This is a genomic window from Micromonospora sp. NPDC047465 (assembly GCF_040643125.1).
Taxonomy (GTDB): domain Bacteria; phylum Actinomycetota; class Actinomycetes; order Mycobacteriales; family Micromonosporaceae; genus Micromonospora.
The window spans coordinates 45321-102991 of record NZ_JBEYTP010000013.1; the positions used below are offsets into that span (position 1 = coordinate 45321).

Below are 57671 nucleotides of genomic sequence, written 5' to 3' on the forward strand. Positions count from 1 at the left end.
CTATAAAACACTTTCGCGCCAACCTCTTCCCCCCCCCCCCGGGGGGGCGGGGGGGGGGGGGGGGGGGGGGGGGGGGGGGGGCGGGGGGGGGGCGGGGGGGGGGGCCCGCCGCGGGCCCCGTGCGGGTGTGGGTCAGAGGTACTGACCGGTGTTGCTGGCGGTCTCTATCGACCGGCCGGCCTCCGCGCCCTTGCCGCCGGAGACGAGCGTGCGGATGTAGACGATCCGCTCGCCCTTCTTGCCGGAGATGCGGGCCCAGTCGTCGGGGTTGGTGGTGTTGGGCAGGTCCTCGTTCTCCCGGAACTCGTCGACGCAGGCGTCGAGGAGGTGCTGCAGGCGCAGGCCCTTGCGGCCGGAGGTGAGGAACTCCTTGATGGCCATCTTCTTGCCCCGGTCGACGATGTTCTGGATCATCGCGCCTGAGTTGAAGTCCTTGAAGTAGAGGACTTCCTTGTCGCCGTTGGCGTAGGTGACCTCGAGGAAGCGGTTCTCCTCGGTCTCCGAGTACATCCGCAGCACGACCGCGTCGATCATGGCCGCGACGGTGGCCTGGGGGTCGCCGCCGTGCTCGGCCAGGTCGTCCGGGTGCAAAGGCAGCCCGGAGAGGATGTACTTGGAGAAGATGTCCTTGGCCGCCTCGGCGTCCGGCCGCTCGATCTTGATCTTCACGTCGAGCCGGCCGGGGCGCAGGATCGCCGGGTCGATCATGTCTTCCCGGTTGGAAGCGCCGATGACGATGACGTTCTCCAGGCCCTCCACGCCGTCGATCTCGCTGAGCAGCTGCGGGACGATCGTGTTCTCCACGTCGGAGGAGACACCGGAGCCCCGGGTCCGGAACACCGAGTCCATCTCGTCGAAGAACACGATGACCGGGGTGCCCTCGCCGGCCTTCTCGCGGGCCCGCTGGAAGATCAGCCGGATGTGCCGCTCGGTCTCACCGACGTACTTGTTGAGCAGCTCCGGGCCCTTGATGTTGAGGAAGAAGCTGGTGTGCCGCTCCTTGCCCTCCCGCTCGGCGATCTTCTTCGCCAGCGAGTTGGCCACCGCCTTGGCGATCAGCGTCTTGCCGCAGCCAGGCGGGCCGTAGAGCAGGATGCCCTTCGGTGGGCGGAGCTGGTGCTCCCGGAACAGATCGGCGTGCAGGAAGGGCAGCTCCACCGCGTCGCGGATCTGCTCGATCTGGGCGTGGAGACCGCCGATGTCGGTGTAGTCGACGTCGGGCACCTCCTCCAGGACCAGCTCCTCGACCTCGCTCTTCGGGATCCGCTCGTAGGCGTACGCCGAGCGGGGCTCGATCATGAGCGAGTCGCCGGCCCGGATCGGCGAGCCGATCAGGGTCTCGGCGAGGTGCACGATCCGCTCCTCGTCGGAGTGCGAGACCACCAGCGCCCGGTCGCCCGGGCTGCCGTCGGGACCCGCGAGGATCTCCTTGAGCATGACCACCTCGCCGACCCGCTCGTAGCCGAACGCGTCGACGATGTTGAGCGCGTCGTTGAGCAGGACCTCCTGGCCGCGCCGCAGCTCGGCGACGTCCAGCGAGGGCGAGACGGCGACCCGGAGCTTGCGTCCGCCGGTGAACACGTCCACCGTGCCGTCGTCGTGCCGTGCGAGGAAGACGCCGTAGCCACTCGGTGGCTGCGCGAGGCGGTCGATCTCCTCCTTGAGCGTCACGATCTGCGCGCGGGCCTCCTTGAGGGTGCTCACGAGCCGGTCGTTGTTCTCGGTCAGCCGCGCCAACTGTGCCTGGGTGGCCGCCAGCCGCTCTTCGAGCTGCCGGACGTGTCGGGGGCTTTCGGTCAACTTGCGCCGCACCAGAGCGAGTTCCTCTTGAAGGAACGCGACCTGCGTGGAGAGATCGTGGGCCTCCTTCTCCCACCGTGCGGCGCGCGAGTCCGCGTCGTCGCTGCGTGCCACGTCCCACCTCCCCGGGGGGCTTGAACGTTCTGCCCTAACACTAGCCGCTATGAGGCCGATTCGGTCCCACGCAACGCGCTCGTCACCGAACCTTGATCGCCAAGGGTGGCCCCGAGGGCCGGTCCGGGCGTTCGGGTACCGTCGGGGCGTGGGACGGGAGAACATGGGGGGTGCGCCGTGGCGGAGGTCATGACCGACCAGCTGCAGGTCTGGGTGGACCAGGATCTCTGCACGGGCGACGGGCTCTGCGTGCAGTACGCGCCCGAGGTCTTCGAGTTCGACGTCGACGGGCTCGCCTACGTCAAGGGCCCCGACGGTGAACTGCGGCTCGCGCCGGGCAGCCGGGTCGACGTGCCCGAGCACCTGCGCCTCGAGGTGATCGACTCGGCGAAGGAGTGCCCGGGCGAGTGCATCCACGTCGTACGCGGCAGCGACGGCGTCGAGGTCGCTGGCCCGGAGGCCGAGGAGGACTGAGCGCCCCGCCCTCCCGCGCCGCTGGCGGCGGGAGGGCTGCCGGGCGTACGCCTCAGAGCATCGGGCGGCCGACCACCGAGGCGACCAGGCGGGCGAACTCCTCCAGCCGGGCGATCTGCCCGGCGCCCCCGTCGTCGAGGGTCTTGCCGAAACGCAGCGCGTCGTGCCGGGGCGCGCCCACCGCCTCGTCGCTGGGCGGCGCCTCGTCGAGCGAGGTCAGCAGCAGGTAGACGTCGATGCTGTCGACCCGGATCCCGCCGTTGTCGTCGCGGGTGAGCCGCCGCCGGCAGCCGACCTCGGTGACGGTGGAGACCGGCACCACGCGCAGCGAGGACGTCATCGACCCCGGCGGCCCCTCCCCCGGCGGCACGTCCTCACCGTGCCAGAGGACGAGCCGGCTGCCGTCGCAGACCACGACCTCCTGCCACACCCCGTTGACCTCGTTGACGAAGCGTTCCAGGGTGAAGCCGAGCACCGACGCCCCGCGCAGCACCCCGCCCAGCGCCTCCAGGGCGACGTCGGGGTCGCGCAGGTAGGCGCGGGCCGCCGATTCGAGGTCCTGGTAGGGCGACCAGTCCGGGAACACCGCCGGCAGGTCTCCGCCGCCGAAACCCGGCCGGTTCATGCCACCTCCCCGTAGCCGTGCCACCGGCCCGCACCGGCCGGCAGGTTCCGTCCGCTCACTCCCGGCCGCCCCGTTCCACGGTCACGGCTGCGTCGTGTCCCCGGCCGCTGCCGGCTCCGCCGCGGCGGCCCGCGCGGCTGCGGCCTGCCGGGCCGCCTCCGCCTCGCGCAGCGCCTGCCGGCGTTCGGCGTACGCCTCGGCGCCCTTGCTCGGCTTGCGGCGCCGCGGCGGCGCGGTGACACCCGGAGCGAGCTTACGCGCGGACACCAGGAACGCGGTGTGCGCGATCATGCGGTGGTCCGGGCGCACCGCCAGCCCTTCGGCGTGCCAGTCGCGCACCAGCGACTCCCAGGCGCGCGGCTCGGTCCAGCCGCCGCGCTCGCGCAGCGCCTCGACCAGCTCGGACAGCTGCGGGGTGGTGGCGACGTAACCGATGAACACGCCGCCGGGCACCAGGGCCCGCTCGACCATGTCGAGGGTCTCCCACGGGGTGAGCATGTCGAGGATGATCCGGTCGAAGCCCGTCTCGGTGCAGGTGGCGACGTCGCCGACGTGCAGGTGCCACGCCGGGTGCGGCCCGTTGAAGAACGCCTCGACGTTGCGCTTGGCGATCTGGGCGAAGTCGTCGCGCACCTCGAACGAGTGCAGCTCGCCCTCGGTGCCGACGGCGCGCAGCAGCGAGCAGGACAGCGCCCCGGAGCCGGCCCCGGCCTCCAGGACCTTCGCGCCCGGGAAGATGTCGCCCATGGCGACGATCTGGGCGGAGTCCTTCGGGTAGATCACCTGCGCGCCGCGCGGCATGGAGAGCACGTAGTCCGACAGCAGCGGGCGCAGGGCCAGGAACGCGGTGCCGCCGCCGGAGGTGGTGACCACGCTGCCGTCGGGCAGGCCGATCAGCGTGTCGTGCTCAAGGATGCCCCGGTGGGTGTGGAACGCCTTGCCCGGCTCCAGGGTGACCGTGTGCATCCGCCCCTTGGGGTCGGTCAGCTGCACCCGGTCGCCGGGCCGGAACGGCCCGCGGTGCACGGGGGGCAGCGCCCGGGTGTCGGCGGGCACCGGGGCGCCCTGGTCGGCCGGGGCGGCGGGGGGAGTTGCGGTCACGTGTTCATCTTCCGTTGAGGTTCGAGGAGCTGAGCCAGATCCGCGATGTGCAGGATGCCGACGACATCTTCGCCTGAGGTCACCACGTACTGCGCGCCCGGGTGGGTCTGTACCGCCTCCATCACCCGCTCCCCGTCGAGCCCGACGGGCATGGCGGGCAGGTCGGCCAGGGACCGGGCGACCGCGTCGACGGCCAGCCAGGGGCGGCGTTCCGCGGGAACGGCCTCCGCCGCGGTGGGGTCGACCAGGGCGACCGCCCGGCCGGCGGAGTCGGTGACCAGGAGCGCGGCGCCCGGCGTGGCGCCGGCGGCCCGGCGCTGCGCCTCGGCCAGCGGCGTGCCGGTGGGCACGGCGAGCACCGGCCGGGACAGCCGGGACAGGTCGATCAGCGGGAAGCGGCGGCTGATCCGCGCCATCCGGATCGACTGCCCGGCGCCGCGCCAGAGGGTGAACGCGACGAGCAGCATCAGCGGCAGCGCCAGCGGTGCCAGGTTGCCGGTGAGGGTGAACAGGATGACCAGCGCGGCGGTGCCGACGGCGACGGCGCGCCCCACCCACCCGGCGACCTCGGTGCCCCGGTGCCGGTCGTGGGTCACCGCCCAGACCGCCGCCCGCAGCGCCCGGCCGCCGTCGAGCGGCAGCCCCGGCAGGATGTTGAACAGCGCGACGATGACGTTGCTCACCGCCAGCTGGAACGCGAGCTGGTTGGCCAGGGTGCGGTCGGGCAGGGCGAGGGTGGCGGCGACGGCGACCGCGCCGAGCACGGCGGAGACGGCGGGACCGGCGAGCGACACCAGCAGGTCGACGCGGGGAGACGGGGCGTCGCGGTCCATCTCGGTGTAGCCGCCGAGCAGCTCCAGGGTGATGCCGCGCACACCAATGCCGTACCGGCGGGCGGTCAGGGCGTGGCCGAGCTCGTGCAGGAGCACCGAGCCGAGCAGGGAGACCACGAAGCCGAAGCCGATCAGGTAGCCGGCGAGCTGGGACAGGTCGAGCTGGCGGCGGGCGAACTCCGCGTACAGCACGGTCACCAGCAGGGTGAGCAGCACCATCGAGCCGTTGAGGTGCAGCGGCACCCCGAAGACCCGGCCCACGGTCAGGCCGGGCCGCGAGTCGGGCCGGCGCCGCGGTTGCCTCGTCTGCTCCATCGGACCGATGCTACGCGGCGGGAGATCATGCACCGGAGCGGCGACGGCGGAGGTGTCACACCGGTGCCCTAACCTTCCGGGCATGACGGCGGAACCGGTGACCACGCAGCAGCCCGCGACTCCGGCCGAGGTGCCGGCGACGGTGCGGGCCTCGCTGTCGCCGTCACGGGCGGCGGATTTCAAGACCTGCCCGCTGCTCTACCGGTTCCGCAGCATCGACCGGCTGCCGGAGCGGCCGACCGTCGAGCAGGCCCGGGGCACGCTCGTGCACGCCGTGCTGGAGCGGCTGTTCGACCTGCCCGCCGGCGGGCGCACCCCGACGGCGGCCGGCGACCTGGTGGCCCCGCAGTGGGACCGGTTGGTCACCGAGCAGCCGGAGCTGGCGGGGCTGTTCGCCGACGGCGACACCCCGGCCGCGGCCGAGTTCCTCCGCTCGGCCGCCGCGCTGCTGGAGGGCTACTTCGCGGTGGAGGACCCGCGCCGGCTGGAGCCGGCCGAGCGGGAGAGCCTGATCTCGGCGGTGGTCGACGAGGAGCTGCTGATCCGGGGCTATCTCGACCGGCTCGACGTGGCGCCGGACGGCGCGCTGCGGGTGGTCGACTACAAGACCGGCGGCGCGCCACGGGAGGCGTTCGAGGCGCGGGCGCTGTTCCAGCTCAAGTTCTACGCGCTGGTGCTGTGGCGCACCCGGGGCGTGGTCCCCCGGGTGCTGCGGCTGCTCTACCTCAAGGACGCGGAGGTCTGCGACTACGCCCCGGACGCCGAGGAGCTGCTCCGCTTCGAGCGCACGGTGGTGGCCCTGTGGCGGGCGATCGAGCAGGCGACCGAACGTCAGGACTTCCGTCCCCGGCCGAGCCGGCTCTGCGACTGGTGCAGCCATCAGGCCCTCTGCCCGAGCTTCGGCGGCACCCCGCCGCCGTTCCCGGCGCAGGTGGCGACGGATCCGCTGCGCGACGCCCGGTCCCGCCCGGCGGCCCCCGGCGCCGACGAGTGACGCCGCCGCGCGCGACTGGGTCCCACGTCGTCAACGGGATGCCCACGGTCGACCGGTGGCGCAGCGACCGCACGGACCGGTGAGCGACCGGGTGCGCGGGCCGGCGAACCACCGGGCGCGGCCCGGGGAGCCGGCGGGCGCAAGCGACGGTGAGGCGCCCGGGTGCCCGAACCGGGGAGCCGGCGGGCGGGCCCCTGGCGCGGTGGAGGCAGTCTCCTCCTCAGGGATGAGGCCGGGCTCACCGTCGGCGACGATCAATCCGGCGTGGCGGCGGCTAGCGTCGCGGTATGACTTCGGGCCCGAAGGCGTGGCTGCGCCGGCACCCGCTCGCCGCGGACGCTCTCCTCGCCGTCGGGCTCGTCGGGGCGGAGATCGTGTTCACCTTCCTCACCCCCCGCGACTACTGGCCGCCGCACCTGATGGCGGCGCTGGCCTGGAGCCCGGTCTGCGCCGCGCCGGTGGCGCTGCGCCGGGTCGCGCCGTGGCCCGCCGTCGCCGCGGCGGTGGCGACGCTGGCGCTGCCCGTCCTGCTCGACCTGGCGCCGGCCGCGCAGGGCCTGACCTTCCTGGTGCTCACCTACACGGTGGCCGCCACCCGGCCGCTCCGGACGGCGGTCGCGGCGGCCCTGGCGCTCTGGCTGCCAGCCGCGGTGGTGAACGCAGTCGCACCCCCGGACGGGATGATGGAGGGCGTCAGCTTTGCGTACCTGGTGGTGAACAGCCTGCTGACGGGGGCGGTGTCGTACTCGGTGGGCCGGGCCGTGCACGGGCGCCGGGCCGCCACGGAGGCGCTGCGGGAGCGGGCCCGGGCCGCCGAGGAGAACCAGCGTTCACTCGCCGAGCAGGCGGTCGCCGACGAGCGCCGCCGCATCGCCCGGGAGCTGCACGACGTCGTCGCGCACCACGTCAGCGTGATGGGGGTGCTGGCCACCGGCGCCCGCCGGGTGCTGCCGAAGGACCCGGACTCGGCCGACGAGGCGATCGCCACCATCGAGGCGACCAGCCGGGCCACCCTGCGGGAGCTGCGCCGGCTGCTGGACGTGCTGCGTACCGACGCCGAGCCGGCCGCCGACCTGGCCCCGCAGCCGGGACTCGCCGGCATCGAGGCCCTGGTCGACCAGGTGCGCGAGGCCGGCCTGCCGGTGACGCTGCGGGTCGAGGGCACCCCGGGGGCGCTGGAGGAGGGGGTGGCGCTGACCCTCTACCGCATCGCCCAGGAGGCGCTGACCAACGCGCTCAAGCACGCCGGCACGGCCACGGCGGAGGTGCGGCTGACCTTCGACGAGGGCGCGGTCGGCGTCGAGGTGGCCGACACCGGGCGCGGCCCGGGGCCGGGTGGCGACCGGATCGGGCACGGCCTGGTCGGGATGCGGGAACGGGTCGCCCTCTACGGTGGGGTCCTGCGCACCGGGGCACGCCCCGGCGGCGGCTTCCGGGTTTCCGCGCGGATCCCGGTGGACGGCCGTGGCGCGGTGGCGGCATGACCGACTCGGGGGCGTACGGGAGAATCGCGGCCGGGCCGCGGGACGGGGGGACGGCGTGACCGGGGATCAGGGACGGGGGATCAGGTGACCGAGGCGACGGTGCCGGCGCGGCCGGTGCGCATCCTGCTCGCCGACGACCAGCCGTTGCTGCGTACCGGCTTCCGGATGGTGCTCGGCACGGAGGACGACCTGGACATCGTGGCCGAGGCCGGGGACGGCGTCGAGGCGGTGGACCTGTCGCGCCGGCTGCTGCCCGACGTGGTGCTGATGGACATCCGGATGCCGCGGATGGACGGGGTCGCGGCGACCCGGGCGATCGTCGACGCCCGGCTGCCGGTGCGGGTGCTGATCCTGACCACCTTCGACCTGGACGAGTACGTGGTCGGGGCGCTGCGGGCCGGGGCGAGCGGCTTCCTGGCCAAGGACGTGCCGGCGGAGGACCTGGTCACCGCGATCCGCACGGTGGCGGCCGGGGACGCGGTGGTGGCGCCCCGCATCCTCAAGCGGCTGCTGGACCGGTTCGCCGACATGCTGCCGGACCCGGCGGCGGCCCCACCCAAGGGCCTCGGCGCGCTGACGGAGCGGGAACGCGAGGTGCTGGTGCAGGTGGCCCGGGGGCTGTCCAACGCCGAGATCGCCCGGGCCCTGTCGGTCAGCGAGACCACCATCAAGACCCACGTGGGGCACGTGCTCACCAAGCTGGGGCTGCGCGACCGGGTGCAGGCCGTGGTGCTGGCGTACGAGTCGGGTCTGGTCCGCCCCCGGCCGTAGCAACGCGCGCCCTGGCTGTTTCCGCAGGCGTACCCGAAGATTCCCCGCTGCCGGCAGGCGCCGTTGCCGTCGTCACCTACCGTGACCGGAGGTGGCGCGGCGCGGTTGACCCTGACGTGGCGTCACTGTGCAGGATCGGTCCCCGACGGGCGGGAAACGCGCTCGACCGGGCGCCGGGTCAGGGGCAACCCTGAGCCAGGGTCGGGGGCACCCGCACCGCGAAATAGGCACCGGCTCCGCCCGGAGTCGGACGGATCGGCGCCGACGAGCACCGATGATGAAACTGCCGCGCCGGACCAGCGGGGGCGGCGCGGATCAAAATCAGACGGAAGAGGTAGATGACGTGACCGCGACGGTAGGCCAGCAGGCGCAGGCCGCGGCCAGGGCGAACGACGTGTGGAAGGTGTACGGCAGCGGCGAGGCGCAGGTCATCGCGCTGCGGGGGGTCAGCGCGGAATTCGAGCGGGGCCGGTTCACGGCGATCATGGGCCCGTCGGGCTCGGGCAAGTCGACGCTGATGCACTGCCTCGCCGGCCTCGACTCGGTCACCCGCGGCACCGTGTCGATCGGCGACACCACCGTCACCGGCCTGGGCGACGCGGGCCTGACCAAGCTGCGCCGGGACAAGGTCGGCTTCATCTTCCAGCAGTTCAACCTGCTGCCGACCCTGACGGCGAAGGAGAACATCCTGCTGCCGCTGTCGATCGCCGGGCGCAAGCCGGACCCGGCCTGGTACGACACGGTCATCGCCACGGTGGGGCTGCAGGACCGGCTGGGCCACCGCCCGGCGCAGCTCTCCGGTGGGCAGCAGCAGCGCGTGGCCTGCGCCCGCGCACTGGTCTCCCGCCCCGAGGTGATCTTCGCCGACGAGCCGACGGGCAACCTCGACTCCCGCTCCGGCGCGGAGGTGCTCAACTTCCTGCGCAACTCCGTGCGCGAGCACGGGCAGACGATCGTCATGGTCACCCACGACCCGACCGCCGCCGCGTACGCCGACCGGGTGGTCTTCCTCGCCGACGGGCAGATCGTCTCCGAACTGATCGAGCCGACCGCCGACACCGTGCTCGACACGATGAAGAAGCTGGATACCCCCACCGAGGTGGCCCGCTGATGTTCCGGGCGACTCTGAAGAGCCTGCTGGCCCGCAAGGTACGGCTGATCCTCTCCGGCCTGGCCGTGGTGCTGGGCGTCATGTTCGTCTCCGGCGCGTTCGTGCTCACCGACACGCTCGGCCGCTCGTTCGACGCGATCTTCGCCGACGCGTACGAGGGGGTGGACGTCAACGTCGCCGCCAAGCCGAAGATTGACGTCGCCGAGGCCGAGGGCATGCAGGCGGCCCAGCCGTTGCCGGCGGCCACCCTGGACAAGGTCCGGGCGGTGCCCGGCGTGGCCGAGGCGACCGGCGTGGTCGGCGTCGACGGGGCACGGCTGATCGGCAGCAACGGCAAGGTGGTCACGTCGTTCGGCCCGCCGCAGCTGGGCGAGAACTGGACCGGCGAGAACGACCTGGTGCAACTGCGCGAGGGACGGCCGCCGCAGGCCGACGACGAGATCGTGGTCAACAAGGCGCTGGCCACCGCCGGCAAGGTGAAGGTCGGTGACCGGGTCGGCGTGCTGACCCTCCAGCCGAAGCAGGAGTTCACCATCGTCGGTGTCTTCGGCTACAGCGGCGGCCGGGACTCCATCGGCGGCGCCAACGAGATCATGTTCACCACGCCCGTCGCGCAACGGCTGATGCTCGGCGCACCGGACACCTTCAGCAGCATCACGGTCACCGCCGCCGGCGGGACGTCCGACGAGGCGCTGCGCGACGCCGTGGCCGCCGCGGTGGGCGCCGACTACGAGGTCAAGACCGGCGAGCAGCTCTCCGAGGAGGCGGCGGCCAGCATGAAGGAGGCCCTGTCCTTCTTCAACCGGATCCTGCTCGGCTTCGCCGCGGTGGCGCTGCTGGTCGGCACCTTCCTGATCCTCAACACCTTCTCGATCATCGTGGCGCAGCGCACCCGCGAGCTGGCGCTGATGCGCGCCATCGGGGCCAGCGGCCGGCAGATCATCGGGTCGGTGGTCCTGGAGGCCGTCGCGGTGGGGCTGATCGCCTCGGTGCTCGGCCTCGGCGCCGGCATCGGCATCGGCGCGCTGCTGGCGTACCTGTTCAGCACCTTCGCCGGCGGGCTGACCCTGGCCGGGGTCGGCGTGCCGCTGTCCGCGGTGATCGGCGCGTTCGCCGTCGGCCTGGTGATCACCGTGGTCGCCGCGCTGCTGCCGGCCCTGCGGGCGTCCCGGATCCCGCCGATCGCGGCGATGCAGGACGTGGCCAACCCGGACCGCCCGCTGACCAAGGTCACCGTGGCCGGCGGAATCGTCACCGCCGTCGGCGCCGGGCTGCTGACCCTGGGACTCACCGGCAACGCCGGGGGCAACACCCTGGCCACCATCCTCGGCGGCGTGCTGTTCGCCTTCATCGGCGTGGCACTGCTGACCCCGCTGATCAGCCGCCCGGTGGTGAGCCTGCTCGGCGCCATCTTCGCCTGGTCGGTGCCGGGCAAGCTGGGCCGGCTCAACTCCGGCCGCAACCCGCGCCGCACCGCCATCACCGCCGCGGCGCTGATGGTGGGCATCGCCCTGGTCACCGGGGTGACCGTGATCCTGGACTCGGCAAAGAGCAGCATCAGCGCGCTCACCCAGGACACGCTCAAGGCGGAGCTGGTGATCTCCGGGGCACAGAGCGGCCCCCGGCCGCCGAGCTTCGACTCGGGGGTGCTGGAGAAGGCCACGGCGATCCCCGGGGTGCGCCTGGCCGACGGCGAGTACGGCGACATGGCGGTGGTCGGCGGCAAACGCACCTGGGTGGGGGCGAGCAGCGACGTCGCCGCGCTGCGGCAGATCTTCGGCGCCGAGGCCACCGCCGGGAACATCGACCGGCTCGCGCCGGACGAGATGCTGGTCAGCTCGGACACCGCCAAGTCGCGGGGGCTCTCCGTCGGGTCGCAGGTGCCGGTGCAGCTGGCCCGGGGCGAGGCGCGGACCTACACGGTGACCGGCATCTACGCCAGCTCCGAGCTGACCAACCAGGTGGTGCTGCCGCCGCAGGCGGCGCGCGACTTCGCCATCCCGCAGCCGATCCAGGGCTTCATCCAGCTGGCCCCGGGCACCCGGGTCGCCGACGTGCAGCCGCAGATCGAGGCGCTGCTGGCCGACTCCCCCGAGGTGTCGGTGGCCGACCGGGAGGCGTTCATCGACCAGCAGGCCGGCCAGCTCGACGGCCTGCTCACGATGATCCAGATCCTGCTGGCGCTGGCCATCGTGATCGCCGTGCTCGGCATCATCAACACCCTGGCGCTGTCGGTGCTGGAACGCACCCGGGAGCTGGGGCTGCTGCGGGCCATCGGCCTGCGCCGGGCGCAGACCATGCGGATGGTCACCGTCGAGGCGGTGGTGATCTCGGTCTTCGGCGCGCTGCTCGGCGTCGCCGTCGGCACCGGTCTCGGCGCGGCCGTGGTCGAGGCGCTGCGGGACGAGGGGATCACGGATCTGGTCCTGCCCTGGTCCCAGATGGGGGTCTTCCTCGGCCTGGCCGCGATCATCGGGGTCATCGCCGCGGTGCTGCCCGCGGTCCGGGCCGCCCGGATCAACGTCCTGGGCGCCATCGCCCACGACTGACCCACCAGGCACGACGAGGGGCCCCGCCGGTCGGCGGGGCCCCTCGTCGCGTCAGACGCCGGCCGGCGGCGCGCCGAGCAGGGCCGCCAGCAGCTCCAGGTCCGCGCCGGTCAGGCTCTCCAACTGGTGTACGCCGTCCAGCGGCCCGATCGGCACCTCCGCCGGCACGGCCAGCACCGCCGCGCCGGCGGCGAGCGCGCTGGCCACCCCGGTCGGCGAGTCCTCGATCGCCACGCAGCGGGCGATCGGCACGTCGAGCAGTCGGGCGGCGGTCAGGTACGGCTCCGGGTGCGGCTTGGCCGCGTCGACCTCGTCGCCGCAGACCACCGCGTCGAAGCTGTCCCGCCCGAGGGTGTCCAGCGCGACCTCCACCAGGGGCCGGACGCTGGAGGTCACCAGCGCCGTCGGGATGTCCGCCGCGCGGACCGCCCGCAGCAGCGTCAGCGCGCCGGGACGCCAGCGCAGCCCGGTGCGGAACAGCTCCAGGATCCGGGCGTTGATCCACGCCGCGCTGACGTCGGGGTCGCGGTGCGGCTGGCCCAGGTCGTCGTGCAGGATGCGCATCGACGCCGCCATGCTGGTGCCGACCATCGCCTTGCGGGCCGCCTCGGAGAGGGTGGCGCCGTACTCGGCCGCCAGCTCGCGCAGCGCGACGTCCCACAGCTTCTCGCTGTCGACCAGGGTGCCGTCCATGTCGAAGAGCACGGCGGCGGGGTGGTGACTGCTCAGGACATCCTCCCTCGGGTGGCGTACCCCCGGGATCCTCTCAGCCGGGACGCCGGCGGCGCGCCCAGGTGCCGCCGGCGTGACCTGGCCGACGGGTTGCGGGCGGCGGCGAGACCGGGCGACGCCGGTCGCCGTCGCCCCGGTGCCGGGCGAACTTCGGGTCCGGCTCAGCCGAGGCCGCAGGCGCCCAGAGACTGCTCGTAGCCGCGGAAGAAGGACTCGGTGCGCTGCTCGGCGGTGCCGTGCGAGCCCTCGGCGAACCACGGCTGACCGGGGTCGTCGCCGACGGCGAGCAGCCCCTCGCGGAACTCCTCCAGGTCGCCGTCGTCGAGTTCCAGCATTCCCGAGCGCACCGAGTCGCCCAGATACGCCCCAGCCATGCAGTCGGCCTGGAGTTCCTGCTCGATGGTGAAGCGGTACTGGATGCCGAGCCGGGTCTGGACGCCGTGGGCGTACTCGTGGCCAAGCAGGTAGAACACGAACGCGTCACCGACCTGGCGGAACGCCCCGACCGACCAGTTCACGTCGTAGGCGATGAAGTCGCCGGCCGAGCAGTAGACCGCGTTGTTGCGTGGCAGGCCCTGCCCGCCGCAGGACACCTCGCCGTCGCGCTGGTACGGCACGACCCGCCGGATCGGGCGAAACCGCTCCCCCGAGGCGCGGAACCGGTCGGCCCAGTACCGCTCGGCGATGCGCCGCGCGTCCGTGACGTCCCGCTGGAACTCCTCGACGCTGGTGGTGCCGTCGGCGCGGGTCTGCACGGCGCCGGGCGAGGCCGCGCCGCCGGGCTCCTGCCCCGCGGGTTCGGACGTCCCGCCGACCACGCACCCGGCCGCCACGACGAGAGCCACCGCGAGGCCGACGAGCGCACTCGGCGGCCGGCGTCCCACGCGCGTCGTCACTGTCCCTCCCCGGCGTCGGCGATGCCGTGCGCAGTACCCCGGCGGCCCGCGGGTCATGCCCGGCCGCGGCCGACGACGCCGGTCGGGGCGGCAGCGGTGCGCGGGTCCGGCTCCCCGGCGCGCGGCGCTTGAGCCCCACCGCCCGGGTCGGGTGATCAGGGGCTGGCGGCGAGGAACACGAACGCGGCGAGCAGCACCAGGTGCACGCCGCCCTGGAGCACGGTGGCCCGCCCCGGCACCACGGTCAGCACGCCCGTGACGACGGTGAGGGCGAGCAGGGTCAGCTGGGTGCCGCCGAGGCCGAGCAGGAGCGGCCCCTCCAGCCAGATCGAGGCCAGCGCTATCGCCGGGATGGTCAGCCCGATGCTGGCCATGGCCGAGCCCAGCGCCAGGTTCAGGCTGATCTGCACCCGGTCGCGGCGGGCCGCCCGGGCGGCGGCGATCGTCTCGGGCAGCAGCACCAGCAGCGCGATGACCACGCCGACGAAGGACTGCGGCAGGTTCGCCCCGGCGACGGCGGACTCGATCGCCGGGGACACCGTCTTGGCGTCACCGACCACGGCGACCAGCGCCACCAGCAGCAGTCCGAGGCTGAGCAGGGCGGCCCGGTTCGACGGCGGCGTGGCGTGCCCGTCGGCATCCACCACCCGCCCCTCGGTGGTGACCGGCAGGAAGTAGTCGCGGTGGCGGCCGGTCTGCACCATCACGAACAGGCCGTAGAGCGCGAGGGACGCCACGGCGGCGAAGGCCAGCTGCGCAGGGCTGAACTGCGGGCCCGGCCGGCTGGTGGTGAAGGTCGGCACCACGAGGCTCAGGGCGGCGAGGGTGGTCACGGTGGCCAGCGCGCCACCGGTGCCCTCGGAGTTGAACACCGCCACTTTGCGGCGCAGCGCGCCGATCAGCAGCGACAACCCGAGGATGCCGTTGCACGTGATCATGACGGCGGCGAAGACGGTGTCCCGCGCGAGGGACTGCGTCTTCTCGCCGCCGCTGATCATGAGGGTGACGATCAGCGCGACCTCGATGACGGTGACGGCCACGGCGAGGAGCAGCGAGCCGTACGGTTCCCCCACCCGGTGCGCGACCACCTCGGCGTGGTGGACGGCTGCCAGCACCGCTCCGGCCAGGAACGCGGCCACCACGACGACGACAGGACCGGGTAGGTCGCGTCCCCAGGTGAGGATCAACGCCACGACCGCGAGCAGCGGTACGGAGACGGTCCAGTCGGTCAGGCGTGAGCGGAGCAGTGCGGCCATTCCCCAACCCTGCCAGGAATCACGATCATGTGACCACCGACTGGTGGTACGCAGTGGCGGTCGGCTCACCGTCGCGCCGTCCAGGTGCGCCGCCAGCCCGAGCCGTCAGCCGTAGGTGGGCTGCTGCGGCCAGCCGGGCGGCGAGTCCTCCCAGTCCTCCTGGCGGCCGTACGGGGTGAGGTCGAGGATGCTGTTGACGAAGACGAGCCGGTCGACGCCGCGCGCCGTCGTGTTGTACGTCCGGTAGACGTCCGCGCCGTCACGCAGGAAGACGCTGAGCATGAAGCCGCGCCCCGCCCCGCAGTCCGCGGCGAACGACGTGCCGTGCGACGACACGAACGGCAGGGTCCAGCCGCGACGCGCCTTGTACGCCTCGATCTGCGCCAGCGGCATGTCCGACACGGTCGCCCAGCTGATGCCCCGCTCCGCCAGCCGCGCCAGCCCGGTCACGGGGACGCTGTCGGTGAACCAGGTGCAGCCGGGGCAGTGGTGGTCGGGGCCGTTGTCCATGAACTGGTAGACCACGAGCTGGCCCCGGCCCTCGAACAGGTCGAGCAGGGTGGCCGGGCCGGTGGGCGTGTCGAAGCGGTAGCCGCTGTCGAACCTGACCATCGGGAGGCGGCGACGCCGGGCGGCGAGCGCGTCCTGCGCGCGGGTCAGCTCCTTCTCGGCCTTCAGCAGGTCGTCACGGGCCTGCTGCCACTCGTCGGCCGACACTGTCCGGGGCTTCTCCATGAGGCGATTGTGCCCAGGGGGCCCGGCGACATGCCGGTGCGACGCGCCGGCGGGGGCGGGGCGTGGCCGCCCGCGGCCCGGGCGGGCGTCGACGGGCGGCACCGCCCGTCGGAGTCGCGCCGCGTCCCACCTGGACGGCGCCGGGCGGGGCGACCGACCGGGGTGGAGCGTCATCCGTCCACCCCGGCGGTGCCGTCCGACGCCGCGGATCCGTCCGACGGGGATCAGGCGGCGGCGCGGAGCCGCTCGATGTCGTCGAGCACCTTGCCGGCGGCGATAGGCCCGGCCCCGCTGCTCCACACGCTGCCGTCGACGGCCGCGACCCGGTCGTTGCGGGCGGCTTCGAGGCGGGCGAAAGCGGCCTGTGCCCTGGCCGCCGCGAGGGCCTTCTCGCCGTCGGCGTTGAGGGTGGCGACGTAGATGAAGTCGGCGTCGAGCTGGCCGAGGTTCTCCAGGCTGAGCGGGTCGGTGTGCGGCTTGTCGGTGAAGTCGGCGGCCGCCGGCAGGGTGTCGCCGGTCAGCTCGACCAGCCGTCCGGCCATCAGGGACGAGGACATGATGAGCGGGCCGGTGGGCATCCACCGGACGACGGCGGCGGTGCCGGTGCCGGTCCGCTTGGCCGCGAGGTCCTTGGCGCGCTGCTCGATGTCGGCGAGGAGTTTGTCGCCCTCGGCCTGCCTGCCGAGCGCGGTCGCGATGGTGCGGGTCTCGCTCTCCCAGTTCCCGAACGCCTGCGGCTTCGGGACGACGGTCGGCGCGATCGCCTTGAGCGCGTCGTACTGCTCCTGGGTCGTGCTGGACGCGGCCAGCACGAGGTCGGGCTTGGCCCCGACGACAGCCTCCAGGTTGATCTCCCGCACGGTGCCGACAAGGGTGATGCCGGGGACCCGGTCGGCCAGGTAGGCGGACACGCCCGTGCCGCCCCGGCTCGACAGTGTCCCGACCGGCACGACGCCCAGCGCGAGCGCGCTGTCCAGGGCGGTGTCGCCCAGCGCGACGACCCGCTTCGGCGCGGCCGGCACCTGGACGGAGCCGAACGCCGTCTCCACCGTGGCTCCGGCCTGCGATCCGCCCGCCGAGGCGGGCGTCGGGTCGGACGATCCGCCGCAGGCGGTCAGCAGGATCAGCGGCAGGGCGGCGAGCCCGGCGGCGAGACGTCGTCGGGACAGGCCGGTGCGCGAGGTGCTCATGGATGGCTCCGAAGGTGCTCGAAAGAAACCTCTGTGAGGGAGGTATGGTATGCCTTACCTAACCACATCCGCCCGGCGGGGCGCGAGACAGCTCGGAGGGCACGTGGTCGTGCAGGAACGCCGGCGGGCCGTGCCCCGTCCGCCGGCACGGCAGGCGGAAACAGCAGGCCCGCGCCGGCCTCGGGTGGCGGGGATCGTCGTGCCGCTCGCCGTACTGGCGCTGGCCGTCGTCGCGTCGCTGCTGTTCGGCAGTGGTCAGGTGGGTCCCGGGCGGGCGCTGCGGGTGCTCGTGGGCGCGGGTGACGCCGAGGCGGCGTTCGCGGTGTGGCAACTGCGCTGGGACCGCACGGTCGTCGCCGTCGTCGTCGGAGCCGCGTTGGGCACGGCAGGCGCCGTGCTCCAGGCCGCCGCGCGCAACCCGCTCGCCGAGCCCGGTCTGTTGGGCGTCAGCGCCGGCGCGTCCACCGCCGTCGTGCTGGTCATCGCGTTCGGCGGCAGTGTCGCGACGCTCGGCCCGCACGTCGCCGTGCTCGGCGCCCTGCTCGGGTGCCTGGCCGCGCTCGGCGCGGCGCGGCTGCGCGGGGTCGGCAACGACCCGGTGCGGCTGGTGCTCGCCGGGGCGGCGCTGAGCGGCCTGCTGGGCTCCTTCACCTCCGTGCTGCTGCTCGTCGACCAGCGCAGCGCCGACGAGGTCCGGTTCTGGACCGTCGGCGCGGTCGCCGGCCGGGACCTCGGCGTGCTGGCGTCGGTCGTCCCCGCGCTGCTGCTCGGTGGCCTGCTGGTCCTCCTGGTGGCCCGCCCGCTCGCCGCCCTCGCCCTCGGCGAGCAGGTGGCCGCCGGTCTGGGCCACCGCCCGCGGCGGGTCCGGCTCGGCGCGGTGGTCGCCGTGGCCCTGCTGGTGGGAGCGGCCACCGCCGTCGCCGGCCCGATCGCGTTCGTCGGTCTGGTGGTGCCCTTCGCCGCCCGCGCGCTGGTGGGGCCGGACCTGCGTCGCGTGCTGGTGCCGTCGCTGCTGCTGGGGCCGGCCGTCGTACTGGCCGCCGACGTGCTGTCCCGGCTGCTCGTGCGGCCCTACGAGATGCCGCTCGGCGTGGTCACCGCGCTGCTCGGCGCCCCGGTCCTCGTCGCCGTGGTGCGCGCCCGACGGGTGCCCGCGCTGTGAGCGCCTCCCCCGCCGCGTCGGTCACCGTCCCCGCCGGCCCGCGTGCCCCGCGCGGCACCCGCCTGCTGCGGCTCGGCCGGATGTCCGTGCTGCTGCCGGTACGCGCCGCGGTCGGCTGCGCCGTCCTCGTCGTGCTGCTCACCCTCGCCGTCGGCGCCGCCCTGGCGGTCGGCACGGTGTCCATGGGTCCACTGCGGTCGCTGCCCGCCATCGCGGGCGTCGGCGACCCTGCCGACGTCCTCGTCGTGCAGCGGCTCCGGCTGCCGCGCCTGGTCGCCGGCCTGCTGGTCGGTGCCGCGCTCGGCGCCTCCGGGTGCCTCATGCAGACCCTGGCGCGCAACCGGCTCGCCACCCCCGGCACGGTCGGCATCGACGACGGGGCCACCGCGTTCGCCGTCGCCTCCGTCGTCGGTGTCGCCACCACGTACGCGCCCTCGGGCATGGCGCTCGTCGGCGCGGCCACCGCGGCCGCGCTGGCCCTGGGGCTCGCCGGCGGCGCCGGAACCTCCGGCTACCGGTTCGTCGTGGTGGGACTCGGCGTGGGGGCGGTGCTCGGCGCGGTGACCAACCTGATGCTCGTCCGCGCGCCGATCGACGCCGCCAACGCCGCGTTCCCCTGGTCGGTCGGCACGCTGAACGCCCGGCCCGCCGTGCCGGTCACCCTGCTCGCCGTCGGGCTCCTGCTGTGCCTGCCGGCCGGGATGCTGGTGGGCCGGCAACTCGCGGCGCTGCGGTTCCCGGACGCGGTGGCCGCCGGGCTCGGCGTGCGGGTCCGCGTCGTCCGGCTCGCCGCGCTGGCGGTCTGCGTGACGTGCGCGGGACTGGCGGTCGCCGTCGGCGGCCCCCTCGGCCTCGTCGCGCTCGTCGCCCCCGAGGCCGCACGCCGCATCTGCGGCCCGCGCGGCGTCCCCGTCCTCGGCAGCGCCCTCGCCGGCGCCGCGCTGGTGCTGCTCGCCGACACCCTCGGACGCACGGTCGCCGCCCCGGTCGAGGTACCGGTCGGGCTCGTCACCGCCGTCGTCGGCGGCCCCTACCTCATCTGGCTCCTGCTCAGCTCACGCCCCCGGAGAGTCCCGTGACCACACCCGCCGCCGTCCTGCACGCCGACGACCTGACCCTGGCGTACGAGCGCACCGTCGTCGTCGACGCCGTACGGCTGACCCTGCCGCCCGGTCGCCTCACCGCCGTCGTCGGGCCGAACGGCTGCGGCAAGAGCACGCTGCTCGGCGGGCTCAGCCGGCAGCACCGGCCGAAGGGCGGCGCCGTCCTGCTCGACGGGCGCGTACTGGCGAAGCTGCCGGCCCGCGAGGCGGCCCGCGCAATCGGCCTGCTGCCGCAGTCGGCCGAGGCCCCGGACGGGCTCACCGTGGCCGACCTCGTGCGCTTCGGCCGACAGCCGCACCAGGGGCTGCTGCGGCAGTGGTCCGCGCAGGACCAGGAGGCCGTGCACCGGGCGCTCGCCGCCGCCAACGTCGCCGACCTGGCCGACCGGCCCCTGGAGACCCTGTCGGGTGGGCAGCGGCAGCGGGCCTGGATCGCGATGGCGGTCGCGCAGGACACCCCCGTACTGCTGCTCGACGAACCCACCGCGGCGCTCGACCTGGGTCACCAGCTCGAGGTCTTCGAGCTGCTCCGTGAGCTGGCCGCCGCCGGTCGCACGGTCGTGGTCGTGGTCCACGACCTGACCTCGGCCTGCCGCTACGCCGACCACCTCGTGGCCATGCACGCGGGCCGGGTGGTCGCCGAGGGCGCGCCGGACGCGATCGTCACCACCGAGCTGGTGCGGCGGCTCTACGGGGTCGAGTCCGCCGTGCTGCGCGACCCGGCCACCGACTGCCCGGTCGTGGTGCCCCTGCGGCTGGCGTCCTGACCGGCCGTTGCCTCCAGGACCGCCAGCAGTCGGCGGACCGCCGGCACGGCCTGCCCGATCGCCCGGCGGTCGGCGTCGTCGAGGCGCGCCAGCGCAGCCGACAGCACCTCCTCCCGGGCGGCTCCCCACGACGCCAGTCGCTCGACGGCCGCCGGCGTGAGCCGCAGCCGCGCGGCGCGGCGGTCCGCCTCGTCGCGCTCCCGGACCAGCAGGCCCGCGCCGACCAGCTCGCCGACGATGGTCGACACCGTGTTCGGCACCAGTTGGAGGCGCTCGGCCACCGACCGGATGCCGACGCCCGGGTTCGCCTCGACGGTCCGCAGGACCTCGACCTGCGCCTCGGCCAGCCTCGGCACGTCCACCTGCCGACGCACCGCCCGGCGGGCGGCTCGGGCGACCGCGCCGAACACGGGTAACTGGCGGGCCAACGACGCGGCGTCGTCGCCGTGCGGGCCGGTCACGGACGGGTCGCCCGTTCTGGCGCGCGCCCGGCGAGGGACGCGGGATGACGATGCACGGGACGACCCTACCGACGTCGCGCTGACGATGCCCGCCGCGGCGCGGACGGCAGCGCCGGTGCCGGCCCCGACGAGACGGCGACGACGGGTCGGCCGGCCGACCCAGGGACCGGCGACGAGCGGGGCCCGACCCTCCCGTGGGAGAGCCGGGCCCCGATCCGGTCGGACGGTCAGTCCGTGCAGGACGGCAGGTCGAAGTGCCCCGGGGTGCCGGGGAACGCCACCCCGGCGCCCTGCTCGCGGTTGTCGCGCGGGTAGACGTACGACAACTCGAGGAACGCCGAGGTGCCGGCCGTGGTCACGTCGGTCGCGCTTCGACCGGCGCCGGAGGCCCAGGCCAGGCTGGTCAGGAACTCCTGCATGGCCGGGCTGTGCTGGCGGACGTCGTTGAACCCGCCGTAGGCCGAGTTGCAGTGGGTGAACAGGTTGTAGGCGCCGTTCCAGTCGAAGAGCCGGTCACCGTTGTTCGGGCCGTTCGCCGTCACGTCACCCTGCAACACGTCCCGGTCCCAGCCGCCGTACATCCAGTCGGTGCCGTGGTGGTGCTGGTTGTCGGCCACGGCGTCGTTGTCCAGGTTCGTCATCTCGAACCACAGGCACGGGTCGACCGTGCCCGAGGCCAGGTCCACCGGCCAGGCCCCCGCCGCGCAGTTGTCCGGGTACGACCCGCGGGGACGGAAGTCCAGCAGGTCGGAACTGAGCACCGCGGTCACGGCCGGGCCGTCGGTCGCCCCGGCGCCGCCGAAGAGGTGGTCGACGTACTGGTCGCTGTCACCTCGGGCGGCGGCGCTGAAGACGCCGTCCACCTGGCACTGCGGGTTGGCCGCGTCGAGCGCCGGGTCGCAGCCCTTGCCGCCCCACAGCACGTCCGACCCCTCCGACCCGAACAGCTGGTCGCCTCCGCTGTCGCCGTTGGCGACGTCGTCACCGAACCCGGTGTGGATGTTGTCCGCCCCGGCACCGCCCCGGACGCGGTCCCCCGAGCCGGCGGTCAACCCGGAGTGCGGCATCGGCGCCGAGGTGGAGCTGCCGATCCAGGCGTCCCCGTCGGTGTCGTGCAGCAGATCCACGCGCCGGTCGTAGGCACCGGCCCGGAATCCGGTGTACGTCTCCTGCGGCACCGACGACAGCGTGGTGGTGAAGCCCAGCGCCGCCACGTCGTCGGGGTTGAGGTACTGGCTCACCACGCCGCCCCGGTCGCCGAGGATGGCGTCCCGGCCGTCGTCGCCGTACAGGGTGTCGGCGCCGAGCTCACCGAGGAGGTCGTCGTCGCCGTCGCCGCCGCGGATCGTGTCGTCGCCGTCCTGGCCCCAGACGCCGTCGTTGCCGGCGTCGCCGTAGAGCTGGTCGCCGCCGAACGCGCCGGCCGGCTCGCAGGTGGCCTGGGCGGTGGTGCAGAAGCGGGTGGACGGGCCGGGCAGGGCCGGATCGTGGGTACGCGCCCGGGTGGCGTCGGCCGGCACGGCGCCGGTCGGGTACCGCTCGGTGTAGACCCGCTCGGTCGGGCTGCCCTGGACCACGGTCACGGTCCGCAGCAGCGACCCGTTGTCGCCGAGGAGCACGTCGTCGGCGCCGTTGCCCTCGATCACGTCGCCGGTGTCCCGGAAGCCCGGGGCCGAGCTGCCGCCGATCAGGTCGTCCTGCCCGGCCGGCGCGCCGTCGCCGACGAGGTCGGCCACGGCCGCCGGGTCGCCCGGCCAGCCCGGGTCGGGCAGCGGGGCGACCGTGGTCCGTCCCGCCGCGCCGAGGGCGCTGTCCCCACGCAGGACGTCCGCCCCGCCGTTGCCCTCCAGGTAGTCGCCGTCGCCGTCACCGGTCAGGGCGTCGTCGCCGTCCTGACCCCAGAGCGTGTCGACGCCGTCGCCGCCGCTGATCCGGTCGTCGCCGTACCGGCCGGCGGTGGCCGCCGCCCGGTCCAGCAGCACCACGATCCGCGGGCCGAACAGGGCGCCGCCGGCACCGACCCGGACGGTCGCCGAGGTCGGCTGCTCACCGGTGAGCGGGCGCAGCACCGCGCCGTTGTCGCCGATGACGGCGTCGGACCCGGGGCCGCCGAAGACGGCGTCCGCGGTGTCCGGCTGGCCCGTGGTGGCCGCCCCGGTTCCGTCGTACGCGGTGCTGGAACCACCCACGAGGTCGTCGTCGCCGTGGTTGCCCTCGACCCAGTCGGCGCCGGGGCCGCCCTCGGCGAAGTCGGCGCCGCCGTCGGCGTGCACCCGGTCGGGCCCGCCCTGGCCGAAGATGACGTCGTCGGAGTCCCCACCGAAGATCAGGTCGCCGCCGCTGGTGCCGGCCGCCGGGGTGAATCCGAGGTCGAGCAGCGTCACCTTCCGCGGCGGCCCGGCCCGGCCCTGGGTCACCCGGGTCGCGTCGGCGTCCGCCGGCGCGAAGCGGGCGTTGTCCCCGGCGATCAGGTCGCTGTCGCCGTCACCGTGGAGCTGGTCGCCGACGTCGGGCCGGCCCGTGCCGGCAACCGGCTCCTGGCCGGAGCCGCCGACGATCTCGTCCCGACCGTGGTCGCCGTGGACCAGGTCGGCGCCGTTGTTGCCCTCCAGCCGGTCGTGCCCGCCGTCGCCGTTGATCCGGTCGTCGCCGAGCCCGCCGTAGGCGAGGTCGTCGTCCCCGCCGCCGGAGATCACGTCCCCGGCGCCGGCCCCGGCCACGTCGCCGGCCAGGTCCAGCGGGTAGGGCCCGACGTCGCCGACGCGCGGGGTGCCGTTGTCGCCGACGATCCGGTCCGTCCCCTCCTCGCCGTAGAGGCGGTCTCCACCGTCGGCCGCGCCGGCGGTGCGTCCACCGCCGTAGAGCACGTCGCCGTCGCGACCGCCGAAGACCTGGTCGCCGCCGGCGTTGCCCTCGGCGGTGTCCGCGCCGGCGTCGCCGAAGAGGCCGTCGTCGCCGGCGTTGCCGAAGAGCAGGTCGTCGCCGTCGTCGCCGTGCAGCTGGTCGACGCCGGCCGCGCCCCAGGCCCGGTCGGCGCCGCCGCCGAGGTGCAGGGTGTCGTCGCCGAGCTGGCCGCAGGCGCGGTCGTCGCCGCCGCCGAGGTCGGCGCGGTCGTTGCCGCCGCCGGCCGAGACCACCTCGACCCCGGCGCCGCCGAGGACGAGGTCGGCGGCGCCCTGGTCGGCGGGGGCCGGCTGGGCGTCGGCGAGGGTGGCGTCGGCGCAGGTCTCGGCGGGCAGGTGCCGGTCGCCGAAGACGGTCGCGCCGCCGTCGCCGCCGATCACGTGGTCGCTGCCGAGTCCGCCGACGAGCAGCTTGGTCTGCGACTGCGTGCCCGTCGGCAGCGGCTCGTGGGTGACCTGGCGGAACGGACCGTAGCCGTCCGACCCGTCCGGCTCGCCGACCTGGGAGGGCTCGGCGATCACGTAGTCCTCGTCGGGGCCGCCGAACAGCTCGTCGGTGCCGTAGCCGCCGACCAGCACGTCGTCGCCGCCGTAGCCGTAGACGCGGCCGGTCTGGCCGTTCGCCGAGTGCGAGACGACCAGGTCCACGCCGGCGCTGCCGTGCACGACGTCCTGGCCGGCGCCGGTGTCGACCTGGTTGACCAGCCCGGCGTCGCCGGTGCCGGCCTGGTCCGCGTCGGCGGGGACGTCGGTGTCGTACGTGTGGATGGTGTCGTCGCCCCTGCCGCCGTTGACGGTGTCCGCGCCGGGGCCGCCGACCAGCGTGTTCGCGCCGTTGGGCCGGTCGTCGACGAGCACGCCGAGCACGTCGTCGCCGCCGTTGCCGTAGACGGTGCTGGCGCCGTGCCCGACGGTGACGTGGTCGTCCGCGCCGGCGTGGCCGGCGGTCGGGGCGGTCAGCGTGGTCCAGTCGACCAGCCCGTTGAGGGTCTTGTCGCCGGCCCCGGTGCGCACGGTGGTGGCGCCCCGGTCGGTGCCGCCGAGGCCGCTGTCGCCGGCGACCACGTTGTCGCCGTCGCCGGTGGTGACGCTGTCCTGCCCGGCGCCGCCGGCGACCCGGCTGACCGTGCCGGCCGCCTCGGCGGTGACGATCACGTCGTCGCCGCCGCGGCCGTCCACGTACGCCGGCCCGGTCCCGGTGCGGATCCGGTCCTTGCCGTCGGAGCCGAGCACCACCGCGGTCTTGTCGAACGCGGAGGTCCTGGTGCCGTCGCCGCTGGTGTCGCCGTCACCGAGGAGCAGCACCGACAGGGACGTCTTGTCTGGGTCGGCGACCTCGTAGCCGCGCCCGTCGACGACCACCCGGGTCAGGGCCGGGTCGAGGAACTCCTGCCGGCGGCCCAGGGCCTCCACCGCGAAGCCGTCGAAGTCGTCCGTGGCGCCCGGGGTGTCCGCGTCGGCGTAGTGCAGCGCGTACACCTTGACCACGTCACCGGCGTAGGTGTCGGCGCCGTTGTCCCACGCCTTGTCGCCGCGCTGGTCCTTGGTGCCGAACTTGCCGGCGAAGACGACCAGCGTGTCCCCGACGGTGCCGGCGAGTTCCGGTGGCGGCGGGGAGCAGTCCGGTTGGGCCCGGAAGTCGAGCAGGGTCGCGTCGACCAGGGTGAAGGCGAACTTCTTCTTGAACAGGAACAGGTCGATGGTGACGTAGACCCTCAGGAAGACCGAGAGCCGCCCGCTGGTGGTGAACAGGCAGATCGGGTTGACCAGGAGCGCCTGGAGGAACTCGCTGGTGCGGAACTTCCCGTCGTTGTTCGGGTCGTTCCAGCTGAAGCCGACGGTGAGCTGGATGCCGCCCTCGATGCCGACCTTGACGATCAGCACGCTCACTTCGGCCCCGGCGGCGATCTCACCGCGCAGGGTGACCACCGGGACGGCCTTGCCGCTGCTGTCGGCGGTCTTGAAGTACAGCCCGTCGAGCAGGCTCACCGCGTCGACGGCCGTGCCGTCGGTGGCCGCCTCGACCGCGTGCCGGATGCCGGCGGTGTCCAGGCCGGCGATGAACCGGGCGGTCACCGAGGCGCTGCCGGACAGCGTGACGAAGACCGGCGGCGGGGCGTAGACCGGGCCGAACGACTGCCGCCAGCTGAAGCCCAACTCCAGCGGGCCCGAGTCGAAGCTGATCAGCTCGACGTCCTGGCCGAGCAGCAGCCCGAACAGGGAGCCCGGGTTGTCGAAGATCGGGAAGCTGAAGCCGGTCTTCTGGGCGTTGCTCCTGCCGTCGGCGGCCGGGGTGAACAGCTTCTCGCCGTCGTCGCCGGCGGCGGTGTCGACGTCCGCCTTCACCTGGCCCGCGGAGGCCGGGTTGTACTCGGAGGTGCGGTCGATCAGGCTCTCGGCCGAGGCCGGGGAGACCTCCGTGGTCAGCGCCTTGGCGCTGTCCATCTTGAACCCGCCGAGCGGGATGGAGCAGCCGGAGTCGCAGTCGGGTATCCGGTTGATGAAGGTGACCACGGCGCGGACGGTGTCGATGAAGTCGAGCTTCGGACCGCCGTTGAGGGTGCTGAAGGTCTTGGCGAGCCAGACCAGGGTGATGTCGGGGCCGCCGGTGGCTTTCGACAGGTCCGACAGCACAGGGATCGGCGCGTACAGGGTGTCGATGACCGGCTGCAGCGGCCCGGTGACGGCCTTGAGCTTCTCCACCACCGGCTTGAGGATCTTGTCGAAGAAGGCGCCGGCGTCCAGGGCGATGTCGGTGAACGTCACCTTCAGCGGCGTGGTGACGCCGTCGCCCGTGGCGGTGAGCCCGCCCCGCTTGTGCTTCAGGCCCCACTGCAGGCCGAAGGTGGCGCTGATGCCCGGCAGCGCGGAGTCCTCGCCACCGGTGTCCACCGCCGCCGCCAGCTTCCAGTCGATCTTGACCTCGGCGGTGAGGTCGGTGGCGAGCAGCGAACCCAGGTCGGCGAACTCGGCCAGGGTCAGCCGGTCGTCCGGGGTGGCCGTGCAGTCGGCGGTGACGGTGGGGTCGAAGCAGCTCTTCTCCCCCGGCGAGCCCTTCAGGTCGATGCCGAAGTACGCCTTCACCAGCGGGTCGGTGGCCCGCTTCGTCGCCTTCACCTGGATGAAGGCGAGCTGGGCGGCGAGGTCGCCGGTCATGTCGAACTGGGCGCCGACCTGCACCTCGGGCGAGGTGTCCCCGTCGTGGGTGGGGACGTAGAAGCCCTCGTCCCGGTCCAGGACCAGGTCCAGGTGCAGCTTCCAGCCCAGCTTGGCCTGGATGCCGTCCGGGGCGCCCTTCTTCGCCTTCAGCGACAGGCCGGGGATGCCCAGGTCGAGCGGCACGTTGAGCTTGAGGCACTCGTCGGACGCGCTCGCGTCCTTACACCCGTCGGCTGCCGAGGGCGCGCCCTTGGAGGTGGTGAGCTTGATCCGGATCGCCTGGAAGTCCTCGGGCGCGCAGGGCGCCGTGACGCCGCTGCGGCAGCTGACCACCGCGCTCACACCCGGGTCCAGGTCGGCGAGCACCTCGTTGAGGGCCGCCTGCACACCCGCGCTGTCGAGCGTGGCGTTGGCCAGCACCGGCCCGATCGCGGCCTTGACGTCCTCACGCAGTTGCGCGACGAAGCGCTGACCCTGCTGCAGGTCGTCGCCGACCAGGGGCAGCTTGCCGTCGAAGCTGGCCAGCCGCAGCGCCTCCTCGACCTTGGCCAGGTACCCGTCGATACCGACGTTGAAGTCGGTGAGCTTGAGCGACAGGTTGGCGAAGCAGGAGTCGAGGTTCGGGGTGCCGGCCGTGGGCGTCAGGTCCAGGCCGACGGTGAAGGTGAGCAGGTTGGTGTCGTCGGCCGGGTCGCAGTTGTTGACGAACAGCGGCGCCTTCGCGCAGAGCGGCACGTCCGCGCCGCCGACCCCGTCGCCGCAGTCGACGCCGGCGGTGGTGAACTTCGGCGTCAAGCCGAGCAGGCCGGTGATCGGCCCGTCCTCCGTCAGGCCGTCGAGGCCGACGCTCAGGTTGGCCTTCACGGTGGCGAAGTCCGGAGCCTTGCCGAGGTCGAGGGCGAGCGGCCCGACCCGCGCGGCGATCGCCGCGTCGGTGACCCCGCCCGCGACGGTGACGCTGGCCGAGGAGCTGCGGTCCAGCAGCGGCGCGGCGTTCAGCCGCAGGGGCAGCAGCAGGCCAAGCTGCGCCCGGGCGTCGACGTCGACCGCGAACGTGCCGGAGCTGTCCAGGGTGATCAGCTCGCGGTGGGCGTCCCAGGCGAAGTTGAGCGGCCCGCCGGTGTGGAAATTACGCTTCCAGTCCAGCCCGAGCCGCAGGAACGGCCCGCCCTCGCGCTGGTCCAGGGTGAAGCTGATCCCGCTGTCCTCGCCGATCGCCGCGTTGAGCTTGTCGAGGGCGTCCTGGAGGTTGTCGGGGGGCGAGGCGAGCAGCTTGTCCAGCGCGTCGGCCAACTCCGGGCGCAGGGCGTACGCGCTGCCGGCGGCCGGCTTCGGCGTACCGGCCGCCTCGACGCGCAGGGTCTGCCCGTCGATCTGCTTCAGTACCCGGTACGCCTTGCTGCCGATCACGACGGTCCGGCCCTCGAGCCGGGCGTCGAAGCCCGAGTCGCCGTCGCGGGAGGCGTCCTTGAGCAGGAAGTTCGCCCCGTCGGCGACGAACGTGACGTCCTTGCCGACGCCGCTCTCGTCAGCGCCGAGCAGCTGCCGCGCGGACCGGCCGAGCAGCGGGATCTCCTTGTCCAGCGGGCCGCTGCCGCCGGGCTGGGACAGCGCGACGTTGATCAGCCGCAGCGCCTCGACGACGACCGCGAAGAGCGCCTTCGGGTCGTCGGGGTTGAAGTCGACGGCGAACAGCTCGGACAGCGCCGAGGTGTCGACCACCGGCTGCCCACCGGCCGTCCAGCTCACGTCGACGCCGATGCCCTCGCCGAGGGCGCCGGTGGCGCCGGGCACGCTGACCGTGACCCGGCCGGTGGTCTTCACCGACGACGACACGGCCAGCAGGTTCCCCGGGTCGGACTTCAACCGCTCGAAGAGCGTGCCGAGGCTGAGGTCCTGCGCCTGCTTGAAGCTGACCTGGAGCATCCGCTCGCCGGCGGCGGCCGGTCCGACGGCGAGGTCGCCGGCCAGCTTGACCTTGAGGAAGCCGGCGGTGGCGAAGAAGTCCACCCCGGTGGTGATCGGGAAGTCGGCGGCGAACAGCGGCGTCGCCGGGTCGGTACGCAGCAGCACCCGGTCGGCGTTCGCCTCCGGGCTGCCGAGGTCGTTGCGCAGGTCCAGCACGAGCGTCACGGCCGCGCTGTAACGGGGCTTCACCTTGGCGAAGCTGGCCTGCGCGTTCGCCGCCCGCAGGCCGACCTTCTTGTCGCCGCCGACCGGCTTGGTCAGCGTGCCGGCCAGCTCGACGGCGCCGATGTTCGGGCTGGAGCCGCTGATCACCCACACGCTGTCGTTCGGCGGCTGCCCGCCGATCCAGTCCTGGGTGAGGGTGACGGAGTTGGCGGTGTTGGCGGCGACGGTGCCGGCGGAGGTGCCGGCCACCACCCGCTGGCCGACCAGCTGGCCGGGCGTGAACCGGCTGCCGGTGACGCTGAAGCCCTTGGCGGTGAAGGTCGCCCCGCGCCCGGACAGCTCCGCGGCACCCGGGTCGAGCGGGACCTCCACCGTGGACTCCCGCTCCAGCTTGACCCGGAACACCAGCTTGTCGTTGTCGAAGGAGAGGTTGTCCACCGGCAGCCCCTCGGCGGCGAGCAGGGCGAGCAGCTGCTGGATGGAGCTGAACTTCGGCTGCCCGGCCAGGGCCGGGTCGTCAGTGGCCGGGTCGAACTGCGGGTCGTCCGGCCGCGGGTGGACGTACTTGCGGAGGAAGTCGGTGAGCTTCTCGTTGACCTTCACGGCGTCGGCGAACGTGCCGCGCAGGAAGGGCAGGTTGAGGTTGCCGGCCGGGCCGCTCTGTTGCACGCCGCTGAGCATGGTGGCGAGCTGCGCGAGCCCGGAGGCCAGGTCCAGCGGGCTCATGTTGCGGAACTTGGCGATCGTCTCGTCCAGGCCGGTGGTGGTCACCGTGGGGGTGCCGACGGAGATGTCGTTCCAGTCGACGTTCACGGTCGCCGCCACGGCGGGCAGCGCGAAGGGCGCGCCGGAGACGGCCGCGCCGAGCTTGACCACGCCGTGCACCGAGCCGGGGCCGGGCTCGGTCTCGGTGTCGGAGATCTTCCCACCGCCGGAGTTGTCGAGGGCCACCTGCACCAGGCCGGCGAGGGAGCCCGCCGCGCCGAGTTCGCCGGTGTTCGCGCCGGCAGCCGTGTCGAAGGCGAGCCGGCCGTCGCCGTTGGGGTCGGTCATGGTGACCTTGAGGTGGGTACGCGCGGTGAGGGTGCTGCCGGCGGTCAGCGTGACCCCGAGGATGCCGACCGAGGCGGTGGCCTGGTCGAGGTCGGCGCGCAGCCGCGCCGCCGCGTCGATGTCGACGCGCGGGGTGTCCCCGTCGCGCACCAGGTAGGTCTCCCCGGCGGCGGTGTGCCGGGCCCTCAGGTGGAGGGTCGCCCAGCCGGTGACGCTGACCGCCTTGTCCAGCGTCACCCCGGCCAGGGTGAGGTCCTTGTCGACCACTTCGCGCTTCGTGGTCAGCAGCACGTCCAGCAGGTGGTCGCCGCCGCTGGTGCTCACCGAGCTGGTGAGCCGGGTGCCGCCGCCGAGGTCGACGTCGTCCTTGGTCAGGCCGCTGGCCAACGCGTCGGACGCCCTGTCCACGAGCGTGTCGGCGTCGACGAGCGCGCCAGGGCTGACGCCGAGCAGAGGCAGCGGCTGGCCGAGCAGCCCCAGCTGGGAGAGTCCGCCGTCGGCCCAGGTGGCCGTGCGGGACATCAGGTTCTTCAACGCGCTCACCCACGCCTCGTCGGCCTGGGCGGGCGCCGCCGTCCACACCAACCCCATCGCGGCGGTCACCGCCGTCGCAATCGCCACGGCTAGCAGCCGTCGTAGAGCCACCATGAGCCACCTCGTTCTTCCGATGGCCGTCACCGACGGCGCTGGTCAGCGCCAGCACATCGATCGCGGGAAATGCTCACAACTCGTGTGTCGGCATGGTGACAGTGCGTCAAACCGAACGGTCGGCACCTCCGGACCGGGTGGCCCGAGAAGACTGTGCTGCGGGCCGTACCGCCCGGCCATGTCGCGCCCGTCCCCGCCCCCACTGGTGGAGGCCCTGCGCCACGTCGGATCCCCGCCGTCGTCACCGCGCTCGCCGGCGGGACCCCGCCTGCCACCTCCGCACCGGCCACCGGAGCGCCTCCCGCGAGCGCCACGGCGACCCGGCGCCCTACCGACACCGGCTCGCCTGCGCGCGGGATCGTTTTCTGGCACCGTCAGAGGAGCCGCCCGTACCGCCCGGTGAGGAGACGATGGTGGGCCACGCCGCCGTGCACCACAGGACCGTCGACGTCGACGGGATCACGATCTTCTACCGAGAGGCCGGGCCGGCGGACGCCCCGGTGGTGCTGCTGCCGCACGGCTATCCCGCGTCGTCGTTCCAGTTCCGTCACCTCCTGCCCGCCCTCGGCGACAGGTGGCGGGCGATCGCGCCCGACCAGCCCGGCTTCGGATACAGCGACGCACCCGACCCGGCCCGGTTCGCGTACACCTTCGACGCCCACGCCGAACTGCTCCGCCGGTTCGCCGAGACGCTGCGCCTGACCCGGTACGTCATCTACCTCCAGGACTACGGCAGCCAGTTCGGGCTGCGCCTCGCGATGTCCGCCCCGGAGCGGGTCGCCGGCCTGGTCATCCAGAACGGCGACATCTATCCCGACCAGCACGGCCCCAAGTACGAGCCGCTCAAGCAGTTCTGGCGCAGCCCCACCGACGAGGGCCGGGAGCGCCTCGCCGCGGCGGTCGGCGAGGAGGGCTTCCGCAGCGAGTTCCTGGGCGAACTGCCCGACCGGCTCAGGGACCGGGTGAGCCCCGACCTGTGGCGGCTCGCCGCGGCTTCCGCCGCCACCCCGCAGCGCCGCGCCAATCTGGTCCGCCTCCTCGCCGACCAGGGCAGCACCGTCGCCTGGTTCCCCCGGCAGCAGGCGTACCTGCGCGACCACCGGCCGCCGACGCTGATCGTCTGGGGACCGCACGACGGCTACATGCCCGAGGGCGCCGCGCGCGCCTATCTGCGCGACCTGCCCGACGCGGAACTGCACCTGCTCGACGGCGGGCACTGGCTGCTGGAGACGCACCTCGACGAGGTGGTCCCACTCGTACGCGACTTCCTCGGGCGGGTCCATCCCTGACCACCCGCGCGGCCGCACGCCGCATCCCCGCCCGGCCGGCCCGGCGGAGTGGGTCGTCCTGCTGACCGGGAGGTGCCTCCGCTAGGTTCCGACGCATGACGGTCGCCCGCTCGATCCTGCTGTTCCTGCTCGCCGCGCTCGCCGAGATCGGTGGCGCGTGGCTGGTGTGGCAGGGCTGGCGAGAGCACCGAGGGCTGCTGTGGATCGCGGCCGGAATCATCGCGCTCGGGTTCTACGGCTTCGTCGCCACCTTCCAACCCGACCCGAACTTCGGCCGCGTCCTCGCCGCCTACGGCGGCGTCTTCGTCGCCGGCTCCCTCGCCTGGGGCATGGTCGTCGACAAGTTCCGCCCCGACCGCTACGACATCATCGGCGCAGCCATCTGCCTCGTCGGCGTCGCCGTCATCATGTACGCCCCTCGCAGCGGCTGATCCCTGGCCCTCCGCAACCGAGACGGAAACCAGGAGTCGCTACCCCGCGACCAGCGGCAACGGCGGTCGGCACCCGCCCGGTCCCTACCCGTGACCGGGTGGATCAAGGGGTGCGTCCGGCACCGTCGGGCCGCGCGTCGCCCACCGTCGCCGTGGCAGCGTCCAGCACGGCCCGGAGCGGCGCGTGGGGAAACCCCTCGCCCGTGCCGGTGTCCGGCCCCAGCCGGGTGCTGTAGAAGGGTTCGTCGTGGCGGTCGTCCTGACGGGCCCACAGGTTGCCGGCCTCGTCCCGCTGCCAGGTGACGTTCTGACCACGGAAGTCGGCGCGTTCGAGCCAGTCGGCGCCGCACGGCCAGTAGCCCTCCCACTGCGGAGGGCGCAATGCGGCGTATGCCTCGTCGACGGCGGCGACGGCCTGGTCCACGTCGTCGTCGTCAAAGACGGCGGCGAATCGGCACAGCAGGGCCAACGGCGCCCCGGGGTGCTGCAGCTGCGGATCCCGCGCGGCGATCGCCCGACAGATCAGGTCGAGTTCGGACCAGCGCAACGCGTACGGGTGCCAGTGTGCGAGATCGTCCCATCCGAGCTCGGCCGGCTCGGCCGAGTCAGGGGTGGTGACCTCCAGGCTGTAGGAGTCGACCGAGGCGTCCATGCTCAGGACGACGTGGTGGCCGTCGCCGACCTCGAAGGCCACGTCGAGCGACGAGTCGTCGGAATCCTCATCCGCATCGTCGTCATCGTCATCGTCGTCGTCCAGCAGGTCCTCGATGTCACCGAGCCGATCCGCCCCGGGTCCCTCCTCGTGGGCGAAGGTGTACCGCGCCCAGAACACCGGATCGCGCAATGACTCTTGCAACACTGGTGGAGTCGCCACCAAGAGGACTATAGGGACGGCACGAGCGGCATCCCGAACGGGGTCAGCGGCGTGGTGGGCTGGTCAGCGTCCGCCAAGAGGGGGCGGCTGTTCGTGGGCAGCGGGAGAGGTTTGTCGAGGGACCTGTCCCGGGGGCGGCTCACCGCTCGCCGCCGGGGATCGTGTGAGCGTCCGATGTTTGCCGGGGCTCACGCCGTGGATCCGCTTGAAGGCCGCGCTGAAGCCGAAGGCGTCCGCGTACCCGAGCCGGCGCGCCACGGCGGCGACCGTCTCGGTGGTCTCGGCCAGCATGTCGGCGGCGAGTGTCATTCGCCAGTCGGTCAGGTAGGTCAGCGGCGGCTCACCCACCAGTTCGGTGAAACGTTTGGCCAGCGTCGTGCGGGACACCCCGGCCCGGGCGGCCAGGGAGGCGAGCGTCCACGGCTCACCCGGGGCGTCGTGCATGGCGCGTAGCGCCGGGCCCACCGTGCCGTCGCTCAGCGCCCGATACCAACGGGGTGCCTCGGCGCCCGGCTGGTCGAACCAGTCCCGGATCGTGCAGACCAGCAGCCAGTCCAGCAGCCGGTCCAGCACGATCTGCCGACCCGGGCGGCACCCGCCGAGCTGGAAGTCCAGATAGTCGCGCAGCGATGAACAGTCGTGCTCATCCGGTACGACCAGCACCGGCGGGAGCACTCCGAGCAGCCGCTGCGGCGCCTGGCTCCGGACGTGGTACGCCCCGGCCAGCAGCACCGTCTGCTCGGCCGGGCCGGTGTCCGGTGGCTGGGCCACCAGCGACTGGCCACAGCTGACGTCCCGCAGTTCGTCCGGCCGGAAGCTCGACCGGGGCTCGGCGGAGAAGACGAACGGTTCCGGTCCCCGCACCACGACGGCCTCGCCGACCCGTACCAGAAGTGGCTTGTCGCTCTCCGGGTGGACGATCCAGCCCTCGCCACGCAGCGGCACGCAGAGCGTCAGGGGCGCGCCGTCGGTGAAACGCAGCGCCCGCGACGGTGACAGCACCGACCGGCCGAAGGCGGCACCCTCCGCCCGTACGTCCCGCAGCAGACTGTCGAACGGGTCCATTCCTTCACGATAGGGCGCGGACGATCACGCATGCCCGGCGTACGACCAGCCATGTCCGGCCGCCGGCCGGGCCGGTTGACTCGTGGCCATGACGAAAGAAACGAACGAGATCCTCGTCATCGGGGGAAGCGGCAAAACCGGACGCCGGCTGGTGCGCGCGCTGCGGGCGGCGGGCGCGCGCGTACGGGCGGCTTCCCGCTCGGGCGAGGTGCGATTCGACTGGACGCAGCCGACCACCTGGCGGCCGGCCGTGGAGGGAGCGTCGGCGGTCTATCTCATCGCTCCGGCGGACCCCGAGACGGCTGACGACTTCGTGTCGCGGGCGGTGAAGGCGGGCGTCGGCCGGTTCGTGGCGCTCTCCGGACGCGGAATCGACAAGATCGACGGGGATTTCTCGCCGAGCATGGTGGCCGCGGAGCAGGCCGTGCGCGATTCCGGCGCGGAGTGGACGATCATCCGCCCGAACAACTTCAACCAGAACTTCGACGAGGACCTGTGGCGCCAGCCGCTGGCCGACGGCCGCCTGGCCCTGCCGATGGGTGCCACGCCGGAGCCCTTCATCGACGCCCAGGACGTCGCCGACGTCGCCGCGACCCTGCTGACCGAGGACGGTCATCACGGGCAGGTGTACGAGCTGTCAGGCCGCCACGCGCTCACCTTCGCGGAGGCGGTGACGACGATCGCCAGGGCGGCCGGCCGATCCATCAGGTACGTGGAGTTGACGCCGGAGGAGTACCGGACCGAACTGCTCGCCGAGGGTTACTCGACGGCCGACGCGACGGCGCTCAACGCCATGTTCGCGGGGATGCGCGCCGGGTATCTCGCCGAGCCGACCGACGCGGTGCGGCGACTCCTCGGCCGCGATCCGATCGACTTCGACACCTACGCCGCGAGGGCTGCCGCGGCCGGCGCATGGTCGTGACGCAGCCGGGACGGCAGCCGATCTGGTACGGCGGCCCGGGATCGCCCGTTGGACGACGCCCGTCTACACAGCGATCCCGGGCTGCCTCCTGTCGACGACACCCGGAAGCCGGCAGGACCGGTTGTCGTGCCCGCTAGTCGCCCACCGGCGCCGCGCGGAACGTTCGCCGATACGCACGCGGCGACACCCCGGTGGCGGCCAACAGGTGCTGCCGGAGCGAACCACCCGATCCGAACCCGGCCTGCTCCGCGATCCTGTCCACCGTCAGGTCCGTGCTCTCGAGCAGTTCCCGGGCGCGTTCGACCCGCTGCTGGGTGAGCCAGGTCATCGGGCTCACCCCCACTTCGTCCTGGAACCGCCTGCTGAATGTCCGCACGCTCATGTTCGATCGGGCGGCAAGCTCCGCCAGGACCAGCGGGCGATCAAGATGTTCGAGCGCCCACGCTCGGGCCGGTGCCGTCGTCGTCGAGTCCGCTTCGACCACGGGCCGCCGGATGTACTGGGCCTGGCCTCCGTCGCGCCAGGGTGGGACGACGCAGGAACGGGCCGCCTCATTGGCGATCTCACTGCCGTGGTCCCGTCGGATCACGTGCAGACACAGATCGATTCCCGCCGAGACGCCTGCCGAGGTGAGAACGTTGCCGTTGTCGATGAAGAGAACGTCGGCATCGACGACGAGGTCCGGGTAGAGGCCCTGTAGGCGGTCGGACTCACGCCAGTGAGTGGTCACCCGGCGTCCGTCGAGAATGCCCGCCGCCGCCAGGACGAACGAACCCGTACAGATCGCCATGACGCGCGCGCCGGGGCGGACAAGCCCCAGCGCGTCACGCAGCGGCGCAGGAAGCGCCTTCTGTTCGCCCCACTCCCGCCCGCTCGCCGAGGGAGGGATCACCACGGTGTCCGCCTGGGCCAGCGCCGTGTGGTCGTGATCCACGGCGATCGCGAAGTCGGCCGAGGTGTCTACGGGGCCGCCATCGAGCGAGCAGGTGGTCACCGAGTACAGCGGCTTGCCGTCGGAACCGAGGGCGGCGCCGAAGAGCCGCGAGGGGATGGCCAGCTCGAACGGGACGACGCCGGGAAGCGCGAGCACAACGACGCGATGCATGGCCAGATCCTGACACATGTTGTCCATCTGGCCACTGTAGCGGCCCTGCCCCTCCGGAGATGCTGGACGGGCGCGGCCCCTGATGCGGCCGACACGACAGGTGAGGAGCACAGTGACAACCAGCTCAGGGCGAGCGTCCGACCGGATGCTCGCGGTCAGCCAAGACGCGGCCGGGGCACCCGACGTCCTGAAGATCATCGAGACGCAGCGTCCGGTCCCCACACTCGGCGAGATCCTCGTCCGCGTCCACGCCGCGGGAGTGAACCCCACCGACTGGAAGACCCGCGCTCGCGGCCAGTTCGCCACCGGCGCGCTCCCTCCGTTCGTCCTGGGCTTCGACGTCTCCGGGGTGGTCGAAGAGGTGGGGCCCGGGGTGACCCTGTTCGCGCCGGGCGACGAGGTGTTCGGCATGCCGCGCTTCCCGCATCCGGCGGGCGCGTACGCGGAGTTCGTGACCGCCCCCGCCCGGCACTTCTGCCGTAAACCGACAAACATCGACCACACGACCGCCGCGGCGTTGCCGCTGGCGTCCCTGACCGCGTGGCAGGCTCTCGTCGACACCGCCGACGTCCAGCCGGGCCAGCGCGTCCTCGTCCATGCCGCCGCCGGCGGAGTCGGGCACCTGGCGGTGCAGATCGCCAAGGCACGCGGCGCATGGGTCGTCGGCACCGCGAGTGCCGGCAAGCACGACCTTCTTCGCGGGCTGGGCGCGGACGAGTTGATCGACTACACGACGGAGGACTTCGGCTTCCTCCGAGACATCGATGTCGTGCTCGACACCGTCGGCGGGGACTACACCCCGCGCTCACTCCGGACCCTGCGCAGGGGCGGGATCCTCATCTCGCTTCTGCCCATGGCCCCCGACTTCCCCGCCGACCTTGCCGAGGAACTCGACGTCCGCGCCACCCGAATCCTCGTCGAGCCCGACCACGCGGGCATGAAGGCGATCGCGGATCTCGTCGCTCGTGGGCAACTGCGGCCACTCGTCGACACCACTCTCCCGCTGAGGGAGGCGGCTCAGGCCCACGAGCGCGGCGAGACCAACAGCACCACCGGGAAGATCGTCCTCTCCGTCGTCGCCTGAGGCCCGCCCTCGCACGCGACGCTGCTCCAACCACGTCACTCACAGAGGAGTTCCATCCGCATGAGCAACGCGACACCTCCCAGCACGGCCGCCGTCGTCGAATCCTTCTTCGCGCGATTCGGCACCGGTGATGTACCCGGACTCGTCGACCTCTTCGCCGACACATTCGACTTCGCGGTCAGCGGGACCCCCAACATCCCCTGGTCCGGGCGGCGCTCCACCCCGGCCGAGCTGCCGGACTTCTTCGGCTCGTTCGGACGCGTACTCGGACCGGCTCAGGAGTACAACGTCACGGCGACGATCGTCGACGGGGAGAACGCGGTCGTGCTCGGGCACAACAAGTTCGAGGTCCTCGCCACGGGGAAGACGTTCACCAACCACTTCGCGCTGCACATCGGTGTCAAGAACGGCAAGATCACGACCTATCACATGTACGAAGACACCTATGCGATCGACGCCGCGTTCGCCGCGTGAGCCGCGGACGAGCTGACCACGGTTGAGCCGTGCGGTGATCGGAATCGACTGTCCGGATCCCGATCACCGCACGCTGTGCCTCACCACCCGTTGCCGAACAGCGAGAACCGTGCCGCCGTACGACCGACGCAGCCCGGTAGCGATCCGGTACACGCTCCTTACCCTGATGGCTTGGCAGACTGACGGCGTGACCGATGAGCACAGCCAGGACGAACCCGACACCGACCAGCCGCCCCGGACACCAACTCTGAAAATCGCGAGGCAGTTGGCAAGGGAGTTGGTTGGGGTGGCGACTGTGGAGGTCGTCGGCATCAAGGGCGGGATATCGGTCGACGTCACACCATGTAACCGCGATGCTCGCGCCTTCGGATGGGCGGACTTCTCCCATGAACTCATCCTGCAGGTCGGCAACTATGGCGGCCGATGGGAACTGGGAGCCGGCCCCGAAGACGTCGCCCTACTCGAAGACATCGCTCGCTCAGTGATCGCCGGCAGGGTTCGGGAGGTGTTCGCTCCGGGTCGCTCGGCCATCTCGGTCACGCTCGCCGATGGAGCCGTGGAGACCGAGATCGGAGGCAAAGCGCCAGCCGGTTGCCTGCCGCTACCCTTCTGGCAGCGTTGGTCGCGCGGCATCCAGTACGCCCCGTACCGGTACGACGGTGCGAGCGCCAGTTTGGAAGATCGTTCTCGGCTGTCGTGATCTGTCGGGATCGCCAGGTCATCTGGAGTTACTGCTGCCCGATCATGACCGCTGCTGACCGTCTGAGACACCCACTACTGGCACGCTGCTGGCAACGACGTCGCGAGGCGCGCGGTTGTCCAGCGACGCACGGCTTACCGTCCCCGGCCCTGGGGCCGGGGACGACCTGGCGTGCTGGCGGCTTGCCGCGCGCCTGGACCCCGAATGGCATGCCGCGCAGCGACGCGGCAATCCCTGACCGGGCGTGTAGGTCGACGTCGCTAGGCTGGTCCTGTGATTGATCTTCAAGTGCGGACCGAGCTTGGGGACATCGTGGCGCGCAGTAGCGGGTTTGACTGGACTCAGGAACTCATCGATCTCGACAGGTCCACGTATCCCCTTCTTAGCGGCCTCTGCGCGTACTTGGACACCGTCTTCAACCAGCGTCAGGTCCCGATGCTGCTGGAGGAGTTGGACCGGCTACCCCCGGGAAGTGTGCTGAACGAGGAGAGCAGAAGTGAGATCCGGAGGCTCTGCGTCCTGGTCAGCGAACGTTCCCACCACTACCTGTGGTTCGTTGGCGATTGACGGACGGTCCTGTCGGCACGGTAGCGGGTTTGTCTTGCCAGCAGCGCCTGCTGCGTGTCGAGGCCTGCCGGACGCTGGCACGTAGCTACCTCGCTCTCGTCTCCGGGCCGCGGGCGGCTTGCCGTAGGCGCCGGTCCACCGCGGCCAGTACCCCAGACGTCGGTGGCAAGCCGCGCAGAGGCGCGGCAGTGATCGCCCCGTCCTCGACGGCGGCCACCCATCCTCGCGATCGTCCCACCGTAAGAATGCGTTCGTGTCGTCTCCAGTCGGACAGTCTCGACGCAAGGATCTGGGTACAGTCCCCGCCGTGAGCCTTGGATCTCGGCGAGCCGACGGCAGGCCTGTACTCGGAACCATGGCGATAGTCACGGGACTCTTGCCCTCGCTGCTAACCATGTCGAGCGACTCAAGGTCGACCGAACCGCATATCCTCGCGCTCCTCCTTGCCCTGACGGGGTCGGACTGCGCATCGAAGCGGCGATCAATGGAGCTCGGGCCTAGCGAAGCTGGTGGCCGCGCGCGGCCGATGCCAGCCGGAGGCCGCCAGCATGCCTGTGCACGGCCACCGCGCCGCGCTTGCGCGGCGCCTTGATCCCAGAGAAATCGTTTCGGTAGTGGCGGGCGTAGGTACTCGTCATGACCCACGCATTACGAGCCCGTTCCGACGCGCTGGTCCTAGCGCCAAGGGTGGTGTCGTGGTCCGCGGTCGTCCGAGGGTGCTGGCCGGTTGGCTGCTCACATGGCTGTTCGTGAGGCCCGAAGGCATACCAACCACCAGTCGCACCGCTGAGGTGGTTTCATCTGATCATGATGCAGCCCGTACGTCGCGCGGCCTACCAGCTGTACGCTCGCCGCCTGCAAGCCCAACTGGCCGGCACCTCACTGCCGCGACATGTGGCCATGGTCATGGACGGTAACCGACGGTGGGCACGGCAGATGGGCTTCGACGACCCAGGGGTGGGCCACCGGTACGGCGCGGAGCACATCCACGAAGTACTTGGCTGGTGTGCCGAAATGGGCATTCGCCACGTCACCCTGTTCGTCGCGTCTGTCGACAACATGCGCAAACGCGCGTCCGACGAGGTCGAGAACCTCATGCGGATGATCGAACAGGTCGTCGCGGAGCCACTCCTACGGCCGGCCAACCCATGGCAGCTTCACCTGGCCGGTCGCGCGGACGTCCTACCCGACACAACACGCCACGCGTTGAAGCTCGCCGAAGACGCCACCGCTAAGCGGGGCGCCGACTTCCACCTCACCGTGGCCGTCGGCTACGACGGCCGCGAGGAAATCGTCAGCGCCGTTCGTTCCCTGCTGGAGCAGGAGGCACAAGCAGGCGCCACACTGGATGACGTCGCGCAACGCCTCACCGCCGACACCATCGCCGCACACCTCTACACGGGCGGCCAACCCGACCCCGATCTCGTCATCCGTACCAGTGGAGAACGCCGCATGTCCGGGTTCCTGCTCTGGCAAGCCGCCTACTCCGAGCTGTACTTCTGCGACGTGTACTGGCCCGGATTCCGGAAGATCGACTTCCTTCGCGCCCTGCGCTCCTACTCCGCCCGCAGCCGACGTTTCGGAGCGTAACGACAGCGTCCAACCCCCAGACCAGGTGCCTACGGCCAACGTGCTGGCCATCGTCGTGACGATTCGCTACAAGAGGAAGATGCCGCCGGCGGGACACCGCGGGTTTGTGAAACTCGGTGTGTCGTTCGCTGACGTCGACAGAGCTTGCACCACGAGTCCGTTTACAAGAGTGACGCTGGAGCCCGCCCCGGTAAGTACCCTGCCGAGACCCCGGTATCCGGTGGCAAGCCGCGAGTCGGCGCGGCAGCGACCGCCTGCCCTCGGCGGTGCTCCGGGATCCCGCGATCGTCACGGCCTTGTGGGAGGGCCTTGGAGGGCTAGGGCGTGTCCTGTGAATCAGGGCTGGCTCCGAGAATCCCCTCGGTGATGCCCGGCAGAGCTTGGGTTAGGACAGCGGGCTGGGGTGGCCGGGTGATCAGAGAGATCGTGACCTGGCCCGGTACTGGGGAGGGCAATAGCTGGTCGCCGGGATTGGCCCACCAGCGGGCTGCCAGGAGCGGCACGAGAGCCGGAGTCTGGCGGTGGCAGGCGATACGGAGGGTGGCCTCGATGGTGGGGCCGAGCTGTGGAGCGGCTCCGAGGGCGGAGAGCTTGGCTCGGACAATCTCACCGGCCAGGTTGATCGTGGAATAGAGCACCGTTTGACCTGCCAGCGGCCGCTTTCCTTCCCGCGGGGGTGCTGCTCCTTCGGGCAGGACCAGGACCAGGGGCGAGACCCCAAGGAGCGTGCGCTGCAGCCCGCGGGGCAGGCTGGTCTGCTCGGCGATCGAGATGATCGCGGCGTCCAGCAGGCCGTCATGGATCTGCTGAACCAGCACCGGCCCGTGGTCGACCTCGGGATGGACCGTCACGCCGGGCAGCTCGACGGCCAGGGCGGTGAACACGATCGGAGCAAGGGCCTGGATCGTGCCGACGGCCAGAGAGGGCGCGTCGGTGGTGGCCGCCAGGACCTGGTCGGGCAGCGCATCGATCTCGGCCAGCAGGCGGGCAGCCTGACGGGCCAGTTCCCTCCCGACCGGGGTAGGCCGAGCCCCTGTCGTGTCACGGTCGAACAACCGGGTCCCGAGTCGGCGTTCCAGGGCCGCCAACCGACGGGACGCCGACGGCTGGGTGGTCAGCAACTCCTTCGCGGCCGCACCGACCGAGCCGTGGCGGGCGACGGCCTCAGCCAGCGTCAGGTCCTCGATGCTCAGGCGGGAGGTCATGCCCGCAGTGTATGAGCAGGCTTCGCCGAGTGTTCTCTACCTGCGGTGACGTTGCCCACGCAGGATCGAGGACGTGAGAAGATCTCTGCTGCTGCTGACCGTGATCACGTTTGTGACCTGGATCGGGACCCGCATGACCGCGGTTGCCCTGCCCCTGGTCGCACTGGCCGAGACTGGCGAGGTCTGGGCCACCGGGCTGGTCGGTGGGATGGCCGGCCTGCCCCTGCTGACGGTGGGGTGGTGGGGCCGGGGACTGCGCGACCGGCTGATCTCCGGACGGGCCCTGGCAGCGGTGATGGCCGTGAACGCTGCCGGTCTGGCCGTCGTGCCGGTGGCGGCACTGGCTGGGCAGGTCGGCGTGTTCGCGTTGTGCGCCTCCGGGTTGGTGACCGGAGCAGCGGGCGCGCTGCTGGGGCCGGCACAGCGGGCCTTGGTTGCCGACCTTGCCGACGAGCACGTGGCCCAGGGCGGCCAGACAGGTTCGGCTCGGTGGTTGGCCTGGCAGGACCTGGCCCACCGGGTCTCAATGATCCTCGCCCCGCCCGCCGGGGCCTGGCTCGTCGTCGCGTGGGGCGCGCAGCCTCTGCTGTGGTGCGAGGCCCTCGTCGTCGCTCTGGCGGCCGTGGTGATGCTCGCAGTACCCGCAGCCCACCGGCACGAGCCGACCCCGGAGGGCGAGACGCCCGAGGGTGTTTCTGCGCTGGACGTGGTGCGGTCTTACCCTCAGGTCGCCGCAGGGGTCCTCATGGCCGGGGTCGGCGGGGTCTGCTGGTTCGGGTTCAGCCTGGGCCTGGCCGTTCTCGGCGTCGAGCACGGCCAGCCCGGCGCGTTGATCGCTGCCGGGATGAGCGGGTACGGGACCGCCTCCGTGATCACCTCGCTCCTGGTCCCGCTGGTCATCGACCGCTTGCCACGGGTGCCGCTGATGGTGGTCTCCTGGGTCGTGCTCGGGGCCACGTTCGTCCTACTCCCCACGGCGGCGCCGAGCCTGGCCGTCATCGCCGCACTGGCAGCGGTGGGTGGGGTGGCCATGCCGTGGGGGATCGCGGCCCTGAACGCTCTGATCAGCGAGCAGACCACCGGGGCGGAACGCAGGGCGGCGTTCACCGTGCAGACCGTCCTGCACTCGGGCGGGTCCTCCCTGGGCCTGCTCGTCGGCGGCGCGCTCATCGGGTGGGCCGGGACCGGCCCTGTCCTGGTCGCTACCGGCCTCGCCCAGGTGCTGGCCGCAGCAGGCGGGGCACTGTGGGCCTGGAAGGCCCGCGACAAGGCCATCGCGGGGCAGGAGCGTTGGCGGGTACAGCGCGGGACCGTGGCAAAAGGCGCACGCACCAGTTCCTGAGGAAGAGCACGACATGACTGGGCGTGACGACCTCACCGACGAACAGTGGGACCTGATCGGCCCCCTCCTGCCTGCCTCCGGCAAGGGCGGGCAGTGGCGCGACCACCGGCAGGTCGTCGACGGCATCCTATGGCAGCTGCGCACCGGCGCACCTTGGAGGGACGTCCCGGAACGCTACGGGCCCTGGAAGACCTTGCACGAACGCTTGCGGCGGTGGACCACCGACGGAACCTGGGACCGCATCCTCGCCCACGTCCAGACCCGTGAGGGCGACGCCGGGAAGATCGAATGGATCTTCTCGATCGACTCCACGGTGGTGCGTGCACACCAGCACGCGGCCGGCGCCCGGAAAACGGGGGCCTGCCACGCAGCCGAGATCGAGGGTCTCGCGCAACCCGGGGAGGCCCTCGGCCGCTCGCGCGGCGGACTGAGCACCAAGATCCATCTGGCCACCGACGCCCGAGGTCTGCCCGTGGTCGTGCTGCTCACGCCCGGGCAGGCCGGGGACAACCCCCAGCTCTTGCCACTGCTTGACCAGGTCAGGGTCAAGACCTCCGGCCCCGGGCGACCGAGGAATAGACCAGACTGCGTGCTGGCCGACAAGGCTTACTCCAGCCCCGCCACCCGCCGTGCCCTCAGGAAGCGCGGGATCCGACTGGTCTCTCCTGAAAAAAGGACCACGCCGCCCACCGGCTTCGCCGGGGCTCCCGGGGCGGGCGCCCTGTCGGGTTCGACGCCGAGGCATACAAGGGCAGGAACGTCGTGGAGCGGTGCTTTAATCGGCTCAAGCAGTTCCGGGGCCTGGCCACCAGGTATGCGAAACGGGCCGTCTACTACCGGTCCTTGGTTGTCATCGCCGCGATCATGCTCTGGCTACGTTGATTCGCAGGACACGCTCTAGGGCGAACCCCTTTGACAGTTAAGCGATCATCCGCTGATGGATCTCAACGACACTGGCGCGGTGACGAGCCGCGAGGATCTGGCGGCCTACGTTCGGGCGCTCGCCGAGGCGTCGGCTACGCCTCCGGACTACTGGGAGAACGTCGACCTGCCCCGGTACCTCGACGCCGCGTCCCGCTGGATCGGCAGCATGGATGGCTGGGCACGCGACCAAGGCCGAGAGCTGCCTGAGCAGCCCACCTGGTCGCTGGTCGCAGACATCCTCAGGGCGGCCTGCGTCTACGAGTAGTCGAGACCGAGACCGACCCGTGCCGCAGCCGCACGTAGCCATCGACGCAGACCCAGGGCTACCCGCTGCGCGACCGGGTAGTCGGGAGTTGAGCGGAGGGTGTAGGGGCGGGCGGGGCGGGTAGGCCCTGCGACGCAGGTGGGAGGTGCGGCCGGTGCGCGGGGGCGACGATGAGCCGAACGGACCGGAGGCCGCTGCCGATCGCGGGCCCCATGTGCTGCGGGAGTACGCGCTGCTCGCCGACGGGCGCCGCGGCGCGCTCGTCGGTCCGGACGGGAACGTGAGCTGGCTCTGCGCCCCGGGCTGGGCCGACCCTCCCCTCTTCAGCCGGCTCATCGGCGGCCGGGGCGACTACCTCGTGACCCCGGCGAACCCGCGGTTCGTCTGGGGAGGGCACTACGAAGCGGCCTCCCTGGTGTGGGTGAGCCGCTGGGTGACCACGAACGGGATCATCGAGTGCCGCGAGGCGCTCTTTCTTCCCGGCGAGAAGCATCGGGTGGTGCTGCTGCGCCAGATCCGCGCGGTGGACCGGGAGGCGGTCGTCCGGGTCCGGCTGGATCCTCGGGCCGACTTCGGCCGCGAGCCGATGCGCGACGTACGGCGGGAGGGCCCACACTGGCTGGCCCGCTCGGGCAGGCTGCACCTGCGGCACAGCGGTGGCGAGATGCTCGGCCGGACCGAGGACGGCCCGCTCTGCGGCGAGATCACCGTACCGGCGGGCGGCCGGCACGATCTGGTGTTGGAGATCGCCACCCACCCGCTCGACGAGGCGCCGCCTGAGTCCTTCGAGCTGTGGCGGACGACCGAATACACCTGGCGGCAGCTGGCGCCCCCGCTGGCCGGCGGCCCCGCCCAGCGGGACGCGGTTTTCGCGTACGTTGTGCTGCGCGGCCTCACCCAGCCCGGCGGGGGGGGATGGTGGCGGCGGCGACCACGGCACTGCCGGAGCGGGCGCTGGCCGGGCGCAACTTCGACTACCGGTACGCCTGGCTGCGGGACCAGACCTTCGCCGGCCGGGCGTCGGCGCTCATCGGCCGGTACGACCTGCTGGACTACGCCGTCGCGTTCCTCACCGAACGGGTGCTGGCCGACGGCGATCGGCTCTCCCCCGCCTACACCGTTGACGGCGACCCGGTCCCCGACCAGGAGGAGCTGGGTTACCTGGCCGGCTATCCAGGGGCGCCGCCGCGGGTCGGCAACTGGGTCCGCGGGCAGTTCCAGCTCGATGTCCTCGGCGAGACGCTGCTGCTGGCCGTCGCCGGGCGGCACGACCGGCTGGACCAGGCCTCGTGGCAGGCGCTGGAGCTGGCGGCCCGGATCATCGGGAAACGCTGGCGCGACCCGGACTCCGGCATCTGGGAACTGCCGCCCCGCCAGTGGACCCACTCGAAGCTGATCTGTGTGGCCGGGCTGCGCGCGGCGGCCGGGGTCGCGTCGGGCGGACAGGCAGGACGATGGTTGGCCCTGGCCGATGCGATCCTCGCCGACGCGGCAGCCCACGGGCAGCATCCGTCCGGGCGTTGGCAGCGGGCGTACGACGACGGGCGGGTCGACGCCGCGTTGCTCTTCCCCGGCATCCGGGGCGCGGCGCCGGCAGGGGACGCGCGGACCGAGGCGACCCGGCGGGCGATCCTGGCGGAGCTGGAATGCGACGGATAGCTGTACCGGTTCCGCCCCGACAGCCGCCCACTGGGGGACGCCGAGGGAGCGTTCCTGCTCTGCGGATTCGCGGCCGCGATGGCCGCCTGGCAGGCCGGCGACATCGTGGGGGCGAACCGGTGGTTCGAGCGTAGCCGGGCCGCCTGCGGCCCGGCGGGCCTCTTCACCGAGGAGTACGACGTGCAGCAGCGGCAGTTGCGCGCGAACCTGCCCCAGGCGTTCGTGCACGCGCTGATGTTGGAGACGGCGGTAAACCTGGGTCAGGCGGAACCCTGCCCATCGCCCGGCTGAGCGGTCTACCCGCCGCCCGTGCCCGAGATGAGTGCCAGCCCGGTCTCCGGGTCCACCCGCTTGGCCAACTCCGGCGCCACCTCGGAGATCATCACCTCCAGTGTCGGCCACACCCGGCCCCGGAGCAGGTGCCCGCCCACGGTGCTGCCGTCGGCGCGGCCGAGCACCGCGTGCACGTGCAGCGCCGGCTCCCCGCCCTGCTCGGCAACGTCGCCGAGCAGGGAGAGCACCTCGACCTGCTCGCGTACCGGGATCGGTTGGTAGTCGCCGGTCTCCCGGTCGAACCAGCCGACCTCGGCGTCGGCGAAGCCGCCGACGGCGGTCACCCGGGCGGCGTGTATCCGATGCTCGCGCAGCGCCGCCCCCACGGCCTCGACCGCCTCCTCCCCCTTGTCGCAGACGACCACGAGGACCCGTCCGGTCTGGTGGTGCATCTCGTGCGCCCTCATCGCCGACCGTCCCGCCGCCAGCCGGCCGGCCGGGCGGTCACCGTGCTGCCCCGACCGGTCGGGCGACCACTGGTGTGCCAGGCCGGCACCGCCGTCGTCGCGTCCATCGCACCCTTTCCTCTCTCCGGCGCGGCCTCAGCCCACCCGGTACCGCTCCGCCTCGGCGGCACGCAGCTCCAGCCCGTGGCCCGGCCGGTCCAGCGGCACCGGGGCGCCGCCTCCCGCCGCGGACACCGCACCGTCGAAGAGCATCGCCTCGATCCGGACGTGGTCGTGGAACCACTCGATGTGGCGCAGGTTCGGCGTCGCTGCCGCCACGGCCAGGTGCTGGTGGGGCGCGCAGTGCGCGGACACTTCCAGGCCCGAGGCGGCGGCCACCGCCGCCGCCCGAAGGAATTCGCTGATGCCCCCGCACCGCGTGGCGTCGATCTGCAGGCAGTCGACGTACGGGGCCATCCGATGGAAGTAGACGAGGTCGAAGCCGTACTCCCCCGCCGCGACGTCGGGCAGCACCTGGTCGCGGACCAGCCCGAGGCCGACCAGGTCGTCCGAGCTGACCGGTTCCTCGTACCAGCGCACGTCGAGGTCGGCCGCGGCCCGGGCCATCCGTACCGCCTGCTTGCGCTGGTACCCGCCGTTCGCATCGACGTACAACTCGGCGTCGTCGCCGATGGCGCGTCGGGCGGCCACCATCCGGGCCAGGTCCCGCGGCGCATTGGTGCCCCCGGACTCGCCAATCTTGATCTTCACCCGTGGGATGCCCTCGTCGTGTACCCAGCCGGAGAGCTGCCGGTGCTGCCGCTCGGCGTCGTAGGTGGTGAATCCGCCGCTGCCGTAGACCGGCACCTGCCGGCGGGCAGTGCCGAGCAGCCGGGCCAGCGGCAGGCCGTGCCGGCGGGCCCTGAGGTCCCAGATCGCGCAGTCGGCTGCGGAGAGCGCCAAGCCGGCGACTCCGGGCCGTCCGGCGTTTCTCAGCCGCCGCCGCATGGCCGACCACGCAGCCGGTACGTCGTCCGGGTCGAGTTCGGCCACCACGGGCGCGAGCAGGTCCGTGACGACCGGAACCACCGCCGCGGGCCCGTACGTCCAGCCGGTGCCCACCTGACCGTCGGCCTCCGCGCGGACCAGCACCATGGTGGTGCTGTCCCAGGCGAAGGTGCCGTCGCCCTCGGGCGCGTCGGTCGGTACCCGGTACGCCGCCGCGCTCAGCCGCACCGCCGTCACCGCCCCCGGCGGCGGCTGGCCAGCGCGGCGACCGGCGCCAGCGCGGCCAGCCCGACGAGGCTGGTGGCGAGTACGCGGGCAGCCCGGGAGGTCCGCTGCGGGCGTTGCCCCCACCGCTGCTCGGGGCGGGCGGTCACCCGCTCACCACGCAGGCCGGCCCGCAGCAGTTCGGCGAGGTGGATCGCGGAGCGACCGCCGGTGGCGCTCTGCTCGACCTGCGTACGGCAGCTGAAGCCGTCGGCCAGGATGACGTCCGTGTCGGCGGCGCCCCGGACGGCCGGCAGCAGGACCCGCTCGGCGCAGGCCACGGAGACCTCGTAGTGCCCCGCCTCGAAGCCGAAGTTGCCGGCCAGCCCGCAGCAGCCCGAGTCGAGGAGTTCGGCCTGGACCCCCGCATCGGTGAGCACCGCCTGGTCCGCGGTGGTGCCGAGGACGGCGTGCTGATGGCAGTGGGTCTGGATCAGTGCGTGCGCGGGCAGCTTCGGCGCCTGCCACCCGGGGCTGTGGTCGTGCAGCAGCTCGGCCAGGGTGACGGTCTGCTGCCGCAGACGGTGTACGTCCTCGTCGCCGGGGAACAGTTCCCGGGCGTCGCTGCGGAACACCGCGGTGCAGCTCGGCTCCAGCCCCACGATCGGGGTGCCGGCCCGCAGGTGGGGTCGGAGCACCTCCACCGTCCGCCGCAGCACCTTCTTCGCCATGCCGAGCTGTCCCGTGGAGATCCAGGTGAGCCCGCAGCAGACCGGCTGCTCCGGCACCCGGACCCGCCAGCCCGCCGCCTCCAGCACCTCCACCGCCGCCTGGGCGATGCCCGGCTGGAAGTGGTTGTTGAAGGTGTCCGGCCAGAGCATCACCTCGCCGCGCCAGCCGTCGCCGGTCGGCCAGCGGTCCGCGAACCAGTGCTGGAAGGTCTCGGCAGCGAAGACCGGGATCTCCCGGCGCTGGTCGATGCCGCCGGCCAGCTTGGCGATCCGGCTCAGCCCGGGTGCCTGGGCCAGCGCGTTCACCACCCGGGGCGCCCGGGCGGCGACCGCGGCCACCGCCGGCAGCCAGCCCATCGAGTAGTGCGGGCGGGGCCGGAGCCGGCCCTGGTAGTGATGGGACAGGAACTCCGCCTTGTACGTCGCCATGTCCACGTTGACCGGGCAGTCGGACTTGCAGCCCTTGCAGGCCAGGCAGAGGTCGAGCGCGTCGCGGACCGCCTCGGAGCGCCAACCGTCGGCGATGGTGCCGCCGCGGGCGGTGCCGTCGAGCATCTCGAACAGCAGGCGCGCCCGACCCCGGGTGGAGTGCTCCTCCTCCCGGGTCACCATGTAGGACGGGCACATCACCCCGCCGTGCGGTCGCCGGCACTGGCCGACGCCCACGCAGCGCAGCACCGCCCGGCCGAAACTGCCGTCGTCGTTCGGATAGTGGAAGTGGGTCGCCACCTGGCCGTGGTTGTAGTCGACGCCGAGCCGCAGGTGGCTGTCCAGCGGGTAGGAGGCCACCAGCTTGCCCGGGTTCATCCGGTCGTCTGGATCGAAGATCGCCTTGAACTGCCCGAACGCGCTGACAAGCCGGTCGCCGAACATCTTCGGCAGCAGTTCGCCGCGGGACTGCCCGTCGCCGTGCTCTCCCGAGAAGGAGCCCCCGTAGGAGACCACCAGATCCGCGGCGCGCTCGACGAACGAGCGGAACTGCCGCACCCCCTCGGCGGTCGTCATCCTGAACGGGATGCGAGTGTGGACGCAGCCCTGCCCGAAGTGCCCGTAGAGCGAGGCCTGTTCGAAGCCGTACTCGCGGAACAACGCGTCGAGATCGCGCAGGTAGTCGCCGAGCCGTTCGGGAGCGACGGCCGAGTCCTCCCAGCCCTCCCAGGTGTCGGGTTCACCCGGCACCCGAGCGGTGGCACCGAGTCCGGACTCGCGGACCAGCCACATCTGGCGCTCGTCTGCCTCGTCGTCGAACCGGTGCGCGGTCGGCCCGCCGTCGCGGCACAGATCGTTGATCATCCGCTCGGCCGCGGCGTCGGCCTCCTCGCGGGTGTCGCCACCGAACTGCACCATCAGCCAGCCGCCGCCCGCGGGCAGCTTGTGCAGCGCCTCCGGGTGCAGGTGCTTACGCTTCTCGAAGTTGATCAGCTTGTCGTCGAGCCCCTCCAACGCGATCGGGTCGTACGGCAGGACCCGCGGCACGTCGTCTCCGGCGGCGGCGATGTCCGGGTACGACAGGAACACCATCGACTTGGCCCGTGTCACCGGCACCAGCATCAAGCGGGCCCGCAGCACGGTGACCAGCGTCCCCTCGGAGCCGACCAACGCCTGTGCGACGTGGAAATTCTTCTCCGGCAGCAGGCTGTCCAGGTTGTATCCGGAGACCCGGCGCGGGATGCGCGGGTAGCGGGTGCGGATGTCGCTCTGGTACTCGTCGCGCAGCGCCCGCAGTTGGCGGTAGATCTCGGCCTGCCGACCGCCCCGTCGCTCGATCTCGGCGTACTCCTCGTCGCTGGTCTCGCCGACCCACATCCGGGTGCCGTCGTAGAGCAGTACCTCCATCTCGACAAGGTTGTCGACCACCTTGCCGGTGCGCTGCGCGCTGGAGCCGCAGGAGTTGTTGCCGATCATCCCGCCGATGGCACAGTGGCTGTGGGTGGACGGGCGCGGCCCGAACTCCAGCCCGTGCGGTGCCAGCAACTCGTTGAGCGTGTCGAGCACGATGCCGGGCTCCACCAGGCAGGTGCCGGCCTGCGGGTCGACCTCCAGCAGCCGGTTGCAGTACTTCGACCAGTCGATGACCACCGCCACGTTGGTCACCTGTCCCCCCAGGCTGGTACCGCCGCCCCGGGAGAGCACCGGCGCGCGGTGGCGGCGGCAGACCGCGACCGCGGCCACCGCCGCCTCGACGGTCCGGGGCACCACCAGGCCGAGCGGCACCTGGCGGTAGTTGGAACCACCGGTGGCGTACGCGGCCCGCGAGCCGGCGTCGAAGCGCACCTCCCCGTCCACCTCGGCGCGCAGGTCCGCGGCGAGCGCGGCCAGGTCGGCGTGGTACGCCGGCTCGGGCGGCCGCAGGACGGGCCCGGGCAGGGACACCGGCTCCGCGGCCGGAGCTGCCCTGCGTGCCGTGCCGGTGACTCGCCGGGTCATGACCGCAGCTCGTTGATCTTGTCTCGGGCCACGGTGGCGAGGGTGGCGACCTTGTGCGGCTGGCCCCGCAGGAACGCCTCGGTGAAGTGCTTGGCCTGTTCGTACCGGACCTTGCCGGGCATCGGCGGTTCGTCCGGGTTGACGTCACAGTCGACCAGCGCCGGGCCCGGATGCGCCAACGCCCCACGGATCGCGTCCGGCACCGCCTTCGGGTCGGTGACCTTCACGCCGTACCCACCGCAGGCCCGTGCCCACGCGCCGAAGTCGGCCTCGGGCTGCCGGTGCCGCACCGCGTACTCCGGGTAGCCGAGCACGATCTGCTCCCAGAGGATCTGGCCGTACGAGTTGTTGTTGTTGATCACCACCTTGATCGGCAGCTCGTGCCGCACGGCGGTGAGGAACTCGGCCATCAACATCGCGAAGCCGCCGTCGCCGACGAACGCGATGACCTGCCGGCCGGGGAACGCGTGCTGCATGGCGATCGCGTACGGCAGGCCCGGCGCCATGGTGGCCAGGTTGCCGGAGAGGTAGAACTCGCGGCCGCCGCGGATGGTCCAGTGCCGCGCCGCCCAGGTGGCGATCGTGCCGGAGTCGCAGGTGAGGATGGCGTCCGAGGTGGCGGCCGCGTCGATGCAGCTGATCAGGTACTGCGGGGCGATCGGATCCCGCCCCGGGTCCTGCAGGGCGATCATGTCCGCGCGCCAGGCGTCCCGCGCCCGCTGGTACTTCGTCAGGAAGGACCGGTCCGAGCGGGCCTGGAGCATCGGCAGCAGCTGCTGCAACGCCAGCTTCGCGTCCGCGGTCACCGCCGCCTCCACCGGCAGGCGCAGGCCGATCAGGCTCGCGTCGATGTCGATCTGCACCACCTTGGCCTGCCCCGGCGCGGGCAGGTACTTCCCGTACGGGAACGAGGTGCCCACCATCAGCAGGGTGTCGCACTCCTCCATCAGCTCCTCGCTCGGCTTCGTGCCGAGCAGGCCGAGGCCGCCGGTGGTGAGCGGATGGTCGTCCGGCACCACCAGCTTGCCGGGCAGCGTCTTGACGATCGGACTGGCCAGCGCCTCGGCCACCGCGAGCACCTCGTCCCGGGCGTGGCGGGCACCGACGCCCACCAGCATGGCCACCCTCTTCCCGGCGTTGAGCACCTCCGCCGCCCGGGCCAGGTCGACCTGCGCCGGCGCCACCGGCGGCTGCGACACCACGGCGCTGCTCGCCGGTGGCACCCCCGGGCTGACGTGCCGGTAGGGATCCTCGCCGACGGCGGCGACCTGCACGTCGTTGGGGAACGTCAGATGAGCGACGCTGCGCCGCGCCAGGGCGTGCCGGATGGCGATGTCGACCACGCCGGGCACCTGCAGGGGGTTGGTGACCATCAGGTTGTACGCCTCCGCCACGTCCTGGAAGAGCAGCGCCGTGTGTACCTCCTGCTGGTAGTGGGAGCCGAGCACGGACGTCTCCTGCATGCCGGTGATGGCGAGCACCGGGACGTGGTCGAGCTTGGCGTCGTAAAGCCCGTTGAGCAGGTGGATGGCGCCCGGCCCGGAGGTGGCGACGCACACCCCGATCCGGCCGGTGGCCTTGGCGTACCCGGTGGCCATGAAGGCCGCCGCCTCCTCGTGGTGCACCAGCACGAACCGCAGCCTCTCCCGCTGCCGACGAAAGCCCTCCATCAGGCCGTTGATGCCGTCGCCGGGGAGGCCGAAGACGGTGTCGACGCCCCACTCCACCAGTCGTCGGGCAAGGCCTTCGCCTACGATCTCCTGCACGTCACGCCTCCTGAATCCGTACCCCGCGGTCCCGGACGGCCACCCGACATCCGATCCGTCGCGAGCTACCCGTGACGATTCGCGGCAAACGTCCGACCTGACGTTTTCGGCAGAGCGTCGGGACATGCCGGGAGGATGCCGCCGGACGAAGACCCGTGGGCGGCGGCCACGGCGGTGAGGTGGAGCAGGATCGCCTCCGTCGCGACCCCAGACCAGCTCGCCCGGCTGTCCACCGGACAGTTCACCGCCGATCGCCCCCGACCGGGTGCGGCAGGGTGCAGCTCAGCCAGAACCGGGCGGGCCGCGACCGCTCAGCCGCGGCGGCGGCGCGAGATCAGCAGGCCGAGGACCAGACCCGCCAGGACCAGGGCGATCTGCTTACCGGAGACCGACGACTTCAGCTGGCCGAGTCCTCTCCGGGGGTCGACGAGGGTGCCCGCGGCGTCACCAATCCCTCCGACGATCACGTCGTCGATCCGGCTCCGTTTCATCGCCCACCGTCCATTCCTTTACGCGGCCCCGCATCCTGCCGGCCGTACCCGACGCTCCGCCCGGCAACGATGCCGAGAACCAGCGCTACGGCCGATCCGCTGCGGATCTGGTTCAACGCCTCAGCTCGTCGCGGACGGCCGAGGAACCGGCCGGCACCACGCGGCCGGCGGTGCTGGTCACCGCGTCGCGTACCTCGTCCGCCAGCCGGGCGGACCTTCCGCCCGCCGCACGCAGCCGCTCCAGGCCCGCGGCGCCGAGGAACACGGCAGCGGCCACGTACCCGGCGGTCATCCCGGCAGCCGCCAGCCGTCGCGGCAGGAACGCCTCCAACATGCGCAGCGAGGTCGCCGAGGCCGCCCCGACAGCCAGCACCGCACACCCTCCGGCGGCGGCCAGCAGCACGAAGCCGAGCCCGGCCGGGCGGGCGGCGTCCGCGAGCTGCGTGCGTACCGCTCGAACCTCCTCGCGTACCACCTCGGCCACGTCCTCGGCCAGGCGGTCGGTGGGACTGGCTGGTCGGCCGCCATCCCCGGGCTGGTTCGCCATGCCCATCGGGCCTCCCCCTCGGCTCGTCTCGGCCCGGTCGGGTACCCCGAAACAGCGCCCCCATTCGCTCCCGTCCCACCGCGGCGGCTGGGGAACCGCGCAGCACAAGCCAGGCGGTCTCCCGGAGGGACCGGGCGGAGCAGTGGCTGTACAGCCGAACGGTTCAGGAAGCGTGGACACGGGCGGAAGTCGCTCGGCAGTGACCTGGCATGACCTGCCTCGCCACGCTGGGCGGCACGTCTTGGAGCTGACCGCCGTTGACCTCGGCTCCCTTGCTAACGGGCACGCAACAAGCACGGCGACCGAGGATCATGAGATCAACCTGTCCCACCCGGACGACCTGAGCGGGCGGGGTCCTAGCAGCGGAAACACCTTTCGACATCTCGCACCGCTCCCCCGCCGTCCGTTGACCTCTTGCGGATTCAGATGCGGACCGCACGCCCAACTGACGACCGGCCGGCCACTACTCCTCCGCCGGCCGGTCGTGAAACCACCGCCGGGATGCGGGCACCAGCAACAGGCCGACGACGACTGACGCACCAACGATCTGCAGCAGCCCCAACGCGTCAGCCTTGGCGATCGCGACGACGCCGTACACGATGCTGGCGGTCGAGAAAACCGTTGTCCAAAACCGGGCCCGCCCGCTACCACGCCACAGGCCGTAAGCCAATGCCAGGAGAAGAAGCACCCCTATCAACCCGGTGGCCATGGATCGACCACTCGTAAACATCATCGATGCCGGGAGCGCGGCCGCCACGAGCAAAGTCACGGAGGCGGCGGCGACCGGCATAGGAACGCGTCGCTGGCTTTGCTCGATCATCGGCTCATGGTAGGCGTCGTTCGCCCGGTCCTCTCGCACACTGGCGGTCGGCCTCGGCCAAGTGCTGAGGCACGTGCCGACAGACGGACCTGACACGCCTCCGAGTTACCGGCTCTGCCAGCGGCAGGAGAGTGCCAAGCTAACGGCTGGTCTTGATTGTTGAACTGGTACTGGATGGCCGGGGTGAGCCGGCCCTCGAGGCGACCTGGAAGGCGTTCAATGGCAGGTTCATGGAGCCAGAGGATCGCCGAGAGTGGGCGAAGCTCGGGTCGCTGGCCTGGCAATCATGACGGACTGGGAGATGCGACCGGCTTCGGTGGCGGACGTCGAGGCGGTGGCCGAACTGCGGGCCGTGGTGCTGCGGGCGGATCTGGAACGGCTCGGGCGGTACGACGAGCAACGGGTGCGGCAGCGGCTGCGGAACGGCTTCGCGCCGGCGCACACCTGGGTGATCGAGGTGGGCGGCGCGTTCGCCGGCTGTGTGTCGCTGCGGCCGGCCGAGGACGCCCACTGGCTGGAGCACTTCTACCTGGCCCCGCACCTGCAGGGCAGCGGCATCGGAACGGCCGTGCTGCGCCGGCTGCTGGAGCAGTGCGACCGCGACGACACCCTGGTCCGGCTGAACGTGCTGCAGGGCAGTCCGGCCCGGCGGTTGTACGAACGGCACGGATTCACGCTCGAGACCGAGGATCCGGTGGACGTGTTCATGGTGCGCGAGCCGGCTTGGCCGTGCGGAACAAATGATCAACTGGCCGGTTCGTGGGTCAACAATGGGCGCTGCGGGTTCCCCTCCGACGGCCTGGAAACGGCATGATCTTGGTCCCTGCTCGACCATCGACGGGCGCGGTAGTCATCCGGAAGACTCTGCCCGAGGGATGGCGGCCGGCGCGCGCCCAGGCGGCGGCGCGTACGGCCCGTCAAGGGCCGCCTTGAAGCGAGTGCCGATGGAGTTGAGCGTGATCGAACTGCGGAGCGTCGGGAATCTCAACTGCTCCCAGTGACCGAGGTCGGTGAACGGGGCAGGCCCGCCTCTATGCTCCCCGCATGCCGATCACCGCCGTGCTGCGCCGACGGCAGGGCGTAGCCGTCGTGGCCTGTTTGCTCCTACTGCCCGTCCTGTCTGGCTGCTTCGACCAAGAGCGAGATGGCACCGCGCCACCAGGCACGTTCCCGGCAACGACGATGTCTCCGCACGCGGCGGGGGGCACACGCGCCGGCACCCCCACGCCGTCACCGACCCCGGTGCCCGTGGTGTCTCCTTCCACCTCGGCCACCCCATCGGGACGGCGGCACAACGGGTACCCGGAATCCGGTCACTGGTCGCGGCCCCAAGCCGAGTGGATCCACTCTCCTGTACACCGCCGGACCCGCCCGAGCGGCCCGAGGTGGTCGTCCGGCTGGACGAGACGGGCCCAGGCCTCGCCGCCATTGTGGTAACGCTCAGCTACGGGGTCTCTGCGACGGACTATCCGGGCGAGGTGCGGATGCGGTACGACCCGGACCGGAAGGTGTTTACCCATCGGTTGCCGCCAGTGACTAGGACGGCGGCTGGCGAGAGTGCGCATGGCATCTGGCTGTCGGCTCAGGCCGAGAACCCGTCGATCCGGCCGAACTGGGTGCCGCCCCCGACGAGAGGTTGGATCGCCTTCGCCAGCCGGTGCCTCGGTGACCTCCAGAATGGCCCGCTCCCGGAACCGGTGCCGGAAGTGGCCCAGTCTCTCTTGCCAAGTGGGCAAGGCCGTGCAGGCGAGGGATGGGCCACCCCTTCGTGATCGTCTAGCCGAAGGTGTCACCCAACATCCGACATCGATCTGTCACGCATCACGTGAAGCCCGACATCACCGGCAGCCGGCTGTCGTACTCCGCTTGATGCGCGACAGGTTGACGTCAGATGATGCGTGACGCTCTGCCGAGGTGCTTCGCTGCGCGCCGTGACCCATGCGGTCAGGCGGACTCGGGGCGGACGATCAGTGTCACGTCGCTGCTGGTCGCGATCACCAGAGTGCGGCCGGACGGGGAGAATCCGGCGGCACGCAGTTCGGAGTAGTCGGAATGGAAGACGTGCCACCAGGTAGTGCCCGGTGGGCCCTGATAAGCACCGCCGTCGGCAGACAACAGGATGCGATCGTTTGGCCACTCGGGCGCCACCACGTCGATGGTCCAGCCGTCGTCGGTCGTGGCGTGTAGGCCGCCGCCGAACAACCCGGCGATGCGTACCCGCGTGCCCGCCAACACACCGATGCCCGGACAGGCCAGTTCTGGCCCGGACGGTTCCGCGTCATCGGGGTTGGGGTGACGGTCCCGGGCGATCTTCGCGCCCGTTGTGGCATCGATCAGGCCAAAGCCGTCCATCGAGACGACCATTAGCAGGTCTACTCCGGTCTGCGGGTGGACACCGAAGCCGACGCCTTGCAACCCGCCCACCGGTATGTAGCACCGCGTCTGGGCGAGGTGCCGCCATGGCTTTGGCGGCGCGACGACCGGGGCGGCCAGAAACGTCGCCCGCAACTGCTGTTGGTAGTCCGAGAGCACTCCGTTGTCCTTCAACGCCAGCGACCGGGCGGCCTCCCGGCTTTCTACAGATCCGATCGCGTTGAGTGGCGGTCCGACGCTATCTGGGCCATCGGTGTCACGCATCACCCGACGCTGATCCCTAACGCATCAAGTGGAGCCCGACATCACCGGCGGCCGGCGGCTCGCACACCCGTTCGATAGGCGCCCGGCGTGAACAGTTCGGCAAGTCCGCCTCCCACACTCGCCAGCCGCTTGCTGATCGCCGAGTCTCAAACCGCCATGGGTGTTCGGCGCCAACCATGCTTGTAGGCCGGCCTGGAAACGGCATGATCATGGCTCGGCGACCCTCAGCGGGGGTGAAAGTAAAGCTCAGAGCACTTGCCCCGATTATTTGGCGTTGAAGTAGCTCGCCTCCGGGTGGTGCACCACTATCGCGTCCGTGGCCTGCTCCGGCATCAGCTGGAACTCCTCCGACAACTGCACGCCGATCCGATCCGCGCCCAGCAGCTCCACGATCTTCGCGCGGTCCTCCAGGTCCGGACAGGCCGGGTAGCCGAACGCGTACCGGCAGCCCCGGTA

Annotated in this window: 45 protein-coding genes and 1 pseudogene (1 of these 46 only partly in view); 22 read left to right on the forward strand and 24 right to left on the reverse strand. The window is 72.2% G+C overall.

All coding sequences use genetic code 11. The features are described from left to right. Positions 1–132: 132 nt before the first annotated feature. Positions 133–1914 (reverse strand): proteasome ATPase, encoded by a 1782-nt coding sequence (arc, locus tag ABZ793_RS14500; protein ID WP_350685640.1) that lies wholly within the window; start codon positions 1912–1914, stop codon positions 133–135. Between the two features lie 177 nt (positions 1915–2091). On the opposite strand from arc, the gene ABZ793_RS14505 reads away from it, so the two are divergent. Beyond that, positions 2092–2388: a ferredoxin gene (locus ABZ793_RS14505; protein WP_350685639.1), complete on the forward strand. Its 297-nt coding sequence runs from the start codon at positions 2092–2094 to the stop codon at positions 2386–2388. Positions 2389–2440: 52 nt separating this feature from the next. Here the strand turns inward: ABZ793_RS14505 and ABZ793_RS14510 are convergent, their stop codons facing one another. The 3 genes from ABZ793_RS14510 to ABZ793_RS14520 all read right to left on the reverse strand — a co-directional run bounded on the left by ABZ793_RS14510 (position 2441) and on the right by ABZ793_RS14520 (position 5262). Then, a complete protein-coding gene (locus ABZ793_RS14510; protein ID WP_350704280.1) occupies positions 2441–3013 on the reverse strand; it encodes a hypothetical protein in 573 nt (190 codons plus the stop codon). Between the two features lie 81 nt (positions 3014–3094). After that, positions 3095–4069: a tRNA (adenine-N1)-methyltransferase gene (locus tag ABZ793_RS14515; RefSeq protein WP_350704631.1), complete on the reverse strand. Its 975-nt coding sequence runs from the start codon at positions 4067–4069 to the stop codon at positions 3095–3097. Positions 4070–4110: 41 nt separating this feature from the next. Then, positions 4111–5262 (reverse strand): M50 family metallopeptidase, encoded by a 1152-nt coding sequence (locus tag ABZ793_RS14520; RefSeq protein ID WP_357456914.1) that lies wholly within the window; start codon positions 5260–5262, stop codon positions 4111–4113. Between the two features lie 82 nt (positions 5263–5344). On the opposite strand from ABZ793_RS14520, the gene ABZ793_RS14525 reads away from it, so the two are divergent. The 5 genes from ABZ793_RS14525 (at position 5345) to ABZ793_RS14545 (ending at position 12171) form a co-directional block, all read left to right on the forward strand. Next, positions 5345–6256 carry a PD-(D/E)XK nuclease family protein gene (locus ABZ793_RS14525; protein WP_357456916.1) on the forward strand — a complete coding sequence of 304 codons (912 nt, stop codon included), beginning with the start codon at positions 5345–5347 and terminating at the stop codon, positions 6254–6256. Between the two features lie 287 nt (positions 6257–6543). Continuing rightward, on the forward strand, positions 6544–7740 hold the full coding sequence (locus tag ABZ793_RS14530) for a sensor histidine kinase (RefSeq protein ID WP_357456918.1): 1197 nt from the start codon (positions 6544–6546) through the stop codon (positions 7738–7740). An 84-nt stretch (positions 7741–7824) separates the two neighbouring features. Further along, a complete protein-coding gene (locus ABZ793_RS14535) occupies positions 7825–8511 on the forward strand; it encodes a response regulator transcription factor (protein WP_357456920.1) in 687 nt (228 codons plus the stop codon). Positions 8512–8854: 343 nt separating this feature from the next. Continuing rightward, entirely contained in the window at positions 8855–9622 is a 768-nt protein-coding gene (locus tag ABZ793_RS14540; RefSeq protein WP_350704290.1) for an ABC transporter ATP-binding protein, read from the forward strand. Next, entirely contained in the window at positions 9622–12171 is a 2550-nt protein-coding gene (locus tag ABZ793_RS14545) for an ABC transporter permease (protein ID WP_357456922.1), read from the forward strand. Before ABZ793_RS14540 ends, ABZ793_RS14545 begins: the two co-directional genes overlap by 1 nt. 51 nt (positions 12172–12222) lie before the next feature. On the opposite strand, the gene ABZ793_RS14550 is transcribed toward ABZ793_RS14545, so the two are convergent. From ABZ793_RS14550 to ABZ793_RS14570, 5 genes are all read right to left on the reverse strand, one after another. After that, positions 12223–12876: an HAD family phosphatase gene (locus ABZ793_RS14550; protein ID WP_357456924.1), complete on the reverse strand. Its 654-nt coding sequence runs from the start codon at positions 12874–12876 to the stop codon at positions 12223–12225. A gap of 188 nt (positions 12877–13064) precedes the next feature. Beyond that, entirely contained in the window at positions 13065–13799 is a 735-nt protein-coding gene (locus ABZ793_RS14555) for a neutral zinc metallopeptidase (protein ID WP_357456926.1), read from the reverse strand. A 155-nt stretch (positions 13800–13954) separates the two neighbouring features. Then, complete coding sequence (locus ABZ793_RS14560) at positions 13955–15055, reverse strand: ionic transporter y4hA (protein WP_357456928.1); 1101 nt, start codon at positions 15053–15055, stop codon at positions 13955–13957. Positions 15056–15160: 105 nt separating this feature from the next. After that, positions 15161–15790, reverse strand: a complete 630-nt coding sequence (locus ABZ793_RS14565; protein ID WP_357456930.1) for a DUF899 family protein — start codon at positions 15788–15790, stop codon at positions 15161–15163. A 224-nt stretch (positions 15791–16014) separates the two neighbouring features. Beyond that, positions 16015–16980 carry an iron-siderophore ABC transporter substrate-binding protein gene (locus ABZ793_RS14570; protein ID WP_357456932.1) on the reverse strand — a complete coding sequence of 322 codons (966 nt, stop codon included), beginning with the start codon at positions 16978–16980 and terminating at the stop codon, positions 16015–16017. 199 nt (positions 16981–17179) lie between these two features. Between ABZ793_RS14570 and ABZ793_RS14575 the strand changes: the two genes are divergently transcribed. The 3 genes from ABZ793_RS14575 to ABZ793_RS14585 are packed head-to-tail and all read left to right on the forward strand — an operon-like array spanning position 17180 to position 20012. Continuing rightward, positions 17180–18142, forward strand: a complete 963-nt coding sequence (locus tag ABZ793_RS14575; RefSeq protein ID WP_357456934.1) for an iron ABC transporter permease — start codon at positions 17180–17182, stop codon at positions 18140–18142. Then, entirely contained in the window at positions 18139–19221 is a 1083-nt protein-coding gene (locus tag ABZ793_RS14580) for an iron ABC transporter permease (RefSeq protein WP_357456936.1), read from the forward strand. Before ABZ793_RS14575 ends, ABZ793_RS14580 begins: the two co-directional genes overlap by 4 nt. Continuing rightward, positions 19218–20012, forward strand: a complete 795-nt coding sequence (locus ABZ793_RS14585; protein ID WP_357456938.1) for an ABC transporter ATP-binding protein — start codon at positions 19218–19220, stop codon at positions 20010–20012. The genes ABZ793_RS14580 and ABZ793_RS14585 overlap by 4 nt, the downstream gene beginning before the upstream one ends. Here the strand turns inward: ABZ793_RS14585 and ABZ793_RS14590 are convergent. Together ABZ793_RS14590 and ABZ793_RS14595 are read right to left on the reverse strand one after the other, a co-directional pair. After that, complete coding sequence (locus ABZ793_RS14590) at positions 19934–20473, reverse strand: MarR family transcriptional regulator (RefSeq protein ID WP_357456940.1); 540 nt, start codon at positions 20471–20473, stop codon at positions 19934–19936. The two genes, ABZ793_RS14585 and ABZ793_RS14590, sit on opposite strands and share 79 nt — an antisense overlap. A 227-nt stretch (positions 20474–20700) precedes the next feature. After that, a complete protein-coding gene (locus ABZ793_RS14595) occupies positions 20701–30342 on the reverse strand; it encodes a calcium-binding protein (RefSeq protein WP_357456942.1) in 9642 nt (3213 codons plus the stop codon). A 440-nt stretch (positions 30343–30782) separates the two neighbouring features. Here ABZ793_RS14595 and ABZ793_RS14600 point away from each other — a divergent pair, with 440 nt between their 5' ends. Continuing rightward, positions 30783–31658, forward strand: coding sequence for an alpha/beta hydrolase (locus ABZ793_RS14600; protein ID WP_357456944.1), 876 nt, complete (start codon positions 30783–30785; stop codon positions 31656–31658). A 95-nt stretch (positions 31659–31753) separates the two neighbouring features. Beyond that, positions 31754–32089, forward strand: coding sequence for a YnfA family protein (locus tag ABZ793_RS14605; protein WP_350704311.1), 336 nt, complete (start codon positions 31754–31756; stop codon positions 32087–32089). Between the two features lie 103 nt (positions 32090–32192). On the opposite strand, the gene ABZ793_RS14610 is transcribed toward ABZ793_RS14605, so the two are convergent. After that, positions 32193–32963 carry a hypothetical protein gene (locus ABZ793_RS14610; RefSeq protein ID WP_357456947.1) on the reverse strand — a complete coding sequence of 257 codons (771 nt, stop codon included), beginning with the start codon at positions 32961–32963 and terminating at the stop codon, positions 32193–32195. 63 nt (positions 32964–33026) lie between these two features. After that, positions 33027–34028, reverse strand: a complete 1002-nt coding sequence (locus ABZ793_RS14615; RefSeq protein WP_357456949.1) for an AraC family transcriptional regulator — start codon at positions 34026–34028, stop codon at positions 33027–33029. Between the two features lie 88 nt (positions 34029–34116). Here ABZ793_RS14615 and ABZ793_RS14620 point away from each other — a divergent pair, with 88 nt between their 5' ends. After that, complete coding sequence (locus ABZ793_RS14620) at positions 34117–34950, forward strand: NAD(P)H-binding protein (protein ID WP_357456951.1); 834 nt, start codon at positions 34117–34119, stop codon at positions 34948–34950. 133 nt (positions 34951–35083) lie between these two features. Here ABZ793_RS14620 and ABZ793_RS14625 read toward each other — a convergent pair whose 3' ends face one another. Then, positions 35084–36082 (reverse strand): helix-turn-helix domain-containing protein, encoded by a 999-nt coding sequence (locus tag ABZ793_RS14625; protein WP_357456953.1) that lies wholly within the window; start codon positions 36080–36082, stop codon positions 35084–35086. A gap of 85 nt (positions 36083–36167) precedes the next feature. Here ABZ793_RS14625 and ABZ793_RS14630 point away from each other — a divergent pair, with 85 nt between their 5' ends. From ABZ793_RS14630 to uppS, 5 genes are all read left to right on the forward strand, one after another. Further along, on the forward strand, positions 36168–37139 hold the full coding sequence (locus ABZ793_RS14630) for an NADP-dependent oxidoreductase (protein WP_357456954.1): 972 nt from the start codon (positions 36168–36170) through the stop codon (positions 37137–37139). A 60-nt stretch (positions 37140–37199) separates the two neighbouring features. Beyond that, positions 37200–37613, forward strand: a complete 414-nt coding sequence (locus ABZ793_RS14635) for a nuclear transport factor 2 family protein (RefSeq protein WP_357456955.1) — start codon at positions 37200–37202, stop codon at positions 37611–37613. Between the two features lie 187 nt (positions 37614–37800). After that, positions 37801–38313, forward strand: coding sequence for a hypothetical protein (locus ABZ793_RS14640; protein ID WP_357456957.1), 513 nt, complete (start codon positions 37801–37803; stop codon positions 38311–38313). A gap of 273 nt (positions 38314–38586) precedes the next feature. After that, positions 38587–38880 carry a hypothetical protein gene (locus ABZ793_RS14645; protein ID WP_357456959.1) on the forward strand — a complete coding sequence of 98 codons (294 nt, stop codon included), beginning with the start codon at positions 38587–38589 and terminating at the stop codon, positions 38878–38880. A gap of 807 nt (positions 38881–39687) precedes the next feature. Then, entirely contained in the window at positions 39688–40470 is a 783-nt protein-coding gene (uppS, locus tag ABZ793_RS14650) for a polyprenyl diphosphate synthase (protein WP_357456961.1), read from the forward strand. 317 nt (positions 40471–40787) lie between these two features. On the opposite strand, the gene ABZ793_RS14655 is transcribed toward uppS, so the two are convergent. Then, positions 40788–41675: a LysR family transcriptional regulator gene (locus ABZ793_RS14655; protein WP_357456963.1), complete on the reverse strand. Its 888-nt coding sequence runs from the start codon at positions 41673–41675 to the stop codon at positions 40788–40790. Positions 41676–41748: 73 nt separating this feature from the next. Here ABZ793_RS14655 and ABZ793_RS14660 point away from each other — a divergent pair, with 73 nt between their 5' ends. From ABZ793_RS14660 to ABZ793_RS14675, 4 genes and pseudogenes are all read left to right on the forward strand, one after another. Next, a complete protein-coding gene (locus ABZ793_RS14660; RefSeq protein WP_357456965.1) occupies positions 41749–43017 on the forward strand; it encodes an MFS transporter in 1269 nt (422 codons plus the stop codon). Between the two features lie 13 nt (positions 43018–43030). Then, a protein-coding gene (locus tag ABZ793_RS14665; RefSeq protein ID WP_357456967.1) for an IS5 family transposase occupies positions 43031–43899 on the forward strand; the annotation gives its coding sequence in 2 pieces (ribosomal slippage) (positions 43031–43688 and positions 43688–43899; 870 coding nt in all). Between the two features lie 55 nt (positions 43900–43954). Next, the gene (locus ABZ793_RS14670) at positions 43955–44206 is read left to right on the forward strand and encodes a hypothetical protein (protein WP_357456969.1); all 252 of its coding nucleotides are present in this window, start codon (positions 43955–43957) and stop codon (positions 44204–44206) included. A gap of 154 nt (positions 44207–44360) precedes the next feature. Beyond that, positions 44361–46156 (forward strand): annotated as a pseudogene (locus ABZ793_RS14675) (glycoside hydrolase family 15 protein). A 5-nt stretch (positions 46157–46161) separates the two neighbouring features. Here the strand turns inward: ABZ793_RS14675 and ABZ793_RS14680 are convergent. The 7 genes from ABZ793_RS14680 to ABZ793_RS14710 all read right to left on the reverse strand — a co-directional run bounded on the left by ABZ793_RS14680 (position 46162) and on the right by ABZ793_RS14710 (position 54578). Beyond that, the gene (locus ABZ793_RS14680; protein ID WP_357456971.1) at positions 46162–46605 is read right to left on the reverse strand and encodes a PPC domain-containing DNA-binding protein; all 444 of its coding nucleotides are present in this window, start codon (positions 46603–46605) and stop codon (positions 46162–46164) included. Positions 46606–46740: 135 nt separating this feature from the next. Next, the gene (locus ABZ793_RS14685; RefSeq protein WP_357456973.1) at positions 46741–47820 is read right to left on the reverse strand and encodes an enolase C-terminal domain-like protein; all 1080 of its coding nucleotides are present in this window, start codon (positions 47818–47820) and stop codon (positions 46741–46743) included. A 5-nt stretch (positions 47821–47825) separates the two neighbouring features. Beyond that, positions 47826–50954 (reverse strand): FAD-binding and (Fe-S)-binding domain-containing protein, encoded by a 3129-nt coding sequence (locus tag ABZ793_RS14690; protein WP_357456975.1) that lies wholly within the window; start codon positions 50952–50954, stop codon positions 47826–47828. Continuing rightward, entirely contained in the window at positions 50951–52720 is a 1770-nt protein-coding gene (locus ABZ793_RS14695) for a thiamine pyrophosphate-dependent enzyme (RefSeq protein ID WP_357456977.1), read from the reverse strand. Before ABZ793_RS14695 ends, ABZ793_RS14690 begins: the two co-directional genes overlap by 4 nt. A gap of 311 nt (positions 52721–53031) precedes the next feature. Continuing rightward, complete coding sequence (locus ABZ793_RS14700; RefSeq protein WP_357456979.1) at positions 53032–53211, reverse strand: hypothetical protein; 180 nt, start codon at positions 53209–53211, stop codon at positions 53032–53034. A gap of 112 nt (positions 53212–53323) precedes the next feature. Further along, positions 53324–53764 (reverse strand): phage holin family protein, encoded by a 441-nt coding sequence (locus tag ABZ793_RS14705; RefSeq protein WP_357456981.1) that lies wholly within the window; start codon positions 53762–53764, stop codon positions 53324–53326. A gap of 457 nt (positions 53765–54221) precedes the next feature. Beyond that, positions 54222–54578 (reverse strand): hypothetical protein, encoded by a 357-nt coding sequence (locus ABZ793_RS14710; protein WP_357456983.1) that lies wholly within the window; start codon positions 54576–54578, stop codon positions 54222–54224. Between the two features lie 286 nt (positions 54579–54864). On the opposite strand from ABZ793_RS14710, the gene ABZ793_RS14715 reads away from it, so the two are divergent. Next, a complete protein-coding gene (locus tag ABZ793_RS14715; RefSeq protein ID WP_357456985.1) occupies positions 54865–55392 on the forward strand; it encodes a GNAT family N-acetyltransferase in 528 nt (175 codons plus the stop codon). 1130 nt (positions 55393–56522) lie between these two features. On the opposite strand, the gene ABZ793_RS14720 is transcribed toward ABZ793_RS14715, so the two are convergent. Beyond that, complete coding sequence (locus ABZ793_RS14720) at positions 56523–57215, reverse strand: hypothetical protein (RefSeq protein ID WP_357456987.1); 693 nt, start codon at positions 57213–57215, stop codon at positions 56523–56525. A 264-nt stretch (positions 57216–57479) separates the two neighbouring features. Next, positions 57480–57671, reverse strand: the end of a protein-coding gene (metH, locus tag ABZ793_RS14725) for a methionine synthase (protein WP_357456989.1). It continues 3324 nt past the right edge of the window; the window shows 192 of its 3516 coding nt (coding positions 3325–3516); its start codon lies beyond the right edge, outside the window; the stop codon is at positions 57480–57482.

Bases quoted from the DNA above. Each gene is read 5' to 3' on its own strand.
- ABZ793_RS14520 (WP_357456914.1), bottom strand. From the start codon at position 5,262: ATGGAGCAGACGAGGCAACCGCGGCGCCGGCCCGACTCGCGGCCCGGC.
- ABZ793_RS14655 (WP_357456963.1), bottom strand. From the start codon at position 41,675: ATGACCTCCCGCCTGAGCATCGAGGACCTGACGCTGGCTGAGGCCGTC.
- ABZ793_RS14620 (WP_357456951.1), top strand. From the start codon at position 34,117: ATGACGAAAGAAACGAACGAGATCCTCGTCATCGGGGGAAGCGGCAAA.
- ABZ793_RS14625 (WP_357456953.1), bottom strand. From the start codon at position 36,082: ATGGACAACATGTGTCAGGATCTGGCCATGCATCGCGTCGTTGTGCTC.
- ABZ793_RS14530 (WP_357456918.1), top strand. From the start codon at position 6,544: ATGACTTCGGGCCCGAAGGCGTGGCTGCGCCGGCACCCGCTCGCCGCG.
- ABZ793_RS14700 (WP_357456979.1), bottom strand. From the start codon at position 53,211: ATGAAACGGAGCCGGATCGACGACGTGATCGTCGGAGGGATTGGTGAC.
- ABZ793_RS14570 (WP_357456932.1), bottom strand. From the start codon at position 16,980: ATGAGCACCTCGCGCACCGGCCTGTCCCGACGACGTCTCGCCGCCGGG.
- ABZ793_RS14565 (WP_357456930.1), bottom strand. From the start codon at position 15,790: ATGGAGAAGCCCCGGACAGTGTCGGCCGACGAGTGGCAGCAGGCCCGT.
- ABZ793_RS14680 (WP_357456971.1), bottom strand. From the start codon at position 46,605: ATGAGGGCGCACGAGATGCACCACCAGACCGGACGGGTCCTCGTGGTC.
- ABZ793_RS14635 (WP_357456955.1), top strand. From the start codon at position 37,200: ATGAGCAACGCGACACCTCCCAGCACGGCCGCCGTCGTCGAATCCTTC.
- ABZ793_RS14720 (WP_357456987.1), bottom strand. From the start codon at position 57,215: ATGCGTGACACCGATGGCCCAGATAGCGTCGGACCGCCACTCAACGCG.
- ABZ793_RS14605 (WP_350704311.1), top strand. From the start codon at position 31,754: ATGACGGTCGCCCGCTCGATCCTGCTGTTCCTGCTCGCCGCGCTCGCC.
- ABZ793_RS14690 (WP_357456975.1), bottom strand. From the start codon at position 50,954: ATGACCCGGCGAGTCACCGGCACGGCACGCAGGGCAGCTCCGGCCGCG.
- uppS (WP_357456961.1), top strand. From the start codon at position 39,688: ATGATGCAGCCCGTACGTCGCGCGGCCTACCAGCTGTACGCTCGCCGC.
- ABZ793_RS14560 (WP_357456928.1), bottom strand. From the start codon at position 15,055: ATGGCCGCACTGCTCCGCTCACGCCTGACCGACTGGACCGTCTCCGTA.
- ABZ793_RS14705 (WP_357456981.1), bottom strand. From the start codon at position 53,764: ATGGGCATGGCGAACCAGCCCGGGGATGGCGGCCGACCAGCCAGTCCC.
- ABZ793_RS14615 (WP_357456949.1), bottom strand. From the start codon at position 34,028: ATGGACCCGTTCGACAGTCTGCTGCGGGACGTACGGGCGGAGGGTGCC.
- ABZ793_RS14670 (WP_357456969.1), top strand. From the start codon at position 43,955: ATGGATCTCAACGACACTGGCGCGGTGACGAGCCGCGAGGATCTGGCG.
- ABZ793_RS14715 (WP_357456985.1), top strand. From the start codon at position 54,865: ATGACGGACTGGGAGATGCGACCGGCTTCGGTGGCGGACGTCGAGGCG.
- ABZ793_RS14545 (WP_357456922.1), top strand. From the start codon at position 9,622: ATGTTCCGGGCGACTCTGAAGAGCCTGCTGGCCCGCAAGGTACGGCTG.
- ABZ793_RS14525 (WP_357456916.1), top strand. From the start codon at position 5,345: ATGACGGCGGAACCGGTGACCACGCAGCAGCCCGCGACTCCGGCCGAG.
- ABZ793_RS14710 (WP_357456983.1), bottom strand. From the start codon at position 54,578: ATGATCGAGCAAAGCCAGCGACGCGTTCCTATGCCGGTCGCCGCCGCC.
- ABZ793_RS14510 (WP_350704280.1), bottom strand. From the start codon at position 3,013: ATGAACCGGCCGGGTTTCGGCGGCGGAGACCTGCCGGCGGTGTTCCCG.